Annotated in this window: 44 protein-coding genes, 9 tRNA genes and 1 other RNA gene (1 of these 54 only partly in view); 46 read left to right on the top strand and 8 right to left on the bottom strand. The window is 49.0% G+C overall.

The genetic code is table 11. From position 1 onward, the window contains the following. Positions 1–130: 130 nt before the first annotated feature. The 8 genes from KJS69_RS17230 to KJS69_RS17195 all read left to right on the top strand — a co-directional run bounded on the left by KJS69_RS17230 (position 131) and on the right by KJS69_RS17195 (position 914). Positions 131–222 (top strand) — tRNA-Ser (locus tag KJS69_RS17230). A gap of 21 nt (positions 223–243) precedes the next feature. Next, positions 244–317: transfer RNA gene (locus KJS69_RS17225), tRNA-Met, on the top strand. Positions 318–362: 45 nt separating this feature from the next. Then, positions 363–438 (top strand) — tRNA-Val (locus tag KJS69_RS17220). A 3-nt stretch (positions 439–441) separates the two neighbouring features. Continuing rightward, positions 442–517, top strand: a tRNA-Thr gene (locus tag KJS69_RS17215). 9 nt (positions 518–526) lie between these two features. Then, positions 527–603, top strand: a tRNA-Asp gene (locus tag KJS69_RS17210). 27 nt (positions 604–630) lie between these two features. Beyond that, positions 631–706, top strand: a tRNA-Phe gene (locus tag KJS69_RS17205). Between the two features lie 34 nt (positions 707–740). After that, positions 741–826, top strand: a tRNA-Tyr gene (locus KJS69_RS17200). Positions 827–841: 15 nt separating this feature from the next. Beyond that, positions 842–914: transfer RNA gene (locus KJS69_RS17195), tRNA-Lys, on the top strand. Positions 915–1,083: 169 nt separating this feature from the next. Here KJS69_RS17195 and KJS69_RS17190 read toward each other — a convergent pair. Genes KJS69_RS17190 through KJS69_RS17175 form a run of 4 tightly spaced genes read right to left on the bottom strand, consistent with a single transcriptional unit; the run spans position 1,084 to position 4,992 of the window. Then, entirely contained in the window at positions 1,084–2,667 is a 1,584-nt protein-coding gene (locus KJS69_RS17190; RefSeq protein ID WP_213584999.1) for a GMC family oxidoreductase, read from the bottom strand. Beyond that, positions 2,664–3,260 carry a gluconate 2-dehydrogenase subunit 3 family protein gene (locus tag KJS69_RS17185; protein WP_213584998.1) on the bottom strand — a complete coding sequence of 199 codons (597 nt, stop codon included), beginning with the start codon at positions 3,258–3,260 and terminating at the stop codon, positions 2,664–2,666. The genes KJS69_RS17190 and KJS69_RS17185 overlap by 4 nt, the downstream gene beginning before the upstream one ends. A 6-nt stretch (positions 3,261–3,266) precedes the next feature. Next, positions 3,267–3,665, bottom strand: coding sequence for a hypothetical protein (locus KJS69_RS17180; protein ID WP_213584997.1), 399 nt, complete (start codon positions 3,663–3,665; stop codon positions 3,267–3,269). A gap of 28 nt (positions 3,666–3,693) precedes the next feature. Next, positions 3,694–4,992: a nickel-dependent lactate racemase family protein gene (locus KJS69_RS17175; RefSeq protein ID WP_213584996.1), complete on the bottom strand. Its 1,299-nt coding sequence runs from the start codon at positions 4,990–4,992 to the stop codon at positions 3,694–3,696. Positions 4,993–5,226: 234 nt separating this feature from the next. On the opposite strand from KJS69_RS17175, the gene KJS69_RS17170 reads away from it, so the two are divergent. The 22 genes from KJS69_RS17170 (at position 5,227) to KJS69_RS17065 (ending at position 26,161) form a co-directional block, all read left to right on the top strand. Then, positions 5,227–6,330 (top strand): PucR family transcriptional regulator, encoded by a 1,104-nt coding sequence (locus KJS69_RS17170; RefSeq protein WP_213584995.1) that lies wholly within the window; start codon positions 5,227–5,229, stop codon positions 6,328–6,330. Positions 6,331–6,438: 108 nt separating this feature from the next. Beyond that, the gene (locus KJS69_RS17165) at positions 6,439–7,560 is read left to right on the top strand and encodes an ABC transporter ATP-binding protein (protein WP_213584994.1); all 1,122 of its coding nucleotides are present in this window, start codon (positions 6,439–6,441) and stop codon (positions 7,558–7,560) included. A gap of 183 nt (positions 7,561–7,743) precedes the next feature. Beyond that, positions 7,744–8,682 carry an HPr(Ser) kinase/phosphatase gene (gene hprK / locus KJS69_RS17160; protein ID WP_213584993.1) on the top strand — a complete coding sequence of 313 codons (939 nt, stop codon included), beginning with the start codon at positions 7,744–7,746 and terminating at the stop codon, positions 8,680–8,682. A gap of 34 nt (positions 8,683–8,716) precedes the next feature. Then, positions 8,717–9,637 (top strand): prolipoprotein diacylglyceryl transferase, encoded by a 921-nt coding sequence (gene lgt, locus KJS69_RS17155; RefSeq protein WP_213584992.1) that lies wholly within the window; start codon positions 8,717–8,719, stop codon positions 9,635–9,637. Between the two features lie 86 nt (positions 9,638–9,723). Further along, on the top strand, positions 9,724–10,374 hold the full coding sequence (gene ppaX, locus KJS69_RS17150) for a pyrophosphatase PpaX (protein ID WP_213584991.1): 651 nt from the start codon (positions 9,724–9,726) through the stop codon (positions 10,372–10,374). After that, the gene (locus tag KJS69_RS17145; RefSeq protein WP_213584990.1) at positions 10,371–10,877 is read left to right on the top strand and encodes an acyltransferase; all 507 of its coding nucleotides are present in this window, start codon (positions 10,371–10,373) and stop codon (positions 10,875–10,877) included. The genes ppaX and KJS69_RS17145 overlap by 4 nt, the downstream gene beginning before the upstream one ends. Positions 10,878–11,178: 301 nt before the next feature. Next, the gene (locus KJS69_RS17140; protein ID WP_213584989.1) at positions 11,179–12,378 is read left to right on the top strand and encodes an ATP phosphoribosyltransferase regulatory subunit; all 1,200 of its coding nucleotides are present in this window, start codon (positions 11,179–11,181) and stop codon (positions 12,376–12,378) included. 14 nt (positions 12,379–12,392) lie between these two features. Continuing rightward, positions 12,393–13,022 (top strand): ATP phosphoribosyltransferase, encoded by a 630-nt coding sequence (gene hisG / locus KJS69_RS17135; protein WP_213584988.1) that lies wholly within the window; start codon positions 12,393–12,395, stop codon positions 13,020–13,022. Between the two features lie 21 nt (positions 13,023–13,043). Next, positions 13,044–14,336: a histidinol dehydrogenase gene (gene hisD, locus KJS69_RS17130; protein WP_213584987.1), complete on the top strand. Its 1,293-nt coding sequence runs from the start codon at positions 13,044–13,046 to the stop codon at positions 14,334–14,336. After that, positions 14,326–14,940: an imidazoleglycerol-phosphate dehydratase HisB gene (gene hisB, locus KJS69_RS17125; RefSeq protein WP_213584986.1), complete on the top strand. Its 615-nt coding sequence runs from the start codon at positions 14,326–14,328 to the stop codon at positions 14,938–14,940. The genes hisD and hisB overlap by 11 nt, the downstream gene beginning before the upstream one ends. Before the next feature lie 3 nt (positions 14,941–14,943). After that, the gene (gene hisH, locus KJS69_RS17120) at positions 14,944–15,546 is read left to right on the top strand and encodes an imidazole glycerol phosphate synthase subunit HisH (protein ID WP_213584985.1); all 603 of its coding nucleotides are present in this window, start codon (positions 14,944–14,946) and stop codon (positions 15,544–15,546) included. A gap of 409 nt (positions 15,547–15,955) precedes the next feature. Beyond that, positions 15,956–16,714 carry an imidazole glycerol phosphate synthase subunit HisF gene (hisF, locus tag KJS69_RS17115; RefSeq protein WP_213584984.1) on the top strand — a complete coding sequence of 253 codons (759 nt, stop codon included), beginning with the start codon at positions 15,956–15,958 and terminating at the stop codon, positions 16,712–16,714. 65 nt (positions 16,715–16,779) lie between these two features. Beyond that, positions 16,780–17,448, top strand: coding sequence for a bifunctional phosphoribosyl-AMP cyclohydrolase/phosphoribosyl-ATP diphosphatase HisIE (gene hisIE, locus KJS69_RS17110; RefSeq protein WP_213585031.1), 669 nt, complete (start codon positions 16,780–16,782; stop codon positions 17,446–17,448). Positions 17,449–17,663: 215 nt separating this feature from the next. Beyond that, positions 17,664–18,614 carry a ribose-phosphate diphosphokinase gene (locus tag KJS69_RS17105; protein WP_213584983.1) on the top strand — a complete coding sequence of 317 codons (951 nt, stop codon included), beginning with the start codon at positions 17,664–17,666 and terminating at the stop codon, positions 18,612–18,614. A 214-nt stretch (positions 18,615–18,828) separates the two neighbouring features. Continuing rightward, a complete protein-coding gene (locus KJS69_RS17100) occupies positions 18,829–20,592 on the top strand; it encodes a tetratricopeptide repeat protein (RefSeq protein WP_213584982.1) in 1,764 nt (587 codons plus the stop codon). Between the two features lie 84 nt (positions 20,593–20,676). Then, positions 20,677–21,630, top strand: coding sequence for a thioredoxin-disulfide reductase (gene trxB, locus KJS69_RS17095; protein WP_213584981.1), 954 nt, complete (start codon positions 20,677–20,679; stop codon positions 21,628–21,630). Further along, positions 21,623–21,772 (top strand): hypothetical protein, encoded by a 150-nt coding sequence (locus KJS69_RS17090; protein ID WP_213584980.1) that lies wholly within the window; start codon positions 21,623–21,625, stop codon positions 21,770–21,772. Before trxB ends, KJS69_RS17090 begins: the two co-directional genes overlap by 8 nt. 49 nt (positions 21,773–21,821) lie before the next feature. Beyond that, positions 21,822–22,781, top strand: a complete 960-nt coding sequence (locus KJS69_RS17085) for an ROK family glucokinase (protein ID WP_213585030.1) — start codon at positions 21,822–21,824, stop codon at positions 22,779–22,781. Between the two features lie 162 nt (positions 22,782–22,943). Continuing rightward, positions 22,944–23,831: an RNase adapter RapZ gene (gene rapZ, locus KJS69_RS17080; protein WP_213584979.1), complete on the top strand. Its 888-nt coding sequence runs from the start codon at positions 22,944–22,946 to the stop codon at positions 23,829–23,831. Further along, the gene (locus KJS69_RS17075; protein ID WP_213584978.1) at positions 23,828–24,835 is read left to right on the top strand and encodes a gluconeogenesis factor YvcK family protein; all 1,008 of its coding nucleotides are present in this window, start codon (positions 23,828–23,830) and stop codon (positions 24,833–24,835) included. Before rapZ ends, KJS69_RS17075 begins: the two co-directional genes overlap by 4 nt. A 5-nt stretch (positions 24,836–24,840) precedes the next feature. After that, complete coding sequence (whiA, locus tag KJS69_RS17070) at positions 24,841–25,791, top strand: DNA-binding protein WhiA (RefSeq protein WP_213584977.1); 951 nt, start codon at positions 24,841–24,843, stop codon at positions 25,789–25,791. A gap of 100 nt (positions 25,792–25,891) precedes the next feature. Next, positions 25,892–26,161 carry an HPr family phosphocarrier protein gene (locus tag KJS69_RS17065; protein ID WP_213584976.1) on the top strand — a complete coding sequence of 90 codons (270 nt, stop codon included), beginning with the start codon at positions 25,892–25,894 and terminating at the stop codon, positions 26,159–26,161. 840 nt (positions 26,162–27,001) lie between these two features. Here KJS69_RS17065 and clpP read toward each other — a convergent pair. Together clpP and KJS69_RS17055 are read right to left on the bottom strand one after the other, a co-directional pair. Continuing rightward, positions 27,002–27,583, bottom strand: coding sequence for an ATP-dependent Clp endopeptidase proteolytic subunit ClpP (gene clpP / locus KJS69_RS17060; RefSeq protein WP_213584975.1), 582 nt, complete (start codon positions 27,581–27,583; stop codon positions 27,002–27,004). A 170-nt stretch (positions 27,584–27,753) separates the two neighbouring features. After that, positions 27,754–27,828: transfer RNA gene (locus KJS69_RS17055), tRNA-Arg, on the bottom strand. Positions 27,829–28,063: 235 nt separating this feature from the next. Between KJS69_RS17055 and KJS69_RS17050 the strand changes: the two genes are divergently transcribed. The 13 genes from KJS69_RS17050 (at position 28,064) to KJS69_RS16990 (ending at position 42,269) form a co-directional block, all read left to right on the top strand. Continuing rightward, a complete protein-coding gene (locus KJS69_RS17050; protein ID WP_249730572.1) occupies positions 28,064–28,582 on the top strand; it encodes a PCYCGC domain-containing protein in 519 nt (172 codons plus the stop codon). A 277-nt stretch (positions 28,583–28,859) separates the two neighbouring features. Continuing rightward, positions 28,860–29,879: a sugar-binding transcriptional regulator gene (locus tag KJS69_RS17045; protein WP_213584974.1), complete on the top strand. Its 1,020-nt coding sequence runs from the start codon at positions 28,860–28,862 to the stop codon at positions 29,877–29,879. Between the two features lie 82 nt (positions 29,880–29,961). Continuing rightward, positions 29,962–30,966: a type I glyceraldehyde-3-phosphate dehydrogenase gene (gene gap, locus KJS69_RS17040; RefSeq protein WP_213584973.1), complete on the top strand. Its 1,005-nt coding sequence runs from the start codon at positions 29,962–29,964 to the stop codon at positions 30,964–30,966. Positions 30,967–31,105: 139 nt separating this feature from the next. Then, the gene (locus KJS69_RS17035) at positions 31,106–32,287 is read left to right on the top strand and encodes a phosphoglycerate kinase (protein WP_213584972.1); all 1,182 of its coding nucleotides are present in this window, start codon (positions 31,106–31,108) and stop codon (positions 32,285–32,287) included. Positions 32,288–32,311: 24 nt separating this feature from the next. Beyond that, positions 32,312–33,064 (top strand): triose-phosphate isomerase, encoded by a 753-nt coding sequence (tpiA, locus tag KJS69_RS17030; protein WP_213584971.1) that lies wholly within the window; start codon positions 32,312–32,314, stop codon positions 33,062–33,064. A gap of 3 nt (positions 33,065–33,067) precedes the next feature. Then, positions 33,068–34,609 (top strand): 2,3-bisphosphoglycerate-independent phosphoglycerate mutase, encoded by a 1,542-nt coding sequence (gene gpmI, locus KJS69_RS17025; RefSeq protein WP_213584970.1) that lies wholly within the window; start codon positions 33,068–33,070, stop codon positions 34,607–34,609. Positions 34,610–34,712: 103 nt separating this feature from the next. Beyond that, complete coding sequence (gene eno, locus KJS69_RS17020) at positions 34,713–36,005, top strand: phosphopyruvate hydratase (RefSeq protein ID WP_213584969.1); 1,293 nt, start codon at positions 34,713–34,715, stop codon at positions 36,003–36,005. Between the two features lie 383 nt (positions 36,006–36,388). Next, on the top strand, positions 36,389–37,093 hold the full coding sequence (locus KJS69_RS17015) for a M50 family metallopeptidase (protein WP_213584968.1): 705 nt from the start codon (positions 36,389–36,391) through the stop codon (positions 37,091–37,093). A 195-nt stretch (positions 37,094–37,288) separates the two neighbouring features. Next, the gene (secG, locus tag KJS69_RS17010) at positions 37,289–37,522 is read left to right on the top strand and encodes a preprotein translocase subunit SecG (protein ID WP_213584967.1); all 234 of its coding nucleotides are present in this window, start codon (positions 37,289–37,291) and stop codon (positions 37,520–37,522) included. A gap of 135 nt (positions 37,523–37,657) precedes the next feature. Next, positions 37,658–40,249, top strand: coding sequence for a ribonuclease R (gene rnr / locus KJS69_RS17005; RefSeq protein WP_213584966.1), 2,592 nt, complete (start codon positions 37,658–37,660; stop codon positions 40,247–40,249). 232 nt (positions 40,250–40,481) lie between these two features. After that, positions 40,482–40,961, top strand: a complete 480-nt coding sequence (smpB, locus tag KJS69_RS17000; protein WP_213584965.1) for an SsrA-binding protein SmpB — start codon at positions 40,482–40,484, stop codon at positions 40,959–40,961. Between the two features lie 235 nt (positions 40,962–41,196). Further along, positions 41,197–41,566: a transfer-messenger RNA gene (gene ssrA, locus KJS69_RS16995) on the top strand. 340 nt (positions 41,567–41,906) lie between these two features. Further along, positions 41,907–42,269: a hypothetical protein gene (locus tag KJS69_RS16990; RefSeq protein WP_213584964.1), complete on the top strand. Its 363-nt coding sequence runs from the start codon at positions 41,907–41,909 to the stop codon at positions 42,267–42,269. Positions 42,270–42,799: 530 nt separating this feature from the next. On the opposite strand, the gene KJS69_RS29725 is transcribed toward KJS69_RS16990, so the two are convergent. Beyond that, positions 42,800–42,919, bottom strand: coding sequence for a YjcZ family sporulation protein (locus KJS69_RS29725; RefSeq protein ID WP_249730571.1), 120 nt, complete (start codon positions 42,917–42,919; stop codon positions 42,800–42,802). A 1,563-nt stretch (positions 42,920–44,482) separates the two neighbouring features. Here KJS69_RS29725 and KJS69_RS16985 point away from each other — a divergent pair. Genes KJS69_RS16985 through KJS69_RS16975 form a run of 3 tightly spaced genes read left to right on the top strand, consistent with a single transcriptional unit; the run spans position 44,483 to position 50,210 of the window. Then, on the top strand, positions 44,483–45,961 hold the full coding sequence (locus tag KJS69_RS16985) for a hypothetical protein (RefSeq protein ID WP_213584963.1): 1,479 nt from the start codon (positions 44,483–44,485) through the stop codon (positions 45,959–45,961). Further along, on the top strand, positions 45,942–49,292 hold the full coding sequence (locus tag KJS69_RS16980; protein ID WP_213584962.1) for an AAA family ATPase: 3,351 nt from the start codon (positions 45,942–45,944) through the stop codon (positions 49,290–49,292). The genes KJS69_RS16985 and KJS69_RS16980 overlap by 20 nt, the downstream gene beginning before the upstream one ends. 12 nt (positions 49,293–49,304) lie before the next feature. Then, positions 49,305–50,210 carry a macro domain-containing protein gene (locus KJS69_RS16975; RefSeq protein ID WP_213584961.1) on the top strand — a complete coding sequence of 302 codons (906 nt, stop codon included), beginning with the start codon at positions 49,305–49,307 and terminating at the stop codon, positions 50,208–50,210. Between the two features lie 97 nt (positions 50,211–50,307). Here the strand turns inward: KJS69_RS16975 and KJS69_RS16970 are convergent, their stop codons facing one another. Continuing rightward, on the bottom strand, positions 50,308–50,903 hold the 3' portion of the coding sequence (locus tag KJS69_RS16970; RefSeq protein WP_213584960.1) for a hypothetical protein. The gene runs 76 nt beyond the window's last position; 596 of the gene's 672 nt are visible here — the last part of the coding sequence; the start codon falls outside the window, past its right edge; it ends in the stop codon at positions 50,308–50,310.

The raw sequence follows: 50,903 nt of genomic DNA, 5'->3' as shown, positions 1-50,903 counted from the left end.
CCAAATCAATCCCCACAAAGTGACGATAAGCTTCGAAGCAGAGTCCGAGTACTTTGCGGGGACCCCGATAACACAACTATCTAATGGATGATGCAGCAGCATTCGCTTCTAGTTTTCAGGGAATAATCTTGGAGAGATACCCAAGTGGCTATAAGGGGACCCTCTGCTAAGGGGTTAGACTGCGTAAGTGGTGCGAGGGTTCGAATCCCTCTCTCTCCGCCACAGTTTACCTATTCCATATATGGCGGTGTAGCTCAGCTGGCTAGAGCGTACGGTTCATACCCGTGAGGTCGGGGGTTCGATCCCCTCCGCCGCTATTCCCATTTATTATTGTTTGTCCTTTATAGGGTGATTGCTATTTTGGACGCTTAGCTCAGCTGGGAGAGCATCTGCCTTACAAGCAGAGGGTCGGCGGTTCGATCCCGTCAGCGTCCACCATATGCCGTCGTAGCTCAGCTGGTAGAGCAACGCACTCGTAATGCGTAGGTCGGAGGTTCGACTCCTCTCGTCGGCACCACCGAGATGTGGAGCTGTGGTGTAGAGGCCTAACATGCCTGCCTGTCACGCAGGAGACCGCGGGTTCGAATCCCGTCAGCTCCGCCATTTTATATAAAATAATTTAATACATAAGGCTCGGTAGCTCAGTCGGTAGAGCAGAGGACTGAAAATCCTCGTGTCGGCGGTTCGATTCCGTCCCGAGCCACCATATCCGGTTTTCTTTTAAGAAGAACGGACAATATGGGGGATTAGCGAAGTGGCCAAACGCAGCAGACTGTAAATCTGTTCTCTTACGAGTTCGGTGGTTCGAATCCATCATCCCCCACCACTTACTTATTATTGAGAGCCATTAGCTCAGTCGGTAGAGCACCTGACTTTTAATCAGGGTGTCGGAGGTTCGAGTCCTCCATGGCTCATCATTTCACTTGTCATAGAAGTAAGATTATCATGAAGGAGGCCGGCATCGGCCTTTTTTTTGATGTTTCTTTTTTCCCAATATGAAGGTAGAAGCTAAACGGATTTTCTCGTTCCTCACTTCGCTTCTTAGCAACTGCCATTCCTCCGCCGCATAGACACCGCAAATTGTTATGATGTGTCCAACTCGTGCCTTTTTGCTTTAGCAATGAGATGATCTGCCGTTCGAGCGGCCAAAGCCATAACCGTATTCGTCGGATTGGCCCCGCCGGAGGTGACGAATATGCTGGCATCGCAAATGTACAGGTTAGGAATATCGTGCGATTGCCCATAAGGGTTAACGACCGATGTTTCCGGATTAGTTCCCATTCGACATCCTCCCATCAAGTGAGCCGTATCGGGAATGACAAAATGAACTTTTCCCCCTGCCGCTTTAAGGATCGATTTCATGGATTCGATGGCATGCTCGATCATCGCCAGGTCATTGTGTCCATAGCTAAAGGTTACCTTGGCCCGTGGCATCCCCTGCTTGTCCTTCTCGTTCGTCAAAGAGATCCGGTTATTCTCATTAGGGAGAACCTCACCGACCATCGTAACCCGGCCATAATAATTGTAATCCAGTACAGCTTGCCTTAACTTTTGTCCCCATATAGGGCCTTCCAGAGCGCCCGAAATTCCTTTGGCAAAACTAACCGGTCGTACACCATGGGCATGTAAAGTATATCCGCGTACAAATCCGCGTTCCCGTTCGGTGGCGTAATAATGCTGGGTGGTCGCCAGCACGGGAGTCCCTTTATACAAACGGACTTCTTGATCAAAGATAGCGTACACATCGTGACTGCTGTGGGGCATAATTCCTTTGCCGACCCAGCCGCTCCGGTTGGCCAGGCCGTCCGGGAACTGAGCATTAGCCGAATTGAACAGCAGCCGAGGGTTTTCTACGACGAAGGCGGACAGAATAACGAGTTTGGCCTTCTGCTCATAGGTTTGGCCGTCATGAATGAATACGACTCCTTCGGCTAACCCTTTATTATTCATAGTTATTTGGGTGACCATGCAATCGGCAAGCACTTCCGCCCCAGCCCGAATCGCCTTTGGAATATGGACGATCAGCGTGCTGAACTTGGCATTCGGCATGCAGCCTTGATTGCAAAACCCGCGGTTAATGCAAGGAGGGCGATCCTCAAAAGGAGCGGATAAAATAGCCAAGGGGGCCACGACACTTTCTATGCCCAGCTTGCTGCAGCCATGCTGGAATAAGTAAGCGTTCGGGCTGAGCGGATCACGCTCGGGATAGGGATAAGGCCCATGAAAGCTCCCCCAGGGGAAATATTTTGGCCCGGAAACGGCGATTTCCCGTTCTATCTTGTCATAGTACGGTTCGAGATCCGAATATCGGATGGGCCAATCCTCGCCAACGCCATCTACCGTTCGGGTCTGAAAATCGGATTCGTGAAACCGGAGAAATACTCCGGTAAAATGCACCGTCCCCCCGCCTATTCCCCGTCCGGAATTGTTATGTCCCATCTGAAGCGGATGGCTTCCATCGACGATTCTCGTTTCTTGCCAGCCTAAATTTTGCATAGATAGCTCGTCGCTGGCGAAGTCATGTTGAGCATCGCGCATAGGTCCCGCATCCAGGATGACTACGCTCATTCCGGCTTCACTCAGCTCTTTGGCCAGAACGCCGCCAGCCGCTCCGGCTCCGACTATAACGACATCGACTTCTTCGTTCGCATATTTACGCTGTATCATCGTTCCGTCTTCGCCTCCCAGGGATCCAGTTGTCCAATAGCCGTACGTACATATCCCCGGGGATAGGCCGGACCGCCGTAACCAATTTCCGACCAGACCAGCGGATGAGAATAATACGCCTCCACGGTCAAGGTCAGCAGTTTATTAAAAATTTCCGCCTGCGGCAAACCAGTCCAGACGTAGGCTGGCTCCGCCCGATTTTCGCTCAATTCCAGCAGAATTTGTCTCTGATCGTCTTCCTTTAATTGATGAAATAAAGATTCCCATCGGGACATGGACATCAGGTCCAGCGCTTCGACGGTACGTCTTACTAATTCCCGAAGAGGGGGAACTATCGATTTTCGTTGTCCTTCTCCAATGTTTTGGTGCAACTGTCCATCAATGTGGGTCAGCACATATCGGATACACTCATTCCTATTGTCGTCGATTAGCGTCGAGCAAACGGCTCTTAAGGTCTCCGCATCCTGCAGGCTAAGATAGCTATACTCCAGATTTGGCTTCAGTCTTTCTTCAACGATAGAACGGGTATGATCGTCCCAATGCTCTTTTTCTTGCATAACATCATAAGTAGGGTAGTGGGATTGCTGAGTCATTGGTTATCACCTCCAATATACGGCGATCAGCCCGAGTACGCACATAGCGATATATACGACCGGAAGTACGACAGGAGGGCCGACCAAGAAGTTGCGGGAAGCATATCCTCCTACGCGAACACCGACGCCTTTAAAATGAAAATAAACACCGGCTATTCCGATAAGGACACCCGCAAGGAGAAGAAATACAAAGGTGAAACGAAAAAAGCCGGACGGACTAAAGGCGAGACCAAGCCCTGCAAGAAAAATTAGCGGGGATTCAATGACCGGAAACCACATCGCTTTATGGTGAAAATTTTGCCGATAATGGGAAAAAGTGACCTGCAAGCCGATAAGCAAAAAAGCCAACGCGACAAATAAGATCAAAAGCCGGTTTAACGACCAATGGCCCCAAACGTCTATCATGTGACTCCACCTTTCTTAATTTAAATTTCTATTGGTTTTTATCCGCAAAGGTAATGGCGCCGTAAGGCATGATAGCTGCCTGGATCGGGCGGGCAAAGGTCAGTTCATCCAGAGTCGATTGCAGCTCGTTCGCCGGGTAAAATCCAAGGAGCTCACAAACCGCAGAAGGCACTTCAGAATGAAGATAGATTCTGTGCTTTTGCAGAAGGGCATCCAATTGCTCAAGTTTATGCGCTCCTAATATGAAGGTCTGGCTCAGCTTATCGATAGCTTGTTGTCTGTCGGAATACGTTTCTGCCCAATATTGAAATAATCCATTGCCGTAGATCTCCTCGCACTCTGCAATCAACACGATCGTTCCGCCGGTCCGAGTGAAGGAAGAAGCGTTCTGTAGAGTTTTAATGGCTTGATAAAGCTGAATGTCTTTAGGGTGCCCGCCGGGAGACGCAATGACCAGATCATATTGTGCTGCAGCGGGGATGCAGAACAACTGCTTCGCTTGCAGCACCCCGGCCCGGTGGGCCTCGATCACGTCTCCGGCAAAGGCCGCGATCATTTCTTTGTCATGATTGACGATGACATTGAATAAAAAATGAGCCGGAACTAAAGACAGAGCTTCCTCCATATCTTGACGGATGCTGTTGTCCGGCGAACCTGCTACAGCTTTGACCGTTTTTTTGGACAAAGCGTGATTCGCTTCGATACATCGCCTGGAGGCTACTCCGGGGAGCAGGGCTTTAGCTCCGCCTGACAGACCTGCCATATGGTGAGGCTCAATGTTGCCAGTTAGAATCCGTAAATCGGCTTGTACTACGTGGCGGTTTATTTCGACCCTGGTTCCCTGCTGTGTCGTTCCCATATAGAGGCAGTCTTCCTCGGCGGGGGAATGATTCATCACCCGGACTCTGCGATAGACGGAATTCCCGGTAAGAGTTCTCAGCTCAGTCTCGGTTTGTGACCGGTGAATCCCCAGAGCAACGATCACTGTAATGGAGGAGTCCGCCATGCCTCCGGAGTTAAGCTCATTCAAGAGCGGCTCTAGAAATAAATGACTCGGACATAGACGGGTAATGTCACTGATGATAATAACCGCACGCTTACAGTTTTTTGCCAGTTCTGCCAGAGGCAAGCTGCCGATTGGCTGGTGAAGGGCCTGATCAATCAACTGCAGGGGGTTGGAGGCCGGATGAAACTCGCTGTTGTTATCGTCTCCCTGGGGGCGGCCATAGAGCAGCCACTCGGGCCGGACCGATTCAGGAAGGCGGAAGCTTGCTTCACCTTTACCGTAAGGGACCTTGTAAATAATACCGCCTCCTAAGCAGAGCATTTAGTCCAATTATTTCCCGTTTCACAAGAAACCATCCGGGGCTCATGAAGTATGATCGATTCTTATTTGGACAAGCCTATTATCAGTTTAATCGGAGCCCTCTGGTAAAGGTTCGGACGAGGTATGCCCCAAAAGATTATCCGAGTCTGTCCAACTAAGGGTTTTCTTCCGGGCTTCCGTTGGGTTATCATTAGGTGGAGATAGGAAACTACATACAGAATTAGGAGTAGGTTCATGAATTGGGAACGGATTAAGGACAAACTAGAGCCGATTTTGGACACACCACTGCGGATTAAGTTCATGCCGATAGAGGATTGGAATCTGTTGGCCCTGAGTGCTGAACCGGGACATATGGAGAAAAGCATTATGTTGGATCAGGAGATGCTGTTTTTCCTCGGAGCTGACGAGTATGAAGTTGAACTGATTGCTGTGGATCAGAAAGTAACGGAGACCGAAAGAAAATTGGTGGAGCTTGTACTCGATTCGTTTCGATCTGCCAAAATCAAAGGGTTGTCGGAGACTAAAGGAACCGCGCTTAGAGAGCCTACAGCGCCGATAAAGGAATGGTTGCTCGAGCAATTGAGGCTTGGGAAGGCCCAGGCGGAAATGCCAAGAAGCCTGGCGGAGTCATTCGCTCTGGATAATGAGAAAATCCCCTTTCTATTATATGGGGATTACTCTGATGCCCGCCCTCTTCAATCGGAGGAGCTGGTCAAGCTGTTGGAATCCTTTTTTGACGCGGAGCTTACGGTCATCCCACTTATGGATAAGGAGTGGGTTATTCTCGGACCCATGGAGCTTCTGGACGCGAGTGGGGAGGAGGATAGGGAAAATGCGGAAAGTCTGGAGGAATCGCTCATCTCGATCAGTTCAGGCTTGCACGAGATGCTGGCGAACGAATGGATTGGGGAAACACATCTGGCGGTTCATTACCCGAATGTTCCCGCCAAATCTCTGCTGCGTACTATTATCGAATTAAGAGAGACTGTAGAGCTTGGTAAAACGTACCATGTGGGTGATAATATTCATTTTCCGTGGTCTCTTTATTTGGAGAAGCTGCTCTATGAAATTCCGCCTGCGGATATGGCTGATTTCGTCAACCGAATATTTAAGACAGATAAGCCTCCGGATATCGAAACCTTGACCGCGCTGGAAACCTTCTTTTCATTAGACTGTAATGTTAGCGAAACCGCTAAAAAGCTATATATTCACCGGAATACTCTATTGTACAGACTGGATAAATTCAAACAGGAGACGGGGCTGGATGTCCGGAATTTCCGGGATGCCGTCCAAGTGCGCATCGCATTGCTATTGTACAAAGTTACGAAAAGAAAATAAATTTTTTGTATGGTTTGTGCATAGTTTTTTATTAAGCGAATGTTATAAGATATAGTCATATCACTATTACGTATAATTTTAAACTAAAAATTGTAGGGGGAATGAGAGATGGCAGGCGTACGTTTACATCATATCGTTAAGACTTATCCCGGCAACAACGAACCTACCGTTAAAGATTTTCATCTGGATATTAAAGACAAGGAATTTATCGTTCTGGTAGGCGGATCGGGATGCGGTAAATCGACGACACTTCGTATGATCGCCGGATTGGAAGAAATTACGGAAGGAGAGCTCTACATCGGCGACCGTCTGGTTAACGACGTAGCTCCTAAAGATCGCGACATCGCGATGGTTTTCCAATCTTATGCTCTTTACCCTCATATGAACGTATATCAAAACATGGCATTCGGATTGAAGCTGCGTAAGTTCAAAAAAGCAGACATCGATGAAAGAGTTCGCTCAGCTGCTAAAATTTTGGACATCGAGCATCTTCTCGATCGTAAACCTAAAGCACTCTCCGGTGGTCAGCGTCAGCGGGTAGCCCTCGGTCGTGCTATCGTTCGGGAGCCTCAAGTGTTCCTGATGGACGAACCGCTTTCTAACTTGGACGCCAAGCTTCGCGTACAGATGCGTGCGGAAATCAGCAAGCTTCACAAGCGTCTCGGAACTACGGTTATCTATGTAACGCATGACCAGACGGAAGCTATGACGATGGGCCAACGGATCGTCGTTATGGAGCAAGGAATTATCCAGCAAGCGGCTACTCCGGACGAAATCTATAACTTCCCGGTTAATATGTTCGTTGCCGGGTTCATTGGATCTCCTTCCATGAACTTCGTCAATGGAACGCTGACCGAGCAAGGCGGCGGCTTGTATTTCAAAGCTAGCGGCATCAATGTTGAAGTGCCTGTAGGCAAAGCGAATGTTCTTAAGGAAAAAGGATACGTGGGCAAGGAGCTCGTTCTTGGGATCCGTCCGGAAGATCTTCATGAAGAGCCTGTGTTCCTGGAAGCTTCCCCGAACACTATCGTTAATGCCAACATTGAAGTAGCGGAGAACCTGGGTCACGAAATGTATCTGTACATTGCGGGGCTGGGTCAAGATACGATCATCGCCCGTGTAGACGGACGTTCCGGCATTAAAGAAGGAACGACAGTCAAGCTTGCTTTTGATATGAACAAAGTTCATTTCTTTGATAAAGAATCCACGCTGTCGATCTTTTCGAAGTAATCGACCGATTGGCTAAGGCCGGCATAATGCCGGCCTTTTTCTGTGGCGCAATCGGTGTAAGCAGATTAGAAAAGCTCATGCCGTACCGCATTCGGAAAATCGTTTCAGTATGGGGATGCACGGTTGATTTCAAACGGCATTTCCTTTACGATATTACTATTGGAAAACTAAGGAGTGGGAAGCGTGCCGAAAAAAACAAAGGTCTCCGACCTGGTCCGGCATTTTCGTATGGATGTTCTGTGCGGTGAAGAAGGACTAAAAAGAGTCGTGACTGTCGCCGATTTATATCGTCCTGGCCTGGAGATGGCCGGATATTTCGCTTATCATCCCCATGAGAGGGTGCAGATTCTCGGAAAAACAGAGCTGGCTTTTTTCCAAACGCTATCCGAGGAGGATCGCCAAGACCGCATGAGACGGCTCTGCGCCAATGATTCCCCGTGTATCTGCATCTCCAGAGGATTGGGGGTACCGGTGGAACTGTTGGAGGAAGCCTCCAGAAGGCAAATTCCGGTACTGCGAAGCAAGCTGACGACGACGGCGTTAATCAGCAAGATTACCGGCTTTCTCGAAAGCAATTTGGCCCCGTCTACGACTATCCATGGCGTTCTGATCGATGTATATAGCATAGGGGTTCTTATAACCGGAAGCAGCGGGATAGGAAAGAGTGAAACCGCCCTGGAGCTTGTTAAGCGAGGCCATCGGTTGATAGCCGATGACGCGGTGGAAATTCGGCAAACAGCCGAGAACATCTTAATCGCCAACGCACCTGATTTACTCAAGCATCTGCTGGAAATTCGCGGAGTAGGTATCATTAATGTCATGACCTTATTTGGAGCGGGTGCTGTTCGCAATAATACCAAAATATCGATGGTTTGTAAGCTGGAAACCTGGCAACAGGACAAACAGTATGATCGCCTGGGCTTGGATGAAGAAACGACACGGATCATTGACACGGATCTTCCGCTGGTCACCATCCCGGTGCGGCCTGGCCGAAACCTGGCTGTCATTATCGAAGTGGCGGCGATGAATTATCGGTTGAAGCAAATGGGTTATAATGCGGCATTGCAATTTACAAACCGGCTGACGGAAACGATGAACGAAGAGATGGATAATATGGACTAGCATTCGACAGGATTGGAAAGAAGGGGGTCATCGCATGTTGTTAAAATTGAATCCCGTAGCTTTTTCCTTAGGACCGATCACGGTCAATTGGTACGGGATTATCCTTGGAACGGCGGCGCTTATAGGGCTCTTATTGGCGGTCCAGGAAGGGAAACGTTTCAAGATACACCCCGATTTCTTTCTAGACTTACTGCTTATCGGCGTACCGTCAGCTATTGTCGGAGCGCGAGCTTACTATGTTATTTTTAAGTGGGACGATTATAAAGACAATTGGGTCGATATTTTTAAAATATGGGAAGGTGGAATCGCCATATACGGCGCCCTTATTGGTGCGGTTATAGGAGCCTTCTTCTATTTTAGAGCGAAAGGATATAATTTCTGGCGGTTAGCGGATATTTGCGCCCCCAGTCTGATTGCCGGGCAAATGATTGGCCGGTGGGGAAATTTTATGAATCAGGAGGCACATGGAGGCCCAGTTGATGAAGAGTTTCTAAGAAATACTCTTCACCTTCCTAACTTTATCGTTAACCAGATGAATATTGATGGGGTTTATTATCATCCTACCTTCTTATATGAGTCTCTGTGGAATTTACTAGGGCTGCTGTTGCTGTTCTGGCTGCGGCGCCGGCCGTTTATGAGAGCCGGGGAATTATTTATTTCTTACTTGATGTGGTATTCGTTAGGACGGTTTTTTATCGAGGGCATCCGTACGGACAGTCTGGCATTCGATGGTCCTGCCTGGCTTGTGTCACTGGTTGATATTCTATGGTCGCCCATGTATCTCCTGTTTGAACCTGGTGCGATGGCATACGGCAACGTGAGAATATCTCAATTGCTGGCGATTTTATTGATTATCGGCGGGTTTGTTTGGATCTTTTATCGACGGAAAAAGGGGCTCGCCGAGACCAAATATTCGGACCCTATCGTTTCCACCAAGCAAGAGCCCGCTGCTTAAGAGCTTGTCCGCCTGGACAGGCTCTTATTGCCAGGGAATGAACAATAACAGCACTATAGAGGAATCCTGACAAGGAGCAACCAACCATGATTAAAACGATCCTATTTGATTTGGACGGAACGATTATCAATACCAATGAATTGATTATGGCTTCTTTCATCCATGCGCTGGAGGGAAGGACCAAGGAGGCAATGACTCGGGAACAGATGATTCCTTACTTTGGCGAGCCGCTTGTGGATCAAATTAAACGGTTCAGCGGTTTGGATCAGGTGGATGATTTGGTCGAGAAGTATCGGCATTATAATGTGACCCGGCATGATGATTTGACGACGGAATTTCCCTATGTCAAGGAAGTAATCGCCCAACTCTATGAAGATGGGATCCGGATGGGTGTAGTGACGACAAAAATGAAAGATACAGCTTATAAAGGGCTCGAATTATTCGACCTCGATCCCTACATGCAGGTTGTAGTAGCGCTGAATGACGTAAAGGCCGCTAAGCCGGATCCGGAAGGAATTCTGCTGGCGATGCGCGAATTGGGCGCTGACCCCCAGAGCACATTAATGGTGGGGGATAGCCAGTACGATATTATGGCCGCGCAGAATGCCGGAATTCGCGCAGCGGGTGTGGCCTGGTCGATCAAGGGAAGGGAGTTTCTGAGTCAATTCAACCCGGATTATATGCTTAACGATATTAGAGAGCTGCTGGATCTTGCGGCAAAGAGGGATCGGTCTTGAGAAAAGTAAAGAGGTACCCGACGGAAGGCCCCAACGCTTTATGGCAAATCTATAGTACGGTTAGCAAGTGGAAGGCGGTCCGGAATTTTGTATTCATTCAAATTTCACGGTACTTGCCTTCTTTACGTATGAAAAATTGGATCTATCGCCGAGTGCTGGGCATGAAGGTGGGAGAACATACCTCGTTTGCTCTTATGGTGATGGTGGATGTTTTTTTTCCGGAAAAGATTCATGTGGGCAATAATTCCATAATCGGCTACAACAGCACGATTCTGGCTCACGAATATTTGATTCATGAATATCGTCTGGGGGAAGTGCGGATTGGTTCCAATGTGATGATCGGAGCGAATACGACAATTTTGCCCGGGGTGACCATCGGAGATCATGCCATTGTCGGGGCTGGGTCCGTCGTGCACAAGGATGTGGCTCCCTATAGCTTTGTAGCCGGGAATCCGCTGCAGGTCATCCGGGAACGATACGAAGAGACGAGGGAAGAGCCCTGATATTCATGGCCTGAATGATAAAAATCTTTGTTAAGGCATTTAATCATTGAGGCGTTTAAACATTGACGGAGTAGGCATCTCATGATATAGTAACGATTAATTCCTTTAATTTAGTAGTATGGTAGCACGCTAAAGCGAAGCTTGCCTTTGACCGTTTCATACAAAAGGCTTGAAGCTTTGTAGCTCGGAGGCACTTTCCTTCGGAACGGAAGGGAAGCTTTTTCTCATTGAAGTATGTTTTATTATCCACAGCGAGAAGCTGTGCGATAGATAAATTTATTTGTAATAAGGAGGGGAGCTCATGTCTAAGCCCAAAGTGTTTGAAAAACCGACCGGAGTTAAGGATTATTTACCGGAAACGGTTTCCAAGCTGCGAAGGATCGAAGCCCGTGTTCTGGAATGTATGGAGAAGTGGGGATACAGTCAAATCATTACGCCGACTCTTGAATTTTACGACACGGTCGGTACAGCCAGTTCTACTATGGATAAAAAGCTGTTCAAGCTGCTGGATCAGAACGGCCGGACGTTGGTGCTCCGTTCCGAATTGACCGCACCTATCGCGAGGGTAGTCGGTTCCTTGCTTAAGGATGAGCCGTTTCCTTTACGTTTATCCTATCATTCCAATGTGTTCCGGGCCTTCGAGCAGGAGGCCGGGAGGGAGTCGGAATTTTTCCAGACCGGGGTGGAACTGGTCGGCGACGGGTCTCCCGAAGTGGACGCCGAAGTGATTGCTCTGGCGATTGCTACGCTTCAAGCAGCGGGCTTGCAATCGTTTAAGATATCTCTTGGCCACGTAGGCTATCTGAATGGCCTGTTCAATGAAACGCTGCCGGGGCGCATAGAGGAGCAGGAGGAACTCAAGAGATGCTTGCTGAAGCGTGACCATGTCGGTTACCGGCAGCAGCTTCAGAAGCTGGATTTGGTTGACGAGACGCGGCGTGAGCTGGAAGGAATATTGCGGCTGCGAGGCGGGGAAGAGATTTGTGAGCAAGCCCGTTCCGTGACGGAGGATCCATTGGCTCAGCAATCGATTCAGCATTTATGCGAAATTTGGGATGTGCTGGAAGTCTATGGTGTAAGCGGCTATGTGTTAATCGATTTGACGATGATCGGTGATTTTTCCTATTATACGGGCATGACCTTTGAAGGATATTCCGCGGATCTCGGCTTCCCGGTCTGCAGTGGAGGACGCTACGATAATTTGCTTGCCATGTTCGGACGTCCGGCACCGGCCACCGGCTTCGCGCTTAAGACGGATCGGATTCTTGAAGCGGTCTCGAAGCTTTCCGTCGATCGCCTCCGCCGTGTATTGGTCGCTTATACCGCTAATGGACGCAAAGCAGCGTTTAACTGTGCCGCCCAGCTTAGGGAAGAAAGCGGAGTGCAGGTGGAGACTCGCCGCGTGGACGGGGAATGGAACGACGAAGCACGTACGCCGGATGCGGACGGCTTGTACCGTTATATGGGCAAAGTATATGATGAAATGAATTATTTCGGATAAAGGGGGAGAGGCGAATGCGGGAATTTCTTAAAGTAGCTATGCCTAAAGGGCGAATCAATCAACCGGCGGTACGGCTGCTTCAACAAGCGGGCTTCTCCATTCCGGACGATCTGGAAGAATCGCGCAAGCTGATTATTACCGTACCGGAGGCTCGAATGGAATTTATTATGGCCAAGCCGGTCGATGTGGCGACCTACGTCGAGTATGGCGCAGCAGATATCGGAATCGTGGGCAAGGATGTGCTGATGGAGGAAAACCGGGATGTTTACGAGCTGCTCGATTTGCAAATTGCCCAGTGCCGAATGTCGGTCATCGGCCTGCCGGATTGGAAGCCGGAGACGAATCCCAGGGTAGCTACCAAATATCCTAATGTCGCTTCGCAGTATTTTCGCGAGCGCGGTCAGCAGGTTGAAGTGATTAAGCTGAACGGCTCGATCGAACTGGCTCCTCTGATCGGTCTGGCCGACCGGATTGTCGACATGGTCGAGACCGGACGGACCTTGAAGGAGAATGGTCTGGTCGAGATGGAGCCGATGTTCGCCGTAACCAGCCGGCTTATTGCCAACCGGGTCAGCTATCGGATGAAGAGTGAACGAATTCAAGAGCTGTGTGACCGCCTGCAGGCGGTTATCCAGGAACAATAGAATGATAAGGAGGATGTCACGATGCGGATCTTACCGGCCCAATCTTTCTCGATCCAAAGAGAAGAGGAATACGGAAGCCCTGAGCAGAACCGGGCGGTGAAGGAAATCATTGAGCGGGTCCGGGCGGAAGGAGACCGGGCTCTGTTCGATTATACCGAGCGCCATGACCGGATCAAGATCGAGAAGCTGCGGCTGGACGAAAGCGAAATTCGGGCAGCCTATGAGCAGGTGGACGCCTCGTTTCTCGAAGCGCTCCGCGAAGCCGCCGCTAATATCCGGGCGTTTCACGAGAAGCAAAAACGGAATTCCTGGATGGACCCGCAGCCGGACGGCAGCCTGTTGGGCCAGCGAATCCGTCCGCTTAAGAGAGTGGGTCTCTACGTGCCGGGCGGCAAGGCGGCGTATCCCTCATCCGTGATGATGAACGCGATTCCCGCTCTGGTCGCCGGCGTGCAGGAGATTGCCATGGTGACTCCGCCCGCTACGGCCGGACAGCCGGGAATCCATCCGTACGTGCTGGTGGCCGCCGCCGAGGTCGGCATCACGGAAATTTACGGCGTTGGCGGAGCCCAGGCGGTCGCCGCGCTGGCATACGGCACCGAGACGATCCCCTCGGTGGACAAAATTGTCGGCCCCGGCAACATCTATGTCGCCCTCGCCAAACGGTATGTGTTTGGCGCGGTAGACATCGACAGCATCGCCGGGCCGAGCGAGATTGTCGTGCTGGCCGACAGCACCGCCGATCCCGCCTATGTGGCGGCGGATCTGCTGTCCCAGGCGGAGCACGACGAGATGGCCTCCGCCGTGCTGGTGACGCCTTCGGCGGAGCTTGCGGAGCAAGTCCGCCGAGAGGTGTCGCGCCAGCTCGAGGAGTTGCCCCGCAAAGCGATAGCGGAGCAATCGCTGCGGGACTACGGCGCCATCCTGACGGTGGACAGCCTCGAGGAAGGCATCGAGGTTGTGAACCGGTTGGCGCCAGAGCATCTCGAGCTGATGGTCGAGGAGCCGTTCCGCTATCTCGGGGCTATCGAGAATGCGGGGGCGATCTTCCTCGGACCGTACAGCTCGGAGTCGGTCGGCGATTACTTCGCCGGGCCTAACCATATTCTGCCGACGAACGGAACGGCCAGATTTTCTTCGCCGCTTAATGTAGATGATTTCCTGAAGAAATCGAGCGTGATCTATTACAGCAGACAAGCGCTGCTGGAGAACGGCCGCAAAATCATAACCCTCGCAGAGCACGAAGGGCTGCAAGGGCACGCCCGGGCCATCGAGGTTCGGTTGGAAAAGGAGGAAAACGGAGATGTCCGATAATAACGTGCAGGCGTCGCGTCAGCGTCAGGCCGCGATTCAGCGGAAAACAGGAGAAACCGACATCGAGCTGTCTTTTCAGGTGGACGGTACGGGAGTATCTGAGATTGAGACGGATGTTCCTTTTATGAACCATATGCTGGATTTGTTTACGAAGCACGGTCATTTTGATCTGAAGGTTAACGGTCGGGGCGATGTCGAAATCGACGATCATCATACCGTCGAAGATATCGGGATCTGTCTCGGCCGGGCGCTGCGCGAGGCGCTGGGTGATAAAGTGGGGATCAAAAGGTACGCGAACGTATTCCTGCCGATGGATGAAGCGCTCGCCCAGGTGGCGATTGACGTGAGCAACCGTCCTCACCTGGTCTACAAAGCGGAGTATCCGTCTGCGAAGGTAGGCAGCTTCACCACCGAGCTCGTTCATGAATTTCTGTGGAAGTTCGCTCTCGAAGCGCGGATTACCCTCCATGTTATCGTCCATTACGGACAGAACACGCACCATATGATTGAAGCCATCTTCAAGGCGCTGGGGAGAGCGCTGGATGAAGCGACAACTATCGATCCACGGGTGAAAGGCGTCCCTTCGACGAAAGGGGTGCTGTAAGCCTTGATCGCGATCATCGATTACGGAATGGGCAACCTGCACAGCGTCAGCAAAGCGGTGGAGCGATTAGGATACGAGGCGGAGGTTATTTCGGACGCTGAGAGACTGTCGCTGGCGGACGGGGCGATTTTGCCGGGAGTAGGCGCATTTGGCGATGCGATGCGGGAGCTCCGCTCTAGCGGGCTGTCAGAAGCCGTCCTGGATTACGCCCGTTCAGGCAAGCCTCTGCTTGGCATCTGCCTGGGCATGCAGCTGTTGTTTACCGCGAGTGAGGAGCATGGCGAGCATTTCGGGCTCGGCCTGCTCCCCGGTCGGGCGGTTCGTTTTAAAGGGGATTTCAAGGTGCCGCATATGGGCTGGAACCGGCTGAGCTTTCACCAGGAAAGCCCGCTTTTTGCCGGGATGGAAGAGGGGCATGTCTATTTTGTCCATTCGTATCATGTTATGCTGGAGAAGGAGTCCAATTTATTGGCCTCCACCGATTATTACGGCCAAGTGACGGCCATCGTAAATGAAAACAACGTATACGGGATGCAGTTCCATCCGGAAAAAAGCGGAGCCGTAGGCATGCGGCTGCTGGACAATTATTTGAAAATGTGCCGTTAGCTGGGGGAACGGGATGCTGTAAGCGTCCTAAAAGGCCAGAACCTGCAATAATACAGGTCTTTTGGAGGAATCTAGCTAATATCAGTAAAAGACCTACAAAACTGCAGGTGAATTTAGCTGTTACGCTGAGTTTCGAAGTTTTGCGGCGATTGACATGCATTTTTGCTCGTCTTTTTGAGATTTGTCGAATTTTCGCAAAAAGACATGTATTTTAGATTGTCTTTGATGCGATGTGCAATGCATTGACCATGTCTGGGCGGTTTTGGGCAATTCAGACAATTATGGCCCATGGCAGTTCAAGCTTGTTCCGAAGTGCGCATGCTAAATTGGGCGGGAAGGCCGCTCGCGCATGACTTGCCTTACCGGGCTGGCGGCAAGGCAGTAAATTTTGAAACCAGGAGGGAGAGCCATGGTGGCGAAACGAATCATTGCGTGTCTCGATGTTAAGGATGGACGGGTAGTGAAGGGCGTCAATTTTGTGAATTTGCGGGATGCGGGAGATCCGGTCGAGTTGGCCGCTTTCTATGACAAGGAAAAGGTGGATGAGCTTGTTTTCCTGGACATTTCCGCATCGGTGGAAGGACGGGCGACGATGGTCGAGGTGGTCCGGCAAACCGCCGCCCAAATATCCATTCCTCTAACGGTAGGAGGAGGAATCTCCAGCGTCGAAGATATGAAGCGGCTGCTGAGAGCCGGCGCCGATAAAATCGGGATGAATACGGCGGCCATCCGGAATCCCGAGCTGATTTCGGAAGGAGCCCGCAAGTTTGGCTCCCAATGCATCGTCGTAGCGATCGACGCCAAGTATAACGAAGCTTGGGGAGATTGGGAAGTCTATACGCATGGAGGACGCAGCGAAACCGGCATCCGGGCTCTGGATTGGGCCAAACAGGCGGAGGAGCTTGGAGCCGGTGAGCTGTTATTGACCAGTATGGATGCGGACGGGACGAAGGACGGTTTTGATCTGAAGTTGACTCGTGCGATATCCGAGCATGTCGGTATCCCGGTTATCGCTTCGGGGGGAGCGGGCACGGCTGAGCACTTCTATGAGGTATTCACCGAAGGAAAAGCGGATGCTGGCCTGGCCGCTACTGTTTTTCACTATAAAGAATTAACGGTTCAAGGCGTCAAGGACGTCCTGAAGCAAAAAGGGGTGGAGATTCGTTGACAGAGTCGAATGCAAACCTGCAATCTGCGGATTTAGAACATAATGAGCCCGGCCCTGGCAAAGATTTGGGTCAGGTCAGGGAGGTCATTCGCTGGGATGATCGGGGACTGGTCCCGGCCATCGTTCAGGATGCGATCAGCAAGGATGTACTGATGATGGCTTATATGAATAAAGAAGCGCTGGATAAAACAGGCGAAACCGGGAAAGCCTGGTTCTGGAGCCGCTCCCGCGGCGAGCTGTGGCATAAGGGAGCTACTTCCGGCAATGTGCAGCACGTGCAGTCCATACAGTACGACTGTGATGCGGATACGTTATTGCTGAAGGTCATTCCTCAAGGTCCCGCCTGCCATACCGGCCGGTATACCTGCTTCCATAACGAAGTCGCTCTGCCTCAGGCAGAACCCTTGGGGACTTCTTCAGAAGCGGATCGGTTCGCCATTCTGGGCAAGCTGGAATCGATCGTCGCCGAGAGGGATGCCGAGCGCCCGGAAGGCGCTTATACGACGTATCTTTTCGAGCAGGGTGTGGACAAAATACTGAAGAAGGTCGGCGAAGAAACGGCGGAAGTGATCATCGCGGCCAAAAATGAGGACAATGAAGAGCTTCGTTATGAATCCAGCGATTTGATCTTCCACCTCCTCGTGCTGTTAAGAGACCGCAAGCTTCCATTGGACGACGTGCTGTCGGAATTGAACCGAAGGCATATCCAGAAACCGGCGGGAAATTTTAAATAAGTTGGTTTGCGGCTTCGGACCCGGACAGACGAACAAAAGTCTTTCCGGAGCCCGGCCGCTTTGTTGGCGTTCACGCCAAATGTGAACAAAATGTTCACTAAAATGTCCAGGGATTCAGGCCGTGTGACTTTTGAATTTGCCATTGGGCACGTTATAATAATACTATTGACCTTTTATTGTAGCGCAGGTGGGTTACAAAGTATCGGGAGGGTATCATGCACAGCAATCATTTCAAAGTATTTGCCGGTTCATCCAATCCGAAGTTAGCCGAATTAATCAGTCAAGACCTGGGTCAGCCTCTCGGAAGGGTGAAGCTTTCCCGTTTTAAAAGCGGGGAGCATTATTGTCTGTATGAAGAGTCGATTCGCAACTGTGATGTGTTTTTGGTCCAAACGTTCTCACATCCGATCAACGAGCATTTTGTTGAGCTCCTGGTTATGATTGACGCAGCCAAACGGGCTTCCGCGAAAACCATTAACCTGGTTCTTCCCTATTACGGATATTCCCGGCAGGAGAGGAAATCCGCACCGCGCGAACCGATTTCCGCCAAAATGGTTGCCGATGTTCTCACAACCGCCGGAGCGGACCGGGTCATCACGATCGATCTGCATTCCCCGGCTATTCAAGGCTTCTTCAATATTAATGTCGATCATTTGACCGCTTTGGATTTGATCAGCGATTATATTAAGAAGAAAAACATTCCCGACCCCATCATTGTTTCCCCGGACGCTGGAAGAGCGACGACGGCGGAGAATTTGGCCAATATTCTGGCAGCGCCGTTTGCCATTATGATCAAGAAGCGCCCGGAGCATAACGAGTCCGTGATTACTCACGTCATTGGGGATGTGGAAGGCAAGACGCCGATCATTATCGAGGACTTGATCGATACCGGAACGACGATCATTAATGTGGTGGAAGGCTTGAAGGAGCGCGGCGCCAAAGATGTATACGTCTGTGCGACCCATCCGGTATTCTCGGGACCGGCGCTTCAACGACTGGATCACCCAAGCATTAAGGAGGTCGTGATTACCGACTCGATAGCTATTCCGGAGGAGAGATCGGATCGTTTTAAGGTCATCTCCGTATCTCCCCTGCTGTCTAATGCCATCCGGATTATTCGAGAAGGAGGCTCTATCAGCTCTTTGTTCAAATACGGCGGAGTTTGATTGCAGGCACCATTAGTGAAGCCAGAACATGGGCTGTTCGGGGCTGTTCCTCCTTATGATTCCATGTAGTCAACTGAATCAGAAGTGTTAGAGCGGGGTAGAAACACTCCGCTAAAGGTAAACGGTAGGTATTCCGGGCTAACTGTGATATACTTTGTTTGATAACCTGATGGATGCGGTTCGCCGCTGATCAGATGACGGAGGTGCCTTGCCTATGGGAAGGAAATTACGTGTGGCAGACCAGCCAAAGCCTAAAGTCATCTCACTCAAAATGGATGCCACCTTCTTTTTCGAGAGGGCTGTCCGATCATTGGATCGACTCCATTATGACAAGGCTCTTAAATATTTCCGCAAAGCCGTTGATTATGAGCCCGAGAACCCGGTCAATCATTGTAATTTGGCAGGGATTCTGTCAGAGATGGGCCTGTATTCGGATTCTAATCTGATTTTGAGGCAAATTATAGATGAAGTAGATCCGTCTATGACGGAATGTTATTTCTATATGGCGAACAATTACGCCAATATGGAAGATTTTGAAAACGCTGAGAAAGCGATTATTCAATATTTGGAAAAAGACCCAAGCGGCCAATACCTGGAAGAGGCTGAAGAGATGATTGAGCTGCTCAGCTATGAATTGGAACGGCCGACTCCATTGACCTTCATCAAGAGCCGGGAAAGCCTGTTTGAGCATGATAAGGCTCGCAGCCTGCTGGAGGAAGGACGCTTTGGGGAAGCGGTTCGCGTGTTGAATCGTCTCATCAAGAAGTACCCCGATTTTCTGGCGGCGCGCAACAATCTGGCGCTGGCTTATTATTACATGGGCCAGTTTGATAAAGCGATGGAGACCATCGTACAGGTGCTGGAGATGGATCCCGGCAACCTGCACGCTTTAAGTAATCTCGCCATTTTCTATCAGCATTTCGGCGCCGAGCAGGAGCTGGAGAAGCTGCTGTCCCTGCTCAGGAAAACCTATCCTTTTCATGATGACCATGTATTTAAGCTGGCCACCACGATGGGGATCTTGGGCGAGCATGAAACCGCCTATGTGTTATTCAGGAGATTGCTCAAGAGCGGGGAAGTAGGGGACGACCCCTGCTTGTATCATTATACGGCGGTAGCCGCTTATAATATCGGACGCTTGAAGGATGCGCGCAAATATTGGCAGCATGCGGAGAAGCTGGACCCGAAATCGGACATTCCCCGGTTTTACCTGAGTCAGCTGGATGAGGACCTGGGAGAGCCCGGCCAGTCGGGCAAGCCCTATTTCAGCTACCATTACCATCTTCCGTTCGAGGAACAGTTCCGGATGATTACCAAAACGAAGGATGCCGTGCCCGAATCCATTAAGCGCGATCCTTTGATCCGTTCGTCTTTCTTTTGGGCGTTGAGACACGGGGATGTGGAAGCCAAGCTTCAAGTCATCCAAGCTTTCGGGATTATTGCGGATGCGGAAGTGGAGGAAGCGCTGCGCCATTTCCTTATGGAGCCGGAGGAAGACGATTATTTGAAAAGAGTCGCCTTATTCGCTCTTCGCAGCATGGGGGTGACGGAGCCGCTGCAAGCGGCCTTGGCGGGGACAACGGTTACGCTGCCCGCGACGCCGGTCTCTCCGGATCTTCCAATCTGGGAGCCGAAATGGCAGTTGGTGCTGGAGCTTGCGCTCAAGCATATGCAAAAAAGATACGACATGATTGAACAATATGATATGGAAACCCTTTGGGTGGAATACTTATCTCGAGCGTATCCTTCCGTTCCAGGGATTCATAAAGCGGAAGGCTGGGCCGCAGCGTTGGAATATTTGACGGCCAAGATGCATCGGCGCGCCATATCTTATGAGGAAGTGTCCCATAGATATAACATATCGGTGACGACGGTCTGCAAGCATGTTAAATCCATTGATGAAACCTGCGGGCTCAAGCAAAAGATGGAAGCGATTTTCCCTAAATTTTCCAATTATATGAAGCAAGAAGAACAGTAGCACCGGACCTTCTGCCGATCCTTGCGGTTCGGCAGCCGAGTCTGGTCTCATTCTAATTGGCTAACCAGGTAAGGAGGATGGAAGATGTATAAGTCTATTGTAATCGGAACCGGTCCGGCCGGATTGACGGCGGCTATCTACTTGGCCCGCGCTAATTTGAACCCTTTGGTCATTGAAGGCCCGGAGCCGGGAGGCCAACTGACGACGACGACCGATGTTGAAAACTTCCCCGGGTTTCCCGACGGCATTATGGGCCCGGAACTGATGGATAACATGCGTAAGCAGGCCGAACGGTTTGGCGCTGAATTCAAAACCGGCTGGGTCAACAGCATCGACTTGAGCAAACGCCCGTTCAAGATGAGCGTGGAAGGGATCGGCGAGCTGGAGTCCGAAACGGTCATTATTTCGACAGGGGCTTCCGCCAAGCTTCTCGGCATCGCTAACGAGAAGGAAAGCATTGGGCGGGGAGTCAGCACTTGTGCGACCTGTGACGGTTTCTTCTTCCGCGGCAAGAAAATCATCGTTGTCGGCGGTGGGGATTCGGCTATGGAGGAAGCTAATTTCTTGACTCGCTTTGCTTCAGAGGTGAACCTGGTTCATCGTCGTCAAGAATTAAGAGCCTCCAAAATTATGCAGGACCGCGCTCGCGATAACGAGAAAATATCGTGGAGCCTTGACCGGACTCCGCTGGAGGTAATCACCGGCGATAAGGGTGTCACCGGCTTAAAGGTGAAAAATAACGAAACCGGGGCGGAAGAGATTATTGAAGCCGACGGTATCTTTGTCGCCATCGGGCATACGCCCAACACCTCTTTTCTCGGGGGGCAGATCGATACGGATGAAGTAGGCTACATCCAGGTTAAGCCGGGGACTTCCGAAACGAATATTCCCGGAGTATTTGCCTGCGGAGACGTTCAGGACAATAAATACCGTCAGGCTATTACGGCGGCAGGCAGCGGCTGTATGGCGGCGCTGGATTGCGAGAAGTTTCTGGAAGGCAGCATGGTTCATGACTGGAGCAAAAGCTTAAGTGAATGATGGCGAAGGTTCCGGAACGGTCTGGAATATCGCGGACAAGGGAAGAAAGGATGAGTTGCCACCAACTTATCCTTTCTTCTCCATTGAACATCATCGATTAGGCGGTCCTGCCGCGGTGGCTCTGATTTGTAAAGCGGGTTAGAACTGCTATGGCGGCAGGAGCAGTCAAATAATGGAGAGGTGACATGGAAATGTCGGGAAATCTTTATGTCGGCATCGATTTGGGAGGCACCAACATTAAGGTTGGAGTCTGTGACGAAACAGGTAAGCTTCTTCATTCCTATGAAGGACCTACCGGAACGGAAGAAGGGGCGGACGTTATTCTATCCAGAATAGAGGAATATGTTCGCAAGCTGGTCTCGGATGCTTCTCTATCTATGGACCAAATTGAAGGAGTCGGAGCGGGTATCGCCGGTTTCCTCGATATTCCGAACGGGATCGTCTTGGAATCTCCCAATATCACGCCCTTTCGCAATATCCCGTTGGTACAAATTCTCGAAGAGCGGCTTGGTAAACGAGTCATCCTTAATAATGACGCTAACGTAGCCGCTCTGGGAGAAGCATGGGGCGGAGCGGGTGCCGGAATCTCCAATCTGGTCTGCTATACTCTCGGAACAGGCGTCGGAGGCGGTATTATCATTGATGGCCAAATCCACCAAGGGTTCTCATCCATGGGAGGCGAGCTAGGGCATATGCAGGTGGTTCCCGATCTGGAAGCGATCGTGTGCGGCTGCGGCCAAACCGGTTGTCTCGAGACCGTATCGTCGGCTACCGGCATCGTTCGGATGGCCAAGGACGCGGTGGAGCGCGGGGATAAAACCTCTCTGCAGCTGATGGAGGAAATTACGGCCAAGGATGTGTTCACGGCCGCTAAAACCGGCGACGAGGTGGCTGTGCGGATCGTTAACCGGGCCGCATATTATATTGGCCGTTCTATGGCGATGCTGGCTGTCGTAGTCAATCCCCAGCGGTTTATCCTCGGGGGCGGCGTGTCCAGAGCAGGGGATATTCTGTTCGAGCCGATTCGTGAAATTTTTAACCGGTATACACCGGCCCCAGGACGGGAGGGCGTCGATATTGTGCCAGCGATGCTGGGCAATGATGCCGGAATGGTAGGAGCCGCAGGACTGGTTCGGCAAGCTCAGCCATAGAAACTGTAATAAACGCGTCTGCTCGTGCCAGACATCATATGATGGAAGTTTTCTTATTATCGCATCTATAGAATGGACGGATTTGGATTAGCTGACGAAGAAATCTGGACTCTTATACTCTTCATAACTGTATATATATAGTACCGGGAAGGAGAGGACGCAATGGAAGAAAGGAATGAATTGGCCAAATTGGTCATCATTACGGGGATGTCCGGGGCGGGCAAGACGATAGCCGTACAAAGTCTGGAGGATTTAGGATTTTTCTGCGTCGATAATTTACCGCCTGTACTCATTCCTAAATTTGCCGAGCTTATTGATCAATCTAACGGCAAAATCGGGAAAGTCGCCCTCGTCATCGATCTCCGGGGACGTGAATTTTTTACTGCCTTATTTGAATCCCTTCGCTATATTAAGGAAAACTACACGATATCCTATGAAATTTTGTTTTTGGATGCGACCGATTTGGTTCTGGTTCAAAGGTATAAGGAAAGCCGGAGAAGGCACCCGCTGGCTAAGGACGGGTCTCCGCTGAGCGGAATCCAGCAGGAAAGAAGGCTGCTGGAGGAGCTTAAAGGGATGGCCACACAGGTGATCGATACGACCAGTCTGAAGCCTGCCCAACTGAAGGAGCAGATCGTCTCCCGCTTCATTCATTCCGATGAGGACATCATGAATGTAGATGTGATCTCCTTCGGTTTTAAATACGGGGTGCCTATCGATGCGGATTTGATCTTTGACGTCCGCTTTCTTCCTAACCCGCACTATATCGAGCAGCTCCGTCCTAATACCGGGCAGCATCCGGATGTGTTCGATTATGTGATGAAGTGGGGAGAGACGCAGGAATTCCTCACGAAGCTGCTGGACATGTTGAACTTTCTTATTCCGCAGTATAAGAAAGAAGGCAAGCGCAATATCGTTATCGGAATTGGCTGTACCGGCGGCAAGCATCGTTCCGTGGCGATCAGCGAGTATCTGGGCAAAACTCTCGGCTCCAGTGAAACCGAAAAAGTCCGGGTCTCCCACCGGGATTCCGAGCGGGACCGCCGATGAAGAAGGAGACGATCTACCCTGTGGAAGACGGGGAAAAAGCAGGACGTCCCAAAATCGTCGTCATCGGAGGCGGAACCGGCCTGTCGGTTATGCTTCGCGGGTTGAAGCATAAGCCTTTGGATATTACGGCCATCGTCACCGTTGCGGATGACGGGGGAAGCTCAGGCATCCTTCGCGACGAGATGCAGATTCCTCCGCCGGGAGATATTCGCAACGTTCTGACTGCACTCGCCGACGTAGAACCGATGCTGTCGCAAATGCTTCAGCACCGTTTCAACAGCGGGAGCGGATTAGCCGGGCACAGCTTGGGCAACCTAATTCTAGCGGCAATGAAGGAGATTACGGGAGATTTTGTTTCCGGTGTACGGGAATTGAGTCGAGTGCTGGCCGTTCGCGGCAGGGTGTTGCCCGCTTCCAACCATTCCGTTATTCTTAGAGCAGAAATGGAAGACGGCACGATCATTGAAGGCGAGTCCAAAATTCCTCAAGCCGGGAAAAAGATCAAACGGGTTTCCATCGAGCCGGCGGATGTTCAGCCTTTGGACGAAGCGGTGGAGGCGATTGAGGAAGCCGATGCCATCCTTATGGGGCCGGGAAGCTTGTACACCAGCATTCTTCCGAACTTGCTCGTTCCTAAGCTTGCCGAAACGATAGTCCGCTCCTCCGCCGTCAAAATTTTTGTATGCAACGTGATGACACAGCCTGGGGAAACGGATAAATACTCGGTAAATGACCACCTGCAGGCCATTTACGATCACATCGGACATGATCTGTTCGATTACGTCATCGTCAATAACGGCAGTATTCCTCAGCAAGTTCAGCAGAAATATGCGGAAGAAGGAGCCGAGATCGTACGCCTCGATGTGGAATCGGTCACGGGACGCGGCTGCCGCGTCATAGCTGATCGCCTGGTGCTGTTCCGCACCTATTTGCGGCATGATGCCGATAAATTAAGCCGCCATATCTATGATTTGGTGCAGCGGGGAATGTCGGAAAAGAGGTGAGGGGAATGTCTTTCGCGGCAGAGACGAAGAAGGAATTGACGTTGATTCAAGGCGACGAGGAGTGCTGTGAGCAAGCGGAGCTGTCCGCACTGATCCGGATGAACGGTGCGGTCCAATTGACGAATCAGCGAGTCGTTCTGGATATATCCACAGAGAATGCCGCCATTGCCCGTCGCATTTATTCCCTCATGAAGAAGAAATTCCAGGTGCATACCGAGCTGCTGGTCCGCAAAAAAATGCGGTTGAAGAAAAACAATGTCTACATCGTTCGAATTCCTAGTCAAGTCCAGGAAATACTGGCTGAGCTCAAAATCGTATCGGAAGGCTTTCAGTTTACGCCCGGTATCGACGAGCTCATCATTCGCAACGATTGCTGCCGCAGAGCATATTTAAGAGGCGCTTTTCTTGCGGGAGGATCGGTTAACAATCCGGAAGGGTCTTCTTATCACTTGGAAATTGCTTCGATGTATGAGGAGCACTGTAAAGCACTAGTAGCGCTGGCCAACCAGTTTATGCTCAATGCCCGGTGTATCGAACGCAAAAAAGGTTTCGTCTTCTACATTAAGGAGGGCGAGAAAATTACCGAGTTTCTAAGTCTTATCGGAGCTCATCAAGCTTTGCTGAAATTCGAAAATGTAAGAATCATGAAGGATATGCGCAATTCGGTCAACCGGATTGTCAACTGCGAAACAGCTAATTTAAACAAGACGATTGGCGCTGCTGTGAGACAAATTGAGAATATCAAATTGCTGCAAAAAGAGATCGGCCTGGCTAACTTGCCCGACAAGCTTAGGGAAGTAGCCGAAATTCGCCTCCAGTATCCGGACATCAACTTAAAAGAGGTCGGAGATTTGTTAAAAGGGAAAGTCAGCAAATCCGGAGTTAACCACCGACTTCGCAAAATTGACGAGATGGCGGAAAAAATTAGGGGCGAAAATAAGAAAGCCGACTTTTGACCTAGTGTAGTTGTGGGAAAAATGATATAATACTTTAAAAACTTGTTCATTGGATAAGTTCGGGATGTTTGTTATTAAGAATGGTAGGGGGTATTGGTTCATGACAAAGCGACCTGTTGTTGTAAAATTGAAAACAGGCTTACACGCAAGGCCCGCCGCTTTGTTTGTACAGGAAGCCAACAAATTCTCTTCTGAAATTTATGTGGAAAAGGACGAAAAACGGGTAAACGCCAAAAGCATCATGGGAATTATGAGCTTGGCGATCAGTTCCGGTACGGAAGTAGACATAAGTGCGGAAGGCGCGGACGCGGAACAGGCTGTAAACGCTTTAGTAGCGCTGGTCAGCAAAGAAGAGTTGGAAAATCAATAAGCAAGTGAGATGGGTTTACATACAATGAAACCCTCTCCAACGGAAGGCTCGAATCCGAGCGAGTTGGAGAAGGTTTTTTTGTGCTTTTTTGAGAACTTGGCTCAAAACCGGAATCCGTGCTTGGCGGGAAAGAGCCGATGAGAATGAGCTCCAGAGGAAGAGACGATGTGTCTTGCTCGACAAGACGCTAAATAGCTCCGCAAGAAGAGATGGTGCGAACTAGCTCCACAGACGCTAACTAGCTTAAGGGAAGAAACGGTGTGAACACAGCTCCACAAGACGCTAACTAGCTCCATAGGAAGAAACGGTGTGAACCAGCTCCACAAGACGCTAACTAGCCCAAAGGAGAAATGGTGCAAACTAGCTCCACAAGACGCTAACTAGCTCTATAGGAAGGAAACGATGCGAAAGGAACTGCTCGTTAATCGGTGTTCTTGGTTAGGCAAGAAAACAAAATCGTGGTGCAAATCTGCACCTCAATTCTACTGTTGCAGTCATTTTTGCGATTACGGTGTAAAAATGCGCTCTATTTTCTACGTTTTGAGAAATTTAGTCGATTTCGCCAAATTAAAGAGTACTTTTGCACTTGAATGCCCATTTTGGGGAAAAGGTTGGATTTAAGAGGTATTTTTGCACTTTAATTTCTAAGCAGCAGCTCTTTATTTCATCGTCACACCGCAACATCGCAATTGAAGCTTTTGGAGCAGAATAAAAGCATTTTTACTCTTATTCCACTGCGATGGGAGCTTTGGAGTAAGCAAGGTGCATGGCTTCGATCATAAAAGAAAAGGTGATTAAGAAGAGGGAGCCCCTGCTTAATCACCTTAAATAATAATCATCTTACAAAGATTTGATAACTTTATCGATGAGCCCGTACTCCGCGGCCTGATCGGCCCACATGAAGTAGTCGCGGTCGGTATCCTTCTCGATTTTGTCCAGCGGCTGTCCGGTTCTATCCGCGAGGATGAGATTCAATTTCTCCCGCATTCTAATAATGCGTTTGGCGCGGATCTCGATATCGCTCGCCTGACCCTCGGCTCCGCCGAGAGGCTGGTGAATCATAATTTCGCTGTTAGGCAGCGCATAACGCTTGCCCTTTTCCCCTGCCGCTAATAAGAAAGCCCCCATCGACGCGGCCAATCCAACACAAATCGTGGAGACGTCGGATTTAATAAACTGCATCGTGTCATAAATCGCCATTCCGGCTGTAATGGAACCGCCGGGGCTGTTAATATACACATGAATGTCTTTATCGGAATCTTGAGCATCCAGGAACAGGAGCTGCGCGATGACCGTATTGGCTACGGCATCGTTAATCGGTGTTCCCAAAAAGATGATCCGGTCTTTCAGCAAACGGGAGTAAATATCATAAGCGCGTTCTCCTCTTGCATCCGGTTCGACAACCATAGGAATAAAGCTCATAGCCGTTAATCCTCCTTATCACCATCTAAAATGTTAATCCTTAAAGTGTAGACTAAAATAAGAGCCTAAATACATCATACAGAATATTTATCGATTGGTCAAGAAAGGTCAAACAATGAAATAAAAAAAATCGTCCAGCTAAAAGGAACGATCGATTATTGTTTGCAAAATGGCGCGCCCGCGAGGAATCGAACCTCGATCTCAGGCTCCGGAGGCCTACGTCATATCCATTGGACCACGGGCGCATAACACCTATCAATTTAAACAAGCAAAAGTAATTATATGATACCGCGAATAAAAAATCAAGTAGCAAATCCTGTATAAAAGATTATTCAGTTACGAAGGGACCCTTTAGAAATTTAGTGAGCCGGACGAGAGATAGCATTTGCCACACTACTCATTGTATAATGGGTATGGTTTTATGAACGGAGATGCCTCACCGGATCAAGAAATGATTTTATGTAAGGAGATGCTAACTTCATGATGAGTCCAAAACTAGCCCGTACCCGATGGTTGACCATGCTGGTGTTAGTGCTTCTCACAGCGATATTCGTATCTGCATGCGGCGCTACAGAGGCGGGGAACCATGACCAGGATAAAGATGCAGTGGTCCGGCTTCCCAACGGGGATATTCAAGAAAGAACCGCGTCTGCTGATCAGCTTCCTTCTTTTCTGGACGGGCAGCATGAAATCGTGGTTCACGCGTACCAAACGGCTGCCGCTCATACGGACCTTCTCGACTGGATGCCCTGCTACTGCGGATGCGGCGAGGTAGCTGGCCATAAGAGCAATAAAAACTGTTTTATTAAGGAAGTCGCGGAAGATGGCTCTGTCGTCTGGGACGACCATGGAACCCGCTGCAATGTCTGCATTGAAATCGTGGAAGTTTCGGCTCAGTTAAAAGCCAAGGGGCAGTCAGACAAAGAGATTCGCGAGCTAATCGATAAGGCTTACCAGGAGGGCTATGCGCCGCCAACTAAAACTCCAATACCACAATAGGCGTGCAGCTCGAAGTAGACACGTAACGGGTTGGGACGGTTTCGTATTATGGTGAAAAAAGAATATGGATCATCCATCCTGGGACCGCTTGGTCCCTTTCTTTTCAAAAGAGAGGCTGCCAGGGTTGTTGCAAAACGGTTGAAAATTCGCTACAATGAGTCCATAAGATAGTTTCTTTTTTTTATGACCTTATGGGACTTAAAATGTTTACGCGGGACATTTCGTGTCCATGTCTGGATCTTGGAATCCAAAGTATTGGCAGGGGTGATATCAAACCATGAGGGCTATTCTTGAAATTCAAAAGCAGCTTATGCCCGACATGATCGAATTGTTGAAAAAGCGATACACCATCCTGCATCACATTCAAGTCTCTCGCTTGGTGGGCCGCAGAACATTGGCTTCTTCCCTCAACATGACCGAACGTGTCCTAAGAGGAGAAGTCGAATTTCTGAAAAACCAAGGATTGCTCGAAGTGGAGAGCTTCGGCATGAGAGTGAGTGAAGCGGGCCAGAAGCTGCTGGAACAGCTGGAGCCGATGATTAAGGAGCTATTCGGATTGTCCGATATGGAGAAGCAGATTGGCGACGCTTTTCAACTGGAGAAGGTTATTATCGTTCCGGGAGATTCGGACCTTTCCCCTTCCACCCGGAAGGAGCTCGGACGGGCCGGGGCATCGGCCCTGCGCAAGATGGCTCAGGAGACGGGCGTTATCGCCGTTACCGGCGGTTCTACGATGGCTGAGGTGGCTAACCATCTAAGTCCTTCCACCCCGCTTAAGGGCAGCCTGTTCGTGCCGGCCAGAGGGGGGCTTGGAGAAAGTGTGGAGCTGCAAGCCAATACGATTGCTTCCATTATGGCCAAAAAAACCGGAGGAAATTACCGGCTGCTGCACGTGCCGGATCATCTCGGAGAAGAAGCCTATCAATCTCTGATCCAAGACCCGAATATCCGTGAGATTATAGATGTCATCCGCGATACACGGATTGTCGTTCACGGAATAGGAGAAGCTATTGTTATGGCCAAAAGGCGCAAGCTGGACACCGCCACGATTGAGCAGTTGATGGCCGACGGCGCGCTTGCGGAAGCGTTCGGTTATTATTTTGACCGCGAGGGTAAAGTGGTTCATAAGATGCCGACCGCCGGGCTGAGGCTGGAAGACTTGCAGAATACGAAGGTCATTGCCGTAGCCGGGGGCGCAAGCAAAGGCGAGAGCATCGCTTCGGTGCTTAAGTTCGGCCAGGAGCACGTGTTGGTGACGGACGAAGCGGCCGCTAGAGAAATGTTGAATTATATTTAGACATCCAAGTGATCTTGACGCACCCTCCCAGGTTCGTCTTGAGATATATAACCTAAGTTCAAAAGAATGAGGAGGAATCATCATGGTAAAAGTAGGGATTAACGGTTTCGGACGGATTGGCCGCAACGTGTTTCGCGCAGCGTTCAACAACCCGGAAGTAGAGATTGTTGCTATTAACGATTTGACGGACGTCAAAATGCTTGCGCATTTGCTGAAATACGATACGACTCACGGTAGATTCGAAGGAAATGTAGAAGTGGGCGAAGGCAGTATCATCGTAAACGGTAAGGAAGTTAAAGTATTTGCAGAGCGCGATCCGGGCAACTTGCCTTGGGGCAGTGTTGGTGTGGATATCGTTGTGGAATCGACGGGGATTTTCACAGATAAAGCTAAAGCAGAAGCACATCTGAAAGGCGGAGCCAAGAAAGTCATCATTTCCGCTCCCGCTACTAACGAAGATATTACAGTCGTTATGGGCGTTAACGAAGATCAATACGATGCTTCCAAGCATACGGTGATCTCCAACGCTTCCTGTACGACCAACTGTCTGGCTCCTTTTGCCAAAGTATTGAACGACAAGTTCGGTATCGTTAAAGGAATGATGACTACCGTCCACTCCTACACGAACGATCAGAATGTGCTGGACTTGCCGCACAAAGACGCTCGTCGCTCGCGTGCTGCTGCAGAGAACATTATTCCTTCCACTACAGGAGCAGCCAAAGCGGTTTCCCTCGTTCTGCCTGAGCTTAAAGGCAAGCTGAACGGAATGTCTTTCCGCGTGCCGACTCCGAACGTATCCGTGACAGACCTGGTCGCTGAACTGAAAACGAACGTTACGGTGGACGAAGTTAACGCAGCGCTGCAAGCAGCCGCTAACGGTCCGCTGAAAGGCATCATGAACTATACAGAAGAGCCGCTCGTGTCCAGCGACTTCAACGGAGATCCGGCTTCTTCGACCATCGACGCTTTGTCCACTATGGTCGTAGGCGACAACATGGTCAAAGTCGTCTCCTGGTACGACAATGAGTGGGGATATTCCAACCGCGTTGTGGACTTGGCTCTGTACATCGCGTCCAAAGGTTTGTAATACGCAATAAATCAATTAGAGGAGAATAGCTATTCTCCTCTAATTTTGAGTATAAACAGCACTCCAATTGGAAGAAGGACTCGTCGGGAGACGGCTTGTCTTCCGGACGGAGGACCGAATGTGAGAAGGAGGGAATCGCTTGAACAAAAAAAGCGTTCGTGACGTACAAGTGAATGGGAAAAAGGTGTTTGTCCGGGTTGATTTTAACGTCCCTCTCAAGGATGGAGAAATTACCGACGATACCCGGATTCGCGAAACTTTGCCAACTATCCGTTATTTGATGGATAACGGAGCCAAAGTCATTCTGGCCAGCCACTTGGGCCGGCCTAAAGGGCAGGTTGTAGAAGAGCTGCGCTTAACACCTGCTGCCGTGCGCCTGTCTGAGCTGTTAGGCAAGCCGGTTGCCAAAGCGGACGAAGCGGTTGGCGAGTCGGTGCAGGCGAAAATTGCCGAGATGAAGGACGGGGACGTTCTCTTGCTGGAGAATGTTCGCTTTTATCCGGGAGAGGAGAAGAACGATCCCGAATTGGCGAAATCGTTCGCCGAGCTGGCTGATCTGTATGTGAACGATGCTTTCGGCGCTGCTCACCGGGCTCATGCTTCGACCGAAGGAATCGCTCATCATCTTCCTGCGGTGTCCGGTCTGCTGATGGAGAAGGAGCTGGAGGTGCTGAGCAAGGCGCTGAACAATCCTGACCGGCCTTTTACGGCCATCATCGGCGGAGCGAAGGTTAAGGATAAAATTGACGTCATCGATAATTTGATCAACCTGGCCGACAATCTGATTATCGGCGGGGGTCTGGCTTATACGTTCATCAAGGCTCAAGGCCATGAAATCGGCAAGTCGCTCGTCGATAACGAGAAGCTGGATCTGGCTCTAGAGTTCATTGGCAAGGCTAAGGAAAAAGGTGTGAACTTCCTGCTGCCGGTAGACGTGGTCGTTACCGATGATTTCAGTGAAGATGCGAATACGAAGATCGTCGGAATCGACGAGATGCCCGCCGATTGGGAAGGGATCGATATCGGACCGAAGACGCGGGAAATTTATGCGGATGTTATTAAAAAATCGAAGCTGGTCGTATGGAACGGGCCGATGGGCGTGTTCGAGATTGAACCGTTCTCCAAAGGAACCTTGGCGGTAGGTCAAGCTTGCGCCGAGACCGAAGCCTATACCGTTATCGGCGGCGGAGATTCCGCGGCGGCGGCGGAGAAGTTTAATCTGGCCGACCGGATGGATCATATATCGACCGGCGGAGGGGCTTCGCTGGAATTCATGGAAGGTAAAGCTTTGCCGGGCGTAATCGCTCTTAACGATAAATAATTAATAGGAAAGGAGCGGGTAAACATGAGAAAACCGATCATTGCCGGGAACTGGAAAATGTTTAAGACCGTTAAAGAAGCGCGGGCATTTGCAGAGGATGTCAAAGGAAAAGCAGAAGTAGAGGGAGTAGAAGCCGTTATTTGTGCGCCTTACACTCAATTGGCTTCCTTGGTCGATGCTCTGGAAGGCACCTCCGTTAAAGTCGGCGCGCAAAATCTTCACTGGGAAGAAAGCGGCGCTTTCACCGGGGAAGTTAGCGGACCGATGCTTCAGGAGACCGGAGTGAAGTATGTCATCATCGGGCACTCTGAGCGCCGGGCTTACTTTGCGGAAACGGACGAAACGGTAAACAAGAAGGTGCATGCCGCTTTCCAATACGGCTTGACACCGATCGTTTGTGTAGGGGAGAAGCTGGAGGAAAGAGAAGCCGGCCGTACCAAAGAAGTGTGCAAAACGCAAACGGAAGCCGCTCTCCAAGGGCTGACTGCAGAGCAGGCAGCGCAGGTCGTTATCGCTTATGAGCCTATCTGGGCGATCGGCACCGGTAAATCTTCTACGGCGGAAGACGCTAACGATGTGATCCGCTATATCCGCCAACTCGTGCAGGAGCAGTTCGATGCGGCTACGGCCGAAGCGGTTCGGATCCAGTACGGCGGCAGTGTGAAGCCGGGCAATATCCGCGAATATATGCAAATGTCCGACATTGACGGAGCTCTCGTAGGAGGGGCCAGTCTGGAGCCGGCTTCCTTCATTCAACTAGTGGAAGGGGCGCAATAAGCTATGTCCAGACCGAAACCGTTGGCGCTAATTATTATGGATGGATTCGGCCTTCGCGAAGAAGTACAGGGCAACGCTGTCGCTCAAGCCAATAAGCCTAATTACGATCGACTATGGCAAGAATACCCTCACACTACTCTTACAGCTTGCGGAGAAGCGGTCGGATTGCCCGAAGGGCAGATGGGCAACTCGGAGGTCGGCCATTTGAATATCGGGGCTGGCCGGATCGTCTATCAGGATCTGACCCGTATATCGAAGTCTATTCGCGAAGGTGAATTTTTCGATAACGAGGTACTGACAGAAGCCATTCTGCATGCTAAGCAGAACAACAAGAAGGTGCATCTGTACGGCTTGCTTTCGGACGGGGGCGTACATAGCCATATCGCTCACTTGTTTGCGCTATTGGAGCTTTGCAAGAAAGAGGAAGTTAAAGAAGTGTATATTCATGCGTTCCTGGACGGACGGGACGTCGCTCCGGACAGCGCTAAACAATACATGGAGCAGCTTCTGGCTAAAATCGAAGAGATCGGCGTAGGCAAAGTGGCGACGGTCCAAGGACGTTATTATGCGATGGATCGCGACAAGCGCTGGGATCGGGTGGAGAAGTCTTACCGGGCCATGGTCTATGGGGAAGGTCCCCAATTCCAGGATTCGGTGGAAGCGATCGTGAAATCGTACGAGCAATCAGTCTATGACGAGTTCGTGCTGCCGACCGTTATCGTCGACGGTAACGGTAAGCCTAACGGCCTTGTAGAGTCCGAGGACTCCGTCATTTTCTTCAACTTCCGTCCAGACCGCGCTATTCAGCTATCGCAAGTGTTCACGAACAGTGATTTTCGTTCCTTCGATCGGGGAGAGCAGTTCCCGCAGAACCTTCACTTTGTCTGCATGACGCTGTTTAGTGAAACGGTGGGCGGATTTGTTGCGTATAAACCTAAAGATCTGGATAACACGCTTGGGGAAGTGCTCGCGCAGACTGGACTGACTCAGCTCCGGACGGCCGAGACGGAAAAGTACCCGCACGTTACGTTCTTCTTCAGCGGAGGGCGGGACGTCGAGCTGCCAGGCGAAACCCGAGTTCTGATCAATTCGCCGAAGGTGGCCACCTACGATCTGAAACCGGAAATGAGCGCGTATGAGTTGACGGAATCGACCCTGCGTGAGATCGAGTCAGGCAAGCATGATGTCATCATCATCAATTTTGCCAATCCGGATATGGTCGGCCATTCCGGCTTAGTGGAGCCAACCGTCCGCGCGGTAGAAACGGTGGATCATTGTGTCGGTCAGCTCGTGGATGCATTGCTGGCCAAGGGGGGTATGGCGGTAATTACCGCAGACCATGGCAACGCCGATATCGTCCGGGATGAACAGGACCGGCCTTTTACGGCCCATACGACCAACCCGGTGCCTTTTATCGTTACGGATAAGAACATGACTTTACGAGAAGGCGGCATTCTGGCCGACATTGCGCCAACTATGCTAAGCTTGCTAAATATAGAGCAGCCCAAGGAAATGACGGGTCAATCTCTGGTCGTTCGCAAATAAAGGGTGTATTGTATAAATAAAGGGATTGTACAAGCAGATTCGCATCCAGGCTGCAAATGGAAGTAAGTATCACCAATAATAAGCTAAGAGGAGAGTAGACGACATGACGATTATTGCTGATGTGTACGCTCGTGAAGTATTGGACTCCCGCGGGAATCCGACAGTGGAAGTAGAAGTAGCTCTGGAGTCCGGAGCTCAAGGACGCGCCATCGTTCCTTCGGGAGCATCTACCGGAGCATATGAAGCGGTTGAACTGCGGGACGGGGACAAATCCCGTTATATGGGCAAAGGAGTTATCAAAGCGGTAGATAACGTCAACACCATTATCGCTCCGGAAATTATCGGGCTCGATGCGATTGATCAAGTCGCGATCGACAAAAAAATGATTGAGCTTGACGGGACGCCAAACAAAGCGAAGCTCGGCGCTAACGCTATTCTCGCTGTATCGATGGCGGTTGCCCGCGCGGCAGCGGAAGCTCTGGATGTTCCTCTGTACACTTATCTTGGAGGATTTAACGCCAAGTCCCTGCCTGTGCCGATGATGAACATTCTGAACGGCGGAGCTCATGCCGACAACAACGTCGATGTTCAAGAATTTATGGTTCTGCCGGTTGGCGCTCCGAGCTTTAAGGAAGCCCTCCGCGTTGGTACGGAAATTTTCCATAACTTAAAAGCGGTTCTGCAGGAAAAAGGCTTGAACACCGCTGTAGGCGACGAAGGCGGATTCGCTCCTAACCTCGCTTCCAACGAAGAAGCCATTACGACGATCATCTCTGCCATCGAGCGTGCGGGCTACAAAGCAGGAGTGGACGTATTCCTGGGAATGGACGTCGCTTCCACCGAGTTCTTCAAAGACGGCAAGTACCATCTCGAAGGCGAAGGCAAATTGTATACTTCTGCCGAGTTCGTAGATCTCTTGGCTTCCTGGGTAGACAAATACCCGATCATTACGATCGAAGACGGCTGCGCCGAAGACGATTGGGATGGCTGGAAGCTGCTGACCGATAAGCTGGGCGACAAGGTTCAGCTCGTTGGCGACGACCTGTTCGTGACGAATACCGAGCGTCTATCCGATGGAATCGACAAAGGCGTGGGCAACTCGATTCTGGTTAAAGTTAACCAAATCGGTACATTGACCGAAACCTTCGACGCGATCGAAATGGCGAAGCGCGCCGGTTATACGGCGGTTATTTCCCACCGTTCCGGAGAAAGCGAAGACAGCACTATTGCCGACATCGCCGTAGCGACCAATGCCGGTCAAATCAAGACAGGAGCTCCATCGCGTACCGACCGGGTAGCGAAGTACAATCAATTGCTCCGCATCGAGGACCAATTGGGCAGCGTCAGCCAATACGAAGGCAAGAAGGTTTTCTATAACCTGAAAAACTTTAAGTAAGAGCGAAGCAAGCGGGCTATGCTGAGCAACATCAGCATAGCCTGATATATATACTCCCCAAGCACTTAAGGATTGGATCAGTAAACGAGGATTTCCCGGATCTACTGCAAAAGTGCAGGGAAGTTGATATTAATGGTATATATTTTATGGATAGCCTGCAAAAATACAGTACATTTCTATCAAAACCAGAATTTGGCCATAAATGGCTGGTATTCACTGTATTTTCGCAGTAGATTCATAGATATTTGGATTAATCGCTATAAACGCCTGTACTTTTGCAGGCGACCACGGCGTGTTCGGCCCTCGTCACACACGCCACACCTCGCACGGTGCCTGACACTCAGTGCAAAGCGTTAACCAAGGTATATTAAGGAGGGAATCCGATGGCAAGATGGCTAATGACAATATTGTTTTTGATAGTGAGTGCTTTTCTAACCCAGTGGATTCCCTTTTCTTCTTTTTTTCGCAACATCAATACAATGATTCATGAATTTGGCCATGCGCTGACGACGTTGGTTTTATCCGGTAAAGTATTGTACATTGAACTGTATTCCGACCATAGCGGGGTGACGAGGTCGGCGGTGAGTCAGTCCTGGGCCTTGATTCTGGTGGCTCTTGCCGGTTATATCTCCTCTTCGCTGTTCGCCTGGTTTATGTTCTCGCTGGATGCCAAAGGAAAGCACAAGCTCGGGCTGACGATCGTTACGGCTATTGCTGTTCTAAGCTTGATTCTATTCGTCCGCAATGGATACGGAGTGTTGTGGCTCGCTGGCTTCATTGCCTTGAGCGTCATCATTTTGTTGGTTGGAGGATTGAAGGTCGGAAGGTTTTATTACTTGCTGATCGCTTTCTTGATGCTGGAGGATTCTGTCTTCGGGTCGTTCTCGCTTATTCTGTATGCTCTCGATGATCCGGCCAGCGCCGGAGACGCTGCACTGCTTAGCCAGCATACACCGCTGCCTGCGGTGGTCTGGGCGATCTTGTTTACCTTATTCTCACTATGGTGTGCGGTCAGGGCCCTGATGGTATTTATCCGGCCAAGGAAGGTGCGCAAGCCGGCAGCTGCATCGACCGAATCGAACATTTAAGGTTGATAATAATTGTTGCAGCTAATGTTTAACAGCATGGAATGTGATGGAAAAAAGACATGCATGAATTGTATTTTCGCTTTCCCTGTGTTAAAATAAGCTTGCTGTGTCGGTTCGGCTATTTTTATTTTGTGAAATACAAATCAACGGCTGACGAACGATGACGCACTGGAATTTGTCTTAGGAGGTGGAATTATGGTTGTCGCTTTGAAAATCATTCTGATTATCATTTCGCTAGGCTTGATTGGCGTTGTGCTTCTCCAAAAAGGTAAGAGCGCAGGCTTGTCAGGTGCCATCTCCGGTGGTGCGGAACATCTGTTCGGTAAGCAGAAAGCTCGCGGACTGGATCTTTTGTTGTCCCGGTTGACTATGGTATTGGCCGCGGGTTTTATTATTGTCGCTTTGTTGATCGGCTATTTCGTTAAATAAAGTACGGATTCGGATACAGCAGGAGCTTTCCTGCTGTTTTTTGTGTCCAAAAAAGGGTTAGCCCCTGTTCTTTGGGTAAATACTTGAATAGAGGGCAACAAACCGGGCACTTATGGATTATAAAAGGAGATGCTAATGATAACAGGAGAAGAAATACTTAAGCTGCTTGACGATCCGGATTACCGTCCGATGACTTATCGTGAATTGGAGCAGCATTTTGCGATCAGTGATTCGCAGCATTTTAAAGAGTTTCTGAAATTATTGAACCGGATGGAAGAGGAAGGACAAATTTATCGCACCCGCAACGAGCGGTACGCTCTGCCGGAGCGGTTGAATCTGATTAAAGGGCGGCTGCAGGCCCACGCCAAAGGGTTTGGCTTCCTCATCCCGGAGGACAGAGAGCTGCCGGACGTCTACATCCATGCCAACGATATGGGCGGAGCGATGAACGGGGATACGGTTCTCGTCCGGATGTCGGTCAAAGGCCCGGCCGGCGGCAAGCTGGAGGGTGAAGTGATCAAGATTGTTCACCGCGCGACAACACAGGTTGTCGGGGTCTATCAGGAGCATGACAGCTTTGCGTTCGTCATTCCGGATGATCGGCGGATTTCGCGCGATATTTTTGTCCCTAAGGAAGCGTCTATGGGCGCCGTCGACGGCCAGAAGGTCGTAGCTAAGCTCGTCAGCTATCCGGAGGGAAGAGCGGCGGCCCAAGGGGAAATTATCGAAATTTTGGGGCATAAAAACGACCCTGGCGTCGATATTTTATCCATCATACGCAAGTTCCAGCTTCCAGAGAGCTTCGGCGAAGAAGTGATGTCCGAGGCGCAGGCGGTTCCGGATTCGATCCGGGAAGAGGATTTGCAAGACCGCCGCGATTTGAGACATAAGCGGATCGTGACGATTGACGGCGAGGATGCCAAAGATCTGGACGATGCGGTGAACGTGGAAATGCTGCCTAACGGAAACTATTTGTTAGGTGTGCATATTGCGGATGTCAGCTATTATGTTACGGAAAATTCCCACCTGGACCGGGAGGCTTACAATCGCGGCTGCAGCGTTTATTTGGTGGACCGTGTCATTCCTATGCTGCCGCATCGGCTGTCTAACGGGATATGCAGCTTGAATCCCCAGGTAGATCGGCTTACGATGTCCTGTGAGATGGAGATCGATAAGAAGGGGCAGGTCGTTAATCACGATATTTTTACAAGTGTGATCCGGACTGCGGAGAGAATGACTTACAACAATGTCCGTAAGATTCTGACCGGCGAAGAGCCGGAGCTTCTTGAGCGCTATAAGGAGCTGGTGGATGATTTTAAACGGATGGAAGAGCTGGCTCTGAAGCTGAGAGCCTATCGGATGAAGCGCGGGGCTATTGATTTTGATTTTCAGGAGTCCAAAATTATTGTGGATGAGAATGGCAAGCCGCTGGACATTGTTAAGCGGGAGCGATCGATTGCCGAGCAAATCATCGAAGAGTTCATGCTGAAGGCGAACGAGACGGTTTCGGAGCATTTTCATTGGTTGAAGGTGCCGTTCTTATACCGGATTCATGAAGACCCGGACTCGGAAAAGCTGATGCATTTTATGGGATTCGTCACTAATTTCGGATATACCGTTAAAGGAAAAGGAAACACGGTACATCCTCGGGCTCTGCAAAGCCTTCTGGAGGAAATCAAGGGGACGAAGGAGGAGACGGTCATTAGCACCGTGCTGCTTCGTTCGATGAAGCAGGCGCGGTACGATGCTGAAAGCTTGGGCCATTTTGGACTGTCGGCAGAGTTCTACTCCCACTTCACTTCTCCGATCCGGCGTTATCCGGACTTGATTATCCACCGCATTATTCGCGAGGTGCTGGATCAAGGCGTGCTCTCCGATAAGCGGACGGAATATTTGGCCTCCCGGATGGAAGACATCGCCCGCCAGTCCTCGGAGCGGGAACGAGTGGCTGTCGAAGCGGAACGGGAAACCGATGCGCTGAAGAAAGCCGAGTATATGCTCGATAAAGTCGGAGAAGAGTTCGAGGGGATCATAAGCAGCGTCACTAATTTTGGAATGTTCATCGAACTGGAAAATTCGGTGGAAGGGTTAATCCGGCTAAGTGATCTCGCCGACGATTATTATCACTATCACGAGATGCAGCATTTGCTGATCGGGGAGCGCACCTCGAAAATATACCGCATCGGCGACGAGGTCAAAGTGAGAGTAGCTCGTGTTAATCTGGATGAGCGTACGATTGATTTCGAGCTGCTCGAAGCGGTGCAGCGCGGGCCGAAAGGCGAAGGCCGCGAGCTGGCTGCCGGCGCCGGCAAGCGGGGTCGCAAGGGAGCGGGCCGCGACCTGCTGGGCGGAAGCAAGCGCGGCAAGAACGGCGGTCAAGGCGAGAAACGCAAGCTGTCGAGTGACGGAAGAGAGGGCAAGCGTGACGGGCACGGAGTCCGCTCCAAGCGTGGAGCGGCAAGCTCTGCCCGCAGCGTGGGCCGCACCACGGACGGCGAAGCCTGGGTCCCCGCTCCGAGGGAGGGGGACTCAGGTGCCGCCGGAGGCCGCCGCCGCGTCAAGGCGACGGACGGCGGAGCCGCGCGCAAGAGCCGCTCAGCCGCAGGCTCGCCCTTTAGTCCCGGCCCGGAGGGCGGGGCTAAAGGGGCAGCCAAGGCGCGGGGCAAGCGCAAGGCGGCGCCGTTCTACGCCGGCGTGAAGGCGGGCAAGCGGAAGCGCAAGAAGTAGGCGCGCTGGGTCGCGCCCTTGCGCTTTAGCGGGGCCCGTTGGCGGAGGGGCGACTGTCAGCGTGCCCGCAGCATGGCCGCGCCACGGAAGGCAAAGCCTGGTTCCCCGCTCCAGACGAATTAGGATCGCTTTGGAAAGAACGATTAATAATCGAAGACTACCTGCGGAATCTCTTGATTTCTGCTCTGGGAGTTGATACAATTGCTCCTAGTTTAGTGAAGGAGTGATTGTCATGGGCAAGAAAAGCGAGAGCAAACCGCTCGCCCAGAATAAGAAGGCTTCCCATGATTATTTTATCGAAGAAACTTATGAGTGCGGTCTTGTCCTGACCGGCACGGAGATTAAGTCTATTCGTGCCGGCAAAGCCAATATTAGCGACAGCTTCGCCACGATCCGTAATGGAGAAGCGTTCGTGCATAATATGCACGTCAGCCCTTTTGAACAGGGCAACCGATTCAATCCGCCGGATCCGACTCGGGCGCGCAAGCTGCTGCTGAAGAGAGCCGAGATTAACAAGCTGATCGGTGCGGTCAAGCAGGAAGGGTACACGCTCGTTCCGTTAAAGGTTTACGTACGCAACGGCTTCGCCAAGCTGTTAATTGGACTCGGGAAAGGGAAGAAGCAATACGACAAGCGCCATTCCGCCGCCAAACGTGACGCCAATCGTGACATTCAGCGGGCGCTGCGGGAAAAGCAAAAGGTTGCGCGTTAGTATCACGCAGAGACACAAAATCGTACAAAACTGCAGGAGTTAATCTCGGCTTAGAATTAGCCAACGTTCTCCTAGCCTTCCATGAAACGCCCATGCAGATAGGGGCGATTTATGGTATACTAAGTTAGTAGCCGTCTTAGAACGGCTCATGGATGGCTCATGATTCGATGCCAAGGACGGGGAAGAGTTCATCTTCGTGAATGACGTCTGACCATCGATCCGATTGCCTGATTACGGGGGCGTTTATGGATTCGACGGGGGTAGTTCGAGCATGAGTAGCGGGTAGTGGGGACGCGTCCGCTTTAACAACGCTAACGCCAAATTTAAACGGCAAAACTAATCAACAACCTGTAGCTCTGGCTGCCTAATAAGTAGCCGCTACGCTCCTACTCTGCATCGCCCATGTGCCGGGATAGGGGCTCAACCTTAGTGGGATACGCTGCTTAGTCTCCGCCTGGGGCTAACGGAAGAAGACAATCAGGCTGACCCTATGAGGACCCAGTTGCAGGGGGCCGCCTAGGGTGACATCAAATCTGCGACTACACCCGTAGAAGCTTATGTGGCGTTATCTTCGGACAGGGGTTCAATTCCCCTCGCCTCCACCATCATGAACACCATCCGCGTGAGGATGGTGTTTTTGCTATTGTTAATAAGCATACCCTTTTACAAAGTTTCTTTGTTATATTATATGAGAGTGTTCACTGGTAACGCCGGATCGATTAAGATTGCTCAATATAAAGCCCTTGAAGGGTTTATATTGATGATAGAAATCCTGAATATTACGTGAGTGAAGGTTTACTGTTTCCTGATGAATGTCCAAACTGCCATATATGATGTGTGGTGAATTGAACCATTCAATTTCGTTTTTTGCTGCGTTATCTAGCCGTAACACCTTTTTATGTGCACAATTAAATATAATAATTGTACATTGGTTGGTGAATCTGAATGAGTGAGAAATTCTGGTTAGTGGTACAGTATCCTCTGAAAAGTGCAAAAGGCAGCCAACGTGATTACTGGTTAAGAGATAAAGTAATGGAATACTTGGAGATATCTCTAGCAGATGCTAACTTAGGCTATGTTGATGGCTTTGATATGGGGAAATGCATTTCCGACCCGAAAAAATATGCTCTTAATATATTTTGTGTCATTACGGAAGAAGAACGGAGTATAGCCTTGGTAAAAAGAGTTTTAAGAGATAGCAGGCTTGATTATACTCGTATAAAAATGGCTACTATGCCCTACGGAAAAGAAGAAACATATACTCTGAAATATGCATATAAAAAGGGTGTTACCGATTTTTCACTATAGCATGGTATTGTGTTATTTGTGTTTAGAATTGCAACTATACTCGTAGAAACTTATGTGCCGTTACCTTCGGACAGGGGTTCAATTCCCCACGCCTCCATATTTAAAAACCCTGTATGTTATTTCAGTGTCGTAGGAATTGATATCCTTGGATGGCTGGATCACTACTTGGTCGACATATTCTCGAAGCACTTCTCTCTTCTCTTCTTCTGAAGAAGAATCAAGCGTGTGCTTTTTGTCGTTTAATATCGTAATTATCAAACCGTCATCAAGCAAAGCGGTCTTCTGGATCAGTCGCTCTTTGTAACTCGTACTCTAAAGCTTCCTTACGCTTGGACGGGCTCTATCGGAAAGGTATGATCGGGGACTACTATACTTGGCCGAAAGGCATACACAGGAAAATTTACTGCATCGGAGCTTGCTTGGCTGAATTATTGCGGCCATAGGCTGGTGCAGACGCATAAAAATGACCCCACCCAGCCACACGGCCAAGCGGGGGGATTTTCTAATTTTTTTCTCTTTTTAAGGAGTGATTAAATAAAACTTCGAGAGATAATGACTAAAAGAATGAATAGAACTAAAATGACTCCAGTCGAAGTAAATAAGCCGCCAAAACCACAACTACCGCCGAAACCTCCTAATAAACCACCCATGTTCTAAATCTCCTTTCTTTGTACACATTAAATTATGTTTCAACCATCCGCTGCGATTGGGTAACTGAGTATAGATTTAACTCTAACGGCATCGCTTCTAATTACATTACCCGTCAACACTGTCAGGCTGCGATCTAGCCCGCAGCAGCCTCATAATATGGTTTATCCAACCATAGCTCCCGTTAGCCATTATGCAGTGCAATTTTTTGTTCATCTTTTTCTCTTTAACTTGCGATTGGACACTGTGCAAAATTCATCTTTAAATATGGGTGCAACCATACGGTGTGGGATAGGGACACAATGATGTTTTCTTATAATTTCAACAGGTTGAATGACTTGCACGATCTGAGGATGAAACACATTTTCAACGACTCTTATAGGCGGATCAAATACTGTCTTCGTTGGACAATGAGGACGATGCACGGACTTCATCTCCCTTCCAAATAATATAATATTATTATATGCCGGGAACAATTAACGGCTTGTTCTACAGCCCTTTTCATGCCGAGAATGCATACCTATTGTTATTTTGAACTCTTCTGCCCATAAGCTTAATGATGTCTATCACTAGATTGTCAGATTATAACGAAGACAAGCGGGTTTGGAAGTATAAAAAATTCCCGCTTGGCCGTGTGGCTGGGCGGGGATGTTTCCGTCTATGGTATGTGCTGTACTGCTGGATCCTTCTGTTCACTCAACAAATAATACGTTTATATGCTAAAGGCCATAAATCTTTCACTTCAACTTTAACAGGATTTCCTTCCTCATCGTTCAAGTTTGATATCAGGGCAATAGTTAAGGAGCATTTGGCGGCAGTTCCCGCATGATACTCCCCTCGCCACCACCAAACTATCAGAAGAAGCACCGTGATGGGTGTTTTTTTGTTTGCTATATATGTTTGAACTAAAGAATAGCCCTCATTCCGTTCCGAAGGAAAGTGCCTCCGAAGCTTCAAACATCTTGTTTTGTATTCCTTATTTATGGGATGGGCCTACGGATGGTAGGAATACAAAGCCAAAACTCGCCCTGGAAGCATCTTTCTTTCTCCACTCCATGAGCTATTCAATCATTAGTTCAATTTATTATGTAACACCCTGTAACACCAAATTGACGATTTCGTCATGGTGTGATCATTTTAAAAGTTGAAATCTTCAGGGGCACAATAAAAAATGTAATTTTCCCAATTGCGCAGGAATTCAGATAATATCGTCGAAATACTATTTTTGCCAACTGTAGGTAAGAATAAATGTATATGTCCTGCAATGAAGGAGGGCGAGTACAGTGACTTTGACATTAATAGAAGTGGAGAACTGTTTTAAAGACGGCGATCGGCAAGCCATTCCTGAATTCTACTTTTTAAATACAGTAGATCCGAATTTCCGCTTTATGAGAATGCAGCCATATGGGCAGTTGATAGCTTCGCCGCGAACAGGCGTAAGATCGATTAGTCCCTCTCACACCAAGAAATGTCGACATGCATTTAAGATTGCGAGAGAACGCAGAGTCGATCTATTTCTAACTCCGGAATACTGTGTACCGATAAGCCTGATTCATGAAATGATTATGAATCCGGAACTCCAACCGCCTCCTAACACTCTTTGGTGTATTTGTTGTGAAGGAGTGTCATGGTCGGACTTTGAAAATCATATGAATGAATGGTCGGACTATGCGTATGTCGGCAAAGGTGCTTTGAAAAACGTGTATCCGCGTAATTTTGTTGGACTCATGCTATACGTTTTTCAATCCGTTGACGGAGATAAACTTTGCATCGTTCCTCAATGCAAAGTTCAGCCAATGCGCGAACAACTGAATGTCTGCGAACAGGATGGATTAAGCCGGGGTAGCCATATCGTTCTATTCCATTCACAATCGGGAAACCGTCTTGTCTCCATCATCTGCGCAGATGCTTATCATGAGGATATTAAGAGTGCGGGCATATTCTTTCCAAGTAATCAGGATTATAAAAATATCGTTCTCCACCCTCAGTTGAACAGCGACCCGCGGAATAAAGATATCGCCGCTCTTCGAAATCGGATGTTCGAAGAAGAAAGAGGGCGGCATACGTTATATATTACGGCGAATTGGGCACATGGAACTTCAATCGGCATAGCCCATCAGCCAGATACCACTATAAGAATCAAAGCCCCATGGTCGAGCATATACAAGCGCAATGTTAATTATAGCCGTAAAGAAATGGATGAAATATTGCATGATGTTAGAGTTAAAAATTTCAAATTCGGGCTTGGATTCGCTTTTGCGGAACGCACGAAATTAAAAGTGTGGTATGCCGTCAAATATGAACATTTACAAATGATCTCTCTTCGCAAACCATATGCCGGTGGTCCGGAACTGACAAGACCCGCAGGTACCGTGCAGGCTTCAGAATCGTATATTCCAAACGAATCGAATGACGGATGGAAAGAAGAAGAGATAAAGTTCGATAGTACGCTGCCTGAAGTTTTAGCAAGAGAAGCTACCGGGGATTTCGATTACCCGCGCAGAGCGAGTGTTGATGATCTCGATAGATTTCTAAGTTATTGTCTGGGATATATCGATGGAAACGAGCTGCTTCTTGACGACGAAGAGATGAGCAACCGGTTAAGTTACCATATTGACGACGATTGTGAGATTCACCGCGGACACCAGATCAGCAATGTAGTCCGTCTTATCCATTGTTTAAAACAGCTTGCCCATCACAAGTACCCATCGCCAATACGTCGTATTCAAGGCGGATTCAAATTTGATCTGGTCGACAAAAACAGCCATTACAATATTATATCTAAACAACCCCGCGTTCGCGCGGGAGCGCTCGTGGCCTTCGTAGAAAGGGAAAATGACGCGAAGCAAAGGGCATACCAACTCATTGAAAAATGTGGAGAGTATAACTATAGCGATAAGATTTGCGTGTTTTCGTACAAGCCTTATACAACTGAAATTATCCATTACCCTCAGCATAATGATGATGTAACTGCTATTGAACGTGTGGAGAAAAAACCGGATTATTCCCAAGGAGGGCACTCCATTGAACCAACATTTGATTGACGCCATTAAAGAAAGTGGTCTGAGGTTTATTCGCACGCATCGTATAGATGATCAGTATGTCATTCATGAAGCTACACATAAAGTCGGAAAGGTCGCGTTCGGGCAATATTTAATTATGCCGATGGATTCTGGGCGATTTTTGGAAATCACCTCCGACGAAGCAACATATTCAACCTTTGAAGATAAAATCCTTGCCCCTTTTTACTTCCGGCTTAAAGGCGACTGGGGGTGGAATCTTTATCTGTGTTATGTATTGGAAGACCGCGCATTTGAGGAAGTTCCACTCGAGAGATTAGTAAAAGTCGAGCGCTCCAAAAAATATGCTAAGAAAATCGTTCTAAGGAACTCCAATATTCGCGATCGTATTCCTGCGGCTAAAATTCCTGAAAACCTCACGGGAAAAGTAGCTGCAGATCCTATTTATGATTGGGAACGCATATTGGCTCCTCTAGGTTTGGATTTTTGTTTGGACGACTATAAAACGGCTAATATTGAAGCTTATATGGAAAATGGTTCAATCCATGCCCGTTCGTATTCGAATCCGACGAGTGATCAGGCTGGGGAAATCGTCGCGCCGCGTGGTGCAATACAATCCCTAGACTTCGGACAACAGTTTCGATCCCATTTATTATCCGAAGCGTCTGCGATTGATTTCGCTAAAGTAAATCTACTGTATGGTCCAAACGGCATGGGGAAAACATCGGTGCTTGAATGTATCGAGCTATCCTTTACAGGAAGTATTCAAAGAAACATTCTGTCAAATGCGAGCGAGCCAGAACGCTGGGAAGGATTGCTTACTTTCACCAACGAAGAAGGAGAATTCAGAAATACGCCAGACGAATCCAGCAAGAAAGAACGGGAGATTGCCTATTATAAACACAAAGTTGGAAGAGCGCGCAGTCAAATCAACCGATTATTCCACCAATACAACTTTTTCTCTTCCGAAGCCGTGCATCAATTTTGTTACAGTACCCATTCTCGTTCAAACTATCGTGATGATTTCGCAAGAATTATTTTTGGTGAACAACTGCAGCGCATGGAGGTTAACTGGAGACGATACAAGGAGGAATTTGAAAAAAGTATTAACCGCCTAAATAAACAGATCTCGGATGCTAACGAAAAGGCGGAATCCATTCGGAATCAGGATTTACAAAGCTTGCAACTGATCGTTCAACGTGCCTCTTCAAACGTGATCAACATGACGAGATGGGCCAATGCGTGCAAGTATGTATACCCCATGATCGGAATGGAGGAATCCCCGGAAGAGATTGAAACCTGGTTACTCCATCTTTTACCGAAAATAAAAGAAATAGATCTTATAAGCCGTCCTTTGTTGCATAGAGGTTTATCCAAAATCGACAATGAAAATTATTTGAATCGCAATATAGAGGAGAAAAGTGAAGCACTGCTAACTACTAATCAGTTGATTGAAAAGACACGGCAACGAATACAACAACTGCAAAATCAGGAAGCTGAATTGATAAAACAATTACAAACAGAGATGGTGAGTAAGAAAAAGATTGAAAACGGATATGGACGCTTATCGGAAATAGCGACAGCTTTGCGTACATATTCAAACGTCTATGACCAACCACAATTACGAAATAGAAGGAAAGCGGCGCAACAACGCAATGATCATCTGGTTAAGATCATTTCTCAGTTATCCGAGATTCAATATCACTATAAACATCTAATGGATAAGAAGATTACAATCGCGAATCTCCAACAAGCTGAAGATGAAATGAATCAGCTAACACGATCCCGGAGTGAAGCGGCGCAACTTTTTAACGATGTTAGCGAACAAGTAACCCGGCACGAAGAGAAGATAGGTAAACTGCAGAGGCTTGCATCTGCGCTCAAAGCGACAGGCATGGAATTACTGGTTGAGAGTCCGGGACAAACCCATTGTCCTCTTTGTAATCATGATTATGAGAACCACGAGCTTCTATTAGCTGCTATTGAAAACGGGCTGGCAGCAGACGATGCCATCCTGACGAAATTAATGGAGGAGAAAGAAAAGAATAGAGCGATTTTACTGCGTATGGATACTTCCATGCAAAATTTGACTAACCAGATTCAGCTTTATAAACAATTTGAGAAGGCGCACAATGTTTTCTTAGACAATGCACAATGGCTTGGTTTTGAAATTTCACAGTCGTTTTCTCCGGAAAAAGTAAAAAATTTGCTTAGTCGGTTAGATCATCAATTAATTACAGCTAAACAAGAATATCAACAAGTTAAGGACGAAATCACCAACCTTGAACAGAATGGATTCTCACTTGAAGTCATCGATAAAGTTGAAAACATATGGAATGATGAAATACTGGACTCGATTCGTTCTAACATCTCAGATCATCTGTCCAGTGACCAACTGTTATTGATGTTTGATAAGGAAATGCGGCTTTATGGCGAACAGTTGAAATATTTCGAGAAGGAATCCTCGATAAAGCAAGAGGAACTAGAAGTTTGCATACAGGAGAATGTGGAAAAGAACAACCATTTGAAAGATCTTGAGCAGCAAATCAAAGATATCGAAACCACTATTTCTCATCTTGGCAACGCAAAGCATGCATTTGAAAAATTACGCGAAAAGAATGTATGGCTTGAGACGAATACTTCTTGGAAAGGGTGGCGCTCTTACTTTGAACAGTTGCTCTCGGAGGCAGAACATTTGCAAGAAAATTTAAAACCTGCAATATTGATTGAGCATAATAGGCGCCAGCTAAAAGAACTACATGAAGAAATTAGTCAAAAGGAGGCTCTACTGGATAAAGTAGAGCAAGCTGTGAAGGCTTTATCGAAATTACGGCCTCTTTCTGAATATAGCGATGACTTTGTGAGATTCAATTTTGAAGCAATAAGCAAATTGTTCCTGGCATTGCATACTCCAAATGAATTTATCTCGCTTGCGCTCACGGAAGAGAATGATATTGTGGCGAAGCGAAAAGGTTATGAATCTGACTGTGCCATATATCAGATGAGTACCGGCCAACGTACTGCTGTTGCATTAGCGATTTTCTTCGTAATGCATCTGGCTATGGAAACGGCACCCAAGTTCCTGTTGCTGGACGAACCTGTAGCCAATATGGATGAGCTAAACGTTCTGGGCTTGCTTGATTTTTTGCGTCAACTTGCAGTAACGCAAGGTACGCAGATTTTCTTTACAACGGCCAATCCGCAAGTGGCGACTTTATTCCGAAGGAAATTTAGTTTTTTTAAAGACCAATTTAGAGCTTTTCATTTTCAACGATATTTGGAGGGACCTGTTCGTATTCGAATGCAGCAGTTTGAACCCCATAAAGAAGCAGAGGTATATTCAATAAAATTATAGGGGAGAGTCGTCGTGCGAATCCACGCTTTTTTTGCCAGTCATGCATGGAAGTTGTCGTTTTCAATACGCAGATTTTTTATGCACTGGTTTACTGTGTTTGCAATCATTTGGACTTTCATAGATTTCGTCGCTTTTTTCTTCGGGAAGGATCAAGATAGACCATGGAAGTTTTTGGTGTGGATCGTAATCGGTGTTAGTGTTCTCATTGCATTATGGATGAGTCGTCCTCGATTGACGCGTAAGGTTAGGCTTAAAGACACGGACGTCACAATAAAAATAGTCGTTGATGATTTGTTTAGAAGGAAAGGCTCCACAGTCATTATTCCTGTCAACACGTTCTTTAAACATGATGATATCGACGATAAGGCAATCTTAATGCAGTATCGCAATTTATTCTATTCGAATCATATCGAGTTCGATAGCCAGTTAAAGGAACAATTGAAAGATGAGCCTTATACTCAAGGCGTACTTCAAGGCGAACAAGTAAACTCGTATTCCCCTGGCACAGTGGTAAGACTTCAAACAACTCACCGGAGAATAAAAGCTGCATATTTAGTCGCTACGGCAGAATTAAACGAGCATGGCCGAGCGAAGCCGAATCGGTCCTTGCTACAGTTCGCATTACACGAATTATGGAACCGTATCGCGGAGAGAGGGAGAAAAGAACTGTTAGCGATCCCGATTATCGGCAGCGGCAGAGGGCGCATTAATGTCACGAGGTACGAATTAATCTACGATATTGTCCATAGTTTCTTACAAGCCATTAAGGATAATAAGTTTACCGAGGAATTGACGATTATAATACACCCGCGTGCTTTTATACAAAATGAATATTCATTGGACGAGATTGAGGAATACCTGCGTTTCGTTTCGAAGTTTAATCGGATAGAAAACAACAAAGTTGTGGGTTTCAGCTAATGCTAAATCCACAACCGAGTGTGTTAGGCATAGAGCGATGCAAACAAGAAAGGGGCTTCCGCGAAAAGTGGACTGCCCCTGCTGTCGTGTTTGGGATTTATGACAGTAAAGCTTTTAACTTTTCGATGTCAGGCTTATCTTGGAATACGTTCTTGTTTCCTTCCGCCGTTGTGATTGTTTTATTGGAGGATGCAGCGTGCAATTTAATGTTGGCTGGATTTTGTGCTCTCGTAGAATTTATGGGTCGGTAAGAAGGAGAGGACTCTTTTTGCAATTCGTTTATAATGGCTAGTTTAATTTCTTCGGCGACTTTCTGGATCACACTTTCATCTATGCTGGATTCACCGGTGCTGGATACATCGGTGCTGGATACATCGGTGTTGGATTCACCGGTGCTGGATACATCGGTGTTGGATTCACCGGTGCTGGATACATCGGTGTTGGGTACACCGGTGTTGGATTCACCGGTGCTGGACACATCGGTGTTGGATTCACCGGTGTTGGGTACACCGGTGCTGGATACACCGGCATCCTTCTCTTGTATTGCCTCCAAAATATATTCAATGCCTTTTGCTTTGATGCATTTATTAAGCTGTGCATACGATGGATCCAACCCGTTCAGATAACGACCGGCTTTCTCGATGAAAGCGTCCCGACAGAATCGTGCGAGGGTACGATTCTTTTGAAGTCGTT

The sequence above is a fragment of the Paenibacillus sp. J2TS4 genome (genome assembly GCF_018403245.1).
In the GTDB taxonomy this organism is placed as follows: Bacteria; Bacillota; Bacilli; order Paenibacillales; family NBRC-103111; genus Paenibacillus_L.
This window is presented reverse-complemented; position numbering and strand designations above follow the sequence as displayed.

Coding starts and splice junctions, on each gene's coding strand:
- clpP (WP_213584975.1), bottom strand. CDS start 27,583: ATGAGCTTTATTCCTATGGTTGTCGAACCGGATGCAAGAGGAGAACGC.
- KJS69_RS17165 (WP_213584994.1), top strand. CDS start 6,439: ATGGCAGGCGTACGTTTACATCATATCGTTAAGACTTATCCCGGCAAC.
- hisF (WP_213584984.1), top strand. CDS start 15,956: ATGGTGGCGAAACGAATCATTGCGTGTCTCGATGTTAAGGATGGACGG.
- rnr (WP_213584966.1), top strand. CDS start 37,658: ATGATAACAGGAGAAGAAATACTTAAGCTGCTTGACGATCCGGATTAC.
- hisG (WP_213584988.1), top strand. CDS start 12,393: ATGCGGGAATTTCTTAAAGTAGCTATGCCTAAAGGGCGAATCAATCAA.
- KJS69_RS17085 (WP_213585030.1), top strand. CDS start 21,822: ATGTCGGGAAATCTTTATGTCGGCATCGATTTGGGAGGCACCAACATT.
- trxB (WP_213584981.1), top strand. CDS start 20,677: ATGTATAAGTCTATTGTAATCGGAACCGGTCCGGCCGGATTGACGGCG.
- secG (WP_213584967.1), top strand. CDS start 37,289: ATGGTTGTCGCTTTGAAAATCATTCTGATTATCATTTCGCTAGGCTTG.
- KJS69_RS17100 (WP_213584982.1), top strand. CDS start 18,829: ATGGGAAGGAAATTACGTGTGGCAGACCAGCCAAAGCCTAAAGTCATC.
- gap (WP_213584973.1), top strand. CDS start 29,962: ATGGTAAAAGTAGGGATTAACGGTTTCGGACGGATTGGCCGCAACGTG.
- eno (WP_213584969.1), top strand. CDS start 34,713: ATGACGATTATTGCTGATGTGTACGCTCGTGAAGTATTGGACTCCCGC.
- lgt (WP_213584992.1), top strand. CDS start 8,717: ATGTTGTTAAAATTGAATCCCGTAGCTTTTTCCTTAGGACCGATCACG.
- KJS69_RS16985 (WP_213584963.1), top strand. CDS start 44,483: ATGAATCCGGAACTCCAACCGCCTCCTAACACTCTTTGGTGTATTTGT.
- KJS69_RS16990 (WP_213584964.1), top strand. CDS start 41,907: ATGAGTGAGAAATTCTGGTTAGTGGTACAGTATCCTCTGAAAAGTGCA.
- tpiA (WP_213584971.1), top strand. CDS start 32,312: ATGAGAAAACCGATCATTGCCGGGAACTGGAAAATGTTTAAGACCGTT.
- KJS69_RS17015 (WP_213584968.1), top strand. CDS start 36,389: ATGGCAAGATGGCTAATGACAATATTGTTTTTGATAGTGAGTGCTTTT.
- rapZ (WP_213584979.1), top strand. CDS start 22,944: ATGGAAGAAAGGAATGAATTGGCCAAATTGGTCATCATTACGGGGATG.
- KJS69_RS17185 (WP_213584998.1), bottom strand. CDS start 3,260: ATGACTCAGCAATCCCACTACCCTACTTATGATGTTATGCAAGAAAAA.
- KJS69_RS17190 (WP_213584999.1), bottom strand. CDS start 2,667: ATGATACAGCGTAAATATGCGAACGAAGAAGTCGATGTCGTTATAGTC.
- KJS69_RS17065 (WP_213584976.1), top strand. CDS start 25,892: ATGACAAAGCGACCTGTTGTTGTAAAATTGAAAACAGGCTTACACGCA.
- KJS69_RS17050 (WP_249730572.1), top strand. CDS start 28,064: ATGATGAGTCCAAAACTAGCCCGTACCCGATGGTTGACCATGCTGGTG.
- gpmI (WP_213584970.1), top strand. CDS start 33,068: ATGTCCAGACCGAAACCGTTGGCGCTAATTATTATGGATGGATTCGGC.
- KJS69_RS17140 (WP_213584989.1), top strand. CDS start 11,179: ATGTCTAAGCCCAAAGTGTTTGAAAAACCGACCGGAGTTAAGGATTAT.
- KJS69_RS17075 (WP_213584978.1), top strand. CDS start 23,828: ATGAAGAAGGAGACGATCTACCCTGTGGAAGACGGGGAAAAAGCAGGA.
- hisD (WP_213584987.1), top strand. CDS start 13,044: ATGCGGATCTTACCGGCCCAATCTTTCTCGATCCAAAGAGAAGAGGAA.
- hisB (WP_213584986.1), top strand. CDS start 14,326: ATGTCCGATAATAACGTGCAGGCGTCGCGTCAGCGTCAGGCCGCGATT.
- KJS69_RS29725 (WP_249730571.1), bottom strand. CDS start 42,919: ATGGGTGGTTTATTAGGAGGTTTCGGCGGTAGTTGTGGTTTTGGCGGC.
- ppaX (WP_213584991.1), top strand. CDS start 9,724: ATGATTAAAACGATCCTATTTGATTTGGACGGAACGATTATCAATACC.
- KJS69_RS17105 (WP_213584983.1), top strand. CDS start 17,664: ATGCACAGCAATCATTTCAAAGTATTTGCCGGTTCATCCAATCCGAAG.
- KJS69_RS17175 (WP_213584996.1), bottom strand. CDS start 4,992: ATGCTCTGCTTAGGAGGCGGTATTATTTACAAGGTCCCTTACGGTAAA.
- smpB (WP_213584965.1), top strand. CDS start 40,482: ATGGGCAAGAAAAGCGAGAGCAAACCGCTCGCCCAGAATAAGAAGGCT.
- whiA (WP_213584977.1), top strand. CDS start 24,841: ATGTCTTTCGCGGCAGAGACGAAGAAGGAATTGACGTTGATTCAAGGC.
- KJS69_RS17045 (WP_213584974.1), top strand. CDS start 28,860: ATGAGGGCTATTCTTGAAATTCAAAAGCAGCTTATGCCCGACATGATC.
- KJS69_RS17180 (WP_213584997.1), bottom strand. CDS start 3,665: ATGATAGACGTTTGGGGCCATTGGTCGTTAAACCGGCTTTTGATCTTA.
- KJS69_RS17170 (WP_213584995.1), top strand. CDS start 5,227: ATGAATTGGGAACGGATTAAGGACAAACTAGAGCCGATTTTGGACACA.